This is a genomic window from Zwartia lucis (assembly GCF_965234455.1).
In the GTDB taxonomy this organism is placed as follows: domain Bacteria; phylum Pseudomonadota; class Gammaproteobacteria; order Burkholderiales; family Burkholderiaceae_B; genus Zwartia; species Zwartia lucis.
Window position 1 is genome coordinate 1 of the sequence record NZ_OZ248476.1, and the last position, 57,671, is coordinate 57,671.

Genomic DNA, 57,671 nt, shown 5'->3' on the forward strand with positions numbered 1-57,671 from the left:
TTGAGGTCAATCTAACAACCGGACGGTCTGCAGGAGCTGATGGTGTAGATACCCTTACCAATATCGAAGCGGTTCGAGGAAGTGCTTACGACGATAAGCTTGTTGGTGGTCTCGGTAACAACGTGCTTGACGGTGGTGCCGGTTTTGACTTGGTCCAGCTATGGCTCGAGAACCACAAGAAAGGGGCCATGATCAAGCTTGGCGCGGGAACAGTTGTTGTAGATCAAACAACAACAGGTATTGATACGCTCATTAGTATTGAGTCGTTGGTGGGAACAGATTATTCGGATGTATATTCAGCCGAAACTTTTGGTTTGCAGGCTGGCAATGGAAATTACGGATCATCAGGTCTGAGTAATAGCTTTCACGCTTTGCGGGGAAATGACACAATTATTGGTAATGGTGCGACCACGCTATTTTTGGGTATTCCGTCGGGCAACACCTTTGGTGGGGTGCAGGTTGATCTCAGCCAAGGCTGGGCCAAGAGTATTTATCTTGGTAAAAAGACCATTCAGGGGGGCGTCAGTGCTGTTGAGGGTACTAGTTACGCTGATGTGATTAAGCTGGGTGACAAAGCCAACGACTGGGTTGAAATGTATAGAGGAACGTTGGGCAGCGACACGATCGATGGTGGCAGTGGTTACGATCGAGTTGAGTACACGTCAGGTACGCTCACGTTGACTGGGTTGAATATTGACCTTGGTGCTGGACGGGTGACAGGTAAGTCGAACGGAGTTGACACGTTGAGAAATATTGAGGGAGTCTATGGTTCTCAATTGAACGATACGTTTGATGCGCGAGGCTACAGCCTGACATCTCTCAATGCAGCAAGTGAAACAAGGGGTTCTTTATTATCTCCGCTTGCCAACAATTTCCAAGGCGCTAATGGTAACGACACGATCTACGGTAATGGTCAAACCATTCTGCGGTTTGATGGAGCACGCGCTGCTGTTTATGCAAACTTGATTACTGGTCAATCTTATGGGTTGGATGGTACTCAAGCGGCAAACATTGGGGCGGATACGTTTTCTGGTGTCAACGGTTTTTTTGGTAGCGCTTATAGCGATAGCCTTGTAGGGGGAAATGCTTTAAATGATGCGCTAGAGGTGTTCCGAGGAGCCGGTGGGAATGACACGATAGATGGTGGAAGAGGTTGGGATATGGCCCGCTTCGATACCGGATCATGGATCATTCACGATGGTCAAGTAAAGTTTGCAGTGGATGCCTCAGGCAATAAGATTTCCTCTCAAGGAATGACTTTTAATATGGCCCAAGGTGTGGCGTCTGGCGGACTTGAAACGGATACCCTGAGAAGCGTCGAGGCGATTTGGGGCACGGTGAGTGACGACATCTATGATGCGAGTGGATTTGGCGCGACAAGCCTGAACGCGGGGTCGCTGGGCACGTTGAATCAGTTTGAGGGACATTTCGGAAACGACACTGTGATTGGAAATGGCAATACGAAACTGAGTTTCAGTCAAGCGTATGCCGGGGTGACCATCGACTTTACATTAGGTCAGTCCTACAGCAGTCAGTATCTGATTGACAATAAGGATCCAGGTTTAGTCGGAGTGGATACATTTTCGGGTGTCAATGCGGTCCAAGGCAGTCAGTATGACGATGTCTTTTACGGCTCAAGTCTGAACGAGGACTTTTCTGGTGGTAGGGGAGATGAATTGATCTCAGCTGGTGCTGGAAATGACACGCTCAATGGTGGGCATGGTAGCGATACGCTACAAGGCGGCCTTGGTAATGATGTCTTTGATTACAACTCGATTGAAGATTCGAAGTCAGACCTTGGGATAGAACTGATCATTGGGATGGATCTTATTTTAGATTTTGTGTCTAAATCCGACCTTGTTGACCTAAGTGGGATTGATGCCAATACAAACGTATCCGGAGATCAGGCCTTCACCTTTAACAACACTACGGCTAAAGCCAATTCAGTTTGGTATGAAAGTTTAGATATGGATGGTGATAGCGATAGTGACATCGTAGTAGTTTATGGTGACGTCAACGGTGACACCACGGCTGACTTCCAGATAGGTTTGATGGAATTGAATTCAATGACGAATGCGGATTTTATTTTGTGAACCTGCTGTTATGTTTTGCCACTGCTTTGCTGCTCGTGCTGCAGTCGCCTTCGTTCGCTCAAAATATGCACGAGGCTGTGCTGATTGCTTTACAACAATATCCCAGCATCTTGGCAGCGCAAGCGAACGAACGAGGAGCCATCGCTGACATCACCCGAGCTCAGGGCGCGCATTGGCCGCAAGTCTCTTGGTCAGGTACTTATAATTCCTACAACGCCCCCGGGATCCCCAATAACTGGATCCAGTCACCTACTGTCAGCATCAATCTTTGGACGGGCGGACGTATCGAGGCGGATGTCGAGCAGTCGCGAGCGCGGGCCGAATCAGGTCGTCAACAGGTCAACATCACCCGGGATCAAGTGGCTCTGACTGCCGTCCAAGGCTACCTCAATTGGGCTCGATCCCTGGAAATGCAACGCATCGCTTCGGAAAACCTAGCAGCTCACCGCAGGATCTATCAGTACATTAATACGATTGTTCAAGTCGACGTTGGTCGCCAAGTCGATCTCGAGCAAGCTAGAGGCCGGATGGACAATGCCATGTTAGCTTTAGAGCAGACTCAGGCTGCATTGGCCGATGCCAATGCCCGTCTGCAACGTATGCTGCTCGGACGCGTCCCTCCGCAACCTCAGGGCGTTGAGGCCATCCCTGGTCAGTTGCCCTCTAGTCTAGAAAATGCGCTCTCCTTCACAGGTGAGACTAATCCTGTGATTGCACAGCAAATCGCTCAGATCCATGCCGCACGTGCCAACCTCGCCAGCGCCCGCTCCCAGCATTCCCCTCAAGTGAATGCGACCTATGGCAAGCAAACGAATCAGGGGACGGCTCAGGGCGACTATGTGGCCCAACTGACTGTGACTGTGCCGATTTTTCAAGGGGGCACCACCTACGGCTCCATCCAAACAGCCCAAGCTAAGCTAGAGGCTGCCGAGCACACGCTCAAGGACACGCAACTCACCCTCAAGGAAAGCGTGCGCAGCTCCTGGTCCAATTGGAAATCCGCTGAAAACCGGATCAAAACTACCGTCGGTCAAGTACGAAGCGGCTCGGCGGTTCTTAATGGCTATTGGGAGCAATACCGTATCGGACGCCGTCAGGTGCTAGACCTCCTAAATGCTCAAAGCGATCTGTACAACTATCAAGTCAACCAAGTCGCCGCCAAATTCGACGCCCTGAATTTTCGTGCCACGATCCTCGCGAACCTTGGTCATCTCGCCAATAGCTACCAGGCAAACCAAGCCAAAGCGTCTCAATTGCCCACCTCTTCGGCAGTGCCCGTCACCGGCTCTTTAACAGGCGCAGCAACGGCCTCACCCAGGCCTTAAGCACATAAAGTATGACTGCAACTTCGAGCTCTACCGCGCGCGCTTCTGAGGCACACACCCCAAGCGCTGACACGCCCAAGGTCCACGACGGTGTTTTGCAGTGTCTCGTGACCCTCGCGCACGAATTCGACTTACCGGTTAACCGCGTGAGCGCGGCCCAGGGCTTTGTCGTCGATGATGACGGGCGTGTCAGCGTCGACGCCTATCCCGACCTGGCTCGCAAGCACGGCATGATTGCTGCCTGGTCGCAGGCTAAAGCCTCCACCTTGCCCAGTTACGTGTTGCCCGTCATCCTACCTTTGATCGATGGACGCGCTGCGATCCTGAGAAGCATTTCCGGTGGTGAGGCCACCGTCACTTTTTCGGATGCGACGGATGAGCAAAACAAAGAAACTATTGCGTTAGACAAGCTCGACGCCCTCGCCACCAATCAGATTCTCGTGGTTAAAGCCGGCGCCAAAAAAGGCGTTGATCCTCTCAGCCCTTTTAAGGGAGAAGCATTCAACTGGTTCTGGGGCACCCTCTGGCGGTTTCGCAAGTTTTACGTTGAGTCGATGTTAGCCACGATCTTGGCAAATATCCTCACGCTCGCGACCATTTTCTTTACGATGAACGTCTACAACCGCGTCGTCCCTACCTCGGCCTATGCCTCACTCTGGACCCTAGCCATCGGCACGTCTCTAGCGATTGTCTTTGAGTTTCTGATGCGCTGGCTTAAAGCCAGAATGGTCGATCTGGGGGGTAAAAAAGCCGATCTCGCGATCAACGCGACGCTCTTACGTGAAATCATGACCATCCGTTTGGAGCATCGCCCCAACTCGATCGGCGTGTTCGCGAGCTCCATGCGTGATTTTGACGCGCTGCGCGATTTCTTTTCTTCGGCCTCGCTGGTGCTGCTCGCGGACCTGCCCTTTATCTTTATGTTTCTCGGCATCATCTGGCTAATCGGAGGTCCGATCGTGATCGTGCCATTGATCGCCGTGCCAATCCTGATTCTGGTCGGGATCCTGTCTCAGCCTGCGCTGACCAAAGCCATCCGGCAAAATATGAAAGAAGCCGGCGACCGTCAAAGCGTCTTGGTCGAGTCCATCCTCAACCTCGAATCCCTCAAAGCCCACAATGAACAGCGCTACCTACAGCGCCGTTGGGAAATCGCTAATCTGGCAAGCGCCGAATCCTATAAGGCTACTCGCGCCGTGACCAATCTGATCACGGGCTTGACTGCCATGCTGCAACAGCTCACCACCGTGGGCGTGATCGTAGTCGGTGTGTATCTGATTCATAGCAACCAGCTGACACTAGGCGCACTAATCGCTTGTGTGATGTTGGCCAGCCGCGCCATCGCACCGCTTGGCAGCATCATGTCGCTCGCAGCCCGCTACCAGCAGGCGATTAACGCCCTCGAGATCCTCGAAGGCTTGATGAAGCGCCCCCGCGATCAAGACACCGAGATGCAGTACATCGTGCCAGATCACTTAAGCGGTGCTCTACAAGCCAAAGAGTTGGAGTTTGCCTACCCCTCCTCAACCAATCAGCCAGTATTGCGTCGTATCTCTCTGAACGTCAATGCCGGCGATCGTGTTGCCCTCGTGGGAACCGTAGGTAGTGGCAAAAGCACCCTCTTGCGACTGCTGTCCGGTCTCTACACTCCGCTCGGCGGCAGCGTGTTGATCGATGGCGTCGATATCCGCCAGATCGACCCTACTGCCTTCCGAGACAAAATTGGCTATGTCGGTCAAGACACTCAACTTTTCATGGGCACACTCCGGCAAAATCTGGTGCTCTCTAGCCACACCATCAGTGATCAAAAAATCCTCGATGTCCTCAAAAGTCTCGGACTCTACGAGCTTGTGGCTAGCAGCTCGCGCGGTCTGGACATGTTGCTGACCGAAGCCGGTGGTGGTCTGTCTGGTGGGCAGCGACAACTTTTGTCGATCGCTCGCATGATGTTACGCAACCCTGTCTACGTGTTTATGGACGAGCCCACCGCACATATGGACGCCCAAACCGAAGTCCGTGTGATCAAAGTCCTGCAAGAATGGTGCAAAGGTCGTACGGTTATTCTGTCTTCGCATCGCACCCAGTTACTCGCACTCGTCAATCGTGTTGTGATGATCGACCGAGGCGCAGTGTTTTTGGATACGGATCGTGATGACTTTTTAAAGAAAATGTCTAGCGGGCGCCCTACGGGCGGACCGAGTTCTGCGGGTACTGGCGGCTCAACAAGCACCACTCCTGGGCAGACCTCGCCTGCGACTCAGAGCCCAACAGGCATCCGGCGCACGACTCGCACGCCCACCCGCTATGACGTCAAGTGGGGGAAATAACATGAGCGACTTTGACTCTAAAACCGCCAAATACACCGTCGAAGACGACGAGCGTCGCGCCAGCCATTTGTTGATCATGGCGACCGGCCTGTTGTTAGTGGTAGGCCTGACTTGGGCTGCATTTTTTCATCTCGACGAAATCGTGACTGGCCAAGGTCGCGTCATCCCCTCAAGCCGCGAACAACTCATCCAGAGTCTGGATGCCGGTATCCTGAGTGAAATGCTCGTGCGAGAGGGCGAAGTCGTTGAAAAAGACCAAGTGCTCCTACGCATCGACGACTCCCGCTCTGGCCCGATCTTTCAAGAGGCTCGCGAGAAATGGTTGGCTCTGTCCGCCCAGGCCGCGCGCCTGAGGGCAGAAGCCTCCGACACCCCGATCGAGTTCAACGCAGAGGTCCTCGCAGTCCCTGCCATCGCTCAGCGCGAACGACAAGCCTATCAAGCTCGCAAACAAGCCCTCGACGACCAGCTCGCTGCGATGAAGCAGTCCCTCGCCACACTCGATCGTGAAATCGCACTCGTGAGTCCATTGGTCCAAAAGCGCGTGATTTCTGAAATCGATCTGTTACGCCTACAACGACAGCGTGCCGATATTGCCGGTGGCATGGCTGAGCGTCGCAACCGCTATCTGACCGATGCCAATAATGAGCTCGTACGCGTCGAGTCCGAGCTTGCACAAGCTCGGGAAAATGCCCGTGCGCGTGAGGATGCGTTTAAACGCACTTCGATCTATTCACCGATGCGCGGCATTGTCAAAAATATCCTAGTCAATACCGTGGGTGGTGTGATTCAGGCAGGTCAAAACATTATGGAAATCGTTCCTACGGACGAAGACACCCTTGTCGAGGCCTTTATTCGCCCTGCAGACGTTGCCTTTCTCAAGCTCGGTCAACCAGCCACCGTTAAACTCACAGCGTATGACTTCAACAAGTACGGTGGTATCGCTGGCGTTCTAGAATATCTGAGCGCCGACACCATGCGCGACGAAACCAAAGCCCGTCGCCCCGGTAGCCCACCCGTTGACCTCGAAGAGTCCTATTACAAAATCCAAGTGCGCATTACGGATGAGAACCTAATGCGCAAAGGCAAGAAAATAGAGCCGTCCCCGGGCATGACTGCTACCGTCGATATCCGCACAGGACAAAAAACTGTGCTCGAATATATCATCGGACCTTTACAAGTCGTTGGTGAAGCGTTGCGGGAACGGTAATGAGAGACAGGCGAATTGAGCTTTCGATTGAGCGACTAACCCACAGGCTTTAGATTCGCGATCGGAATTGCCATTCGTGTGGGCCGATGAAGTGGATTAATCGACACATCGCACGCGCCTCGCCGTCATCCATTTGTTAGAGATGCCCTCGCGTCATGCGATCAACAGGCTAAGAAATACTATTGAATGGCGAAGGGAAGATACACTTCAATATATGGTTGACCATCAGCCGTATGAATCGTGAGGGTATGACGTAAAGGCCAGTCGTTGTTTTTAAGCGCCTCAAGAAATCTGAGACGTGTGTTTGGGAAAGTTTCCCTATCTTTGGCGTGCAAGACAAAGGCTGCACCTTTATCTATAAATTCAGTGCGAATCCAACTAAGCTGATCATTAGATAACTTATCATTAAATGGTGGCCATAAATCAATCACTTTTAATCGGTTTTCAGAAAGCGCTTGCACATTGGTCGCAAGGCCCCAGTCTACTGTGACCACGACTTTGATATTCTGTTGGTCTTCAAGAGCAGAGGTTAATAAAACCGAGGCAGCAGGATCCCAGTGACGAGAGATGGTTGGATTGTTAAATCCACTCAGATATTCAATATCCAATCTGATAGAAGTGATTATTAAAGAAGTCATAAGTAGGAATACTGCTGGGAGAATCAGTGTTTTGAATCTTTCTTGTAGAGCCTCTATCGCTCCAGATAAGCCCACAGCAATAAAGATGAGCCATAAGGGGGCAAGGGTAGCAAAGTGATGTGGACCAGTCGCACTCTTAGTAAAAAATAACTGAAAGCAAATGAAAAAAATCACCAGCGCAAGAAACATCAGTGGTCGAATATTTAGTTTGCCACCTCGAAGGCCGATCACTAGGCCACACAACCCTACAAAAGTAATTAAGCCTAAGACAAATGCGTGTTGACTAAAACTGGGATGTTCGCCGTTTATGACAAACTTGTAAACACCCACTCCTTGGATGGTATCCTTCAAAAGGGATAGGAAGCTTGACGTGCGATTACCAAGGTCTAAGACACCAATTTCTTTGAATAAATTAATACTAAATGGATTGAAATAGGCGGCTAGAATAAAGAAAATGACTGATCCGAAACCAAACCAAAGCACGATCTTTCTGCGGTGAGTCTTGGTGCCAGGAAAAAAACGCTCGGGGTAAACAAACAGAGCCGAAGCAAAGACTGCAGTAACGATCCAGATAAAGTTCAACTTATCAAACACACCTAAGGCTGCGCATATCAGGCTAAATATTAAATATCGTTTGTCACCAGATTGAATCCAAGTTGTGAGCGATAAAAGTAATCCACCACGCAGCACCATCATTAAGGCAGTCGGTCCCCAATCCAATCTAGAATGAAAAATGACAGTGGGCTCGACTGAAGCCATCATCAAAAAGAGCGAAGCGGGCAAGACACCGAATTGCTGATGAATATATCGCCACGTTAAACCAAGTGCCAATGCCCCTAAAAGGATTGCAGGCAAGCGAATCGTGACAATATCAATGCCAAAGAGAGTGAAAATTGGAAAATACAACCATGACTTTAAAGCGCCTATATAAGGCATGAGCATGGTGGGTATGCCTGCAAACCGCTTGTAAACAAACAGGTCTGTGACTCCACCAGATGCAGCATTCACAAAAAGAGCTTCGTCGTAGTAAAGGCCTGGTGTCTGAATGTTGAAAGTACTGATAAATACAAAAATACCTAGGCAAAATAAAGTGAGTAAAAAACTTAAATAGCTTGAGATTTTTGAGCCATGCATTTTAGAGCCAGTAAAAATATTGTATGAATTTAAATCAGAACCGCACGATCGGTGTACAGCGTGAGTGGGTATGGGCTACGAGTGACGGTGATGTCGATTTCAGCCAGCGTATTTGCCAAGATGTTCCAGGCGGGCTCTGCTCCCCACACTTGTTCAGCAAAACTCAAACTATTATTGCTTAGGCTGTCCCAAAGATTTTCATCATGATAAAGGGTGGTGATTTGATCTGCAAATGCTTTGGGATCCTCTGCAATCAGTATATTGAGCCCTTGAGTGAGAGACATGCCCTCAGCGGCAATAGGTGTCGCGACTACAGGCAGACCAACCGCCATAGCACTTCCAATCTTTCCTTTGTAACCAGCACCGTAACGAAGAGGTGCGACAGAGAGACGGATGTTATTCAGAAAGGAAGTGAGGTCTGGAATATAGTCAGTAATAATGATGTCTACGCAGGCTAACTCCTTTATATCCAGTGATGGCTTGCTGCCAACGACATAAAATCTGACTCCAGGCAGAGATTGGCGAAGGAGCGGCATGATTTCTTGAGTAAAGAATTTGACTGCATCTACATTAGGCGGATGTTGATAATTACCGATAAACACAATATCTCTCCGCTCTAGTAATCCTTTTTTGGGTGATTGTGTCAATCTAGCGCATGGTAAAAGTCGGATTTTGTGGTGAGGGAGTTCTTCACTAAGGATTGAAATTTCGTACGTGCTGACAACCGTCGTCATATCAGCAAGTCGTATCAGCTGTAACTCCATCTCTTTCATTTGCTCGGCTTTACGTCTTGCATCCTCAGATTGTGTGAGTTCTGCCTCCCTTGACATGCGAAGGTAATGCAAGTCAACGGTGTGAAACAAGATCTTAGCTTCGGGACAGTATCTGCGTACTAAAGCTAGATTTCGCTCAAGAGTGACAGGCCGCGAGATGAAAACCAAATCGTAGCGCTGTCCAAACTCCTTTAGATGCTTCGAAACACTTGCAACATAAGGAGCATAGAGCATCTCAATACCAGCACGTTGTAATGCAGGTGTATAGCCGGGGACAAAAAGGTAATTATCCTCAGGAATGAAGGTGACCTGAAAGCCCATTTCCCGAAACAACATCATTTGGTTATAGGCATCGATTGAACCAGCATCTTGGTCAGGTGTCGGCGTGCAATGATCTAACATTAGTACGCGACGTTTCACAGTGCGATCTTTTGCCTGATCAACATCCTGTCCAGATACTTGATGAGACGCGAGTCGTTGTTTCCATCGTGTAAATAACTTTTCGGTATTGACGACTTGATATGCTTTTGTACCTTGAGTGGTATCTGTGCCAGAGGTGATACCTTCGAAGTGAATCACAGTGGATAGGGGTTGATAAATCACCCGATACCCTTTGGCGCGTATTTGCAGAGCTAAGTCGGCATCTTCGCAATAGGCCGGTAGGTAGTGCTCATCAAAACCTCCTAATTCCTTAAAAAGTGCAGTCTGCACCATAATTGAAGCACCAGAACAATAATCAACCTCGCGCGCATAGTTATAAATAGGTAGCGATGGATCTTGGTGACGACCAAAATTCCACGCGCTTCCGTCTTGCCAAATAATGCCGCCAGCCTCTTGTAAGCGACCATCTGGATAAACGAGTTTCGAACCGACAAGACCCGTTCCAGGAAGTTCGTAGAAAGTCCTCAATAAAGCATCTAACCAATCCGCAGTCACTTCAGTATCATTATTTAAAAAATAGAGATATTGGCCTTTTGCTACAGATGCTCCAGCATTACAGGAGCGGATGAAGCCTTGATTGTCTTCATTCTTTAATAAACGAATCCCCTTGATGAGGGATAAAAATTTAGTGGATTGATCAGGCGAACAATCATCAATAATAATAATTTCAAATGGAATATTAGGCAGATGGCGAGTAATGGATGCTAAGCAACGCAGGGTGTAATGAATTTGCCCGTAAACGGGGATAAGGATTGAAACGAGTGGTTGATCATATGTAGGAAATGATAAAAGACTTGCTATCTCACTGAGCTCTGTCGTGGCAAGATTGCTCGCAGGTTGGCTAACGTTTTTATGAGGGGCTGTAAAGTGGGTGATAGTGCTAGGATGACTATTTGATAACACCAATAGCTGAGGAAAAATTTTAGAAATAAAATTCCGATGTTTTGTTTTTGTTTGAATACTAATTGGGAGTGATTGGTAAATTTTTTTAGTTAGACTCAGCGCCTTTTTTATATACTTTTTTGTTTGTTGTAGAGGTGATGAAATCCAGCGCCTCAGTTCACGCAAAGGAAGGGTGATTAACCAAGAGTTGCTCGAAGAAATCCGACGTAATTTTTCTCGCTCATCTTTGAGCTCAGCTTTTAAGCCTAAGGCCCACTCGCCTCGGCGAACTGTCTCAGCGTTAAGCTCGGTAATTTGATCTTCTCGTTGTTTTAATTCAGTGTTGAGTTGATCTATTTCTTTCTTTAAACCTAGAGCCCATTCACCCCTTCGAAATGTCTCAGCGTTTAGCTCAGTGATTTGATCTTCTCGTTGTTTTAATTCAGTGTTGAGATGAGCAATATCATTCTTTAATCCTAAGGCCCACTCACCTCGACGAACTGTCTCAGCGTTAAGCTCAGTGATTTGATCTTGTTGTTGATCTACTAGTCTAAAGAGTGGGCGAATCTCGTTGATTTCTTCTTGCCATTTTTGAATTAAGACCGTCTCATTTTGGGTTACTAGGAAATCATTGGATTTCACTTTTTCTAAAAGGAATCGATAGATTTTTTTTACGATAACTGGAATATCGTTATTTTTTTCGAGATCTTCTAATTTAAAGTGCGTATGTCGCAAGCTCTGTTCTAAGAAATCTCTTTGGTATGACTCAAGCGCTTCTTGATCTATATTTGCTTCTAGTCGTCTTGCGACGCGAAGGATTTCATTTTGAGGATCTTCGACAAAACTATCATAGTCGACGATGATCTTAAGCAAGTCTTGGCTGTATATGAGTGCGGCCAGCATGTGCTCAGCCCATAAATAATATGATAAAACTGATTCAAATCTATCCCGGAGTTTGAGTGACTGTTGGACACTCATGGGATGGCGCAATACTAAAAGGTACCTTACGTCGAGATCGCAGAGACTAAATACACGAGACCAGAAAGGTAAGAGTTTGGCTGTTCTCGGATCTTTTAGACCAAAAAATTGATGCGTCGATACTTTTTTCCTCAAAAGTTGTATCGCTTTTTGTAAATAGCCACGGTTGCATAGAAAGTCTGCTTCAGATGATTGCAAGGGTTCCAAACTAAACCAAGTTCGCCCGCACGCTCGAAGTAGTTCTTCGTTAAGCGACGTAAAATCAATATCTTCGAAGAATCCTTTTTCATTCACACTTTGCATCGGTATCAATAGAGTGTCACCAAGTTCTACCCCCATTGTTGTCAAAGCGTGTGTGATGGCACTCGTGCCACTGCGATGCATGCCAAGCACAACAACCAATTTTTGGCATGGGTTGTTGTTGCTCATATTAGTACGTTCATTTTTTGATATTTGATAAGGCGATTTCAAGGAAGTTGTGCAACCCGAATTAAGGAATTGTGAAACACTTCGTACGGAGTTATAAAACCTAATCGGTTACATGGTCGGTGATTATGTGATCATGGATCATTTTAAACTCATCCGCAATGCCTATTGGCAATCGTCTTGAGGCTCTTTCCTATTTTCATACATGTATAAATCAGATCAAGATAGATCTACAGCTAAATTAGAAAAATGTGATGCTCAAAACACGCGTCTAGATGATTTCGGTCGCGTTGAAATTAAGAATAGTGACTTCTTATTTGAAGAGCTCGCCCTATTACTCGATGCGTTCCTTCATGCCAAAGAGTTAGAAAAGGCACAAAAGCTTGTAAGTAGTCTGAGCAGATCATTCAAAGATCATTGGCCGATTAAACTTCAAATCACCCGTCTTGAGATTGAGCATTGTAGGTTTGAGTTAGCCGCACAACTTTCCAAAGAATTGCTTGAGTCCTTGCCGGATGACACAAGTGCCAGCGGACTATACATTTTGTCATTAACGCGACTGGGCCGCTATCCAGAGCTCTTGGATTACATTGAACATGCGCCACCTTCTGCCCTTCAAGCGGAGTGGGCAATATCTTCTTTTGCTTTAGATTATAGATTTAGATCTGATGCAGACGAAGATCGAATGTTCGGTGCGATCAGAAAGATCGCTGACGCGATGGGAGATGCCGCGTTATTGTGGTCTGTGAAATTAAAAAGACTGGCAGGCTATATTGAAGATGCTCGAAAAGAACTGAGTAGCATGGGTCATCACTCAAATTTTGATTCGATACTAAAGACAGAGTATGAGTCTTGTCAGGCTATGCGTGCGCCAACTGCCAAAACAGGGTTGTTTCGAGGCTTCGCGCAGGCGCAAGCTCTACCTTTAGTTCAAGAACCTGTCTTTATCATTGTGCCTATATTCAATGCGTTTGAAGATGTCTGCGAATGCTTGGGAAGGCTTCATCGCTACACAGCATTTGAGCATATCGTTATCTTGATTGATGATGCCTCAACAGATCAACGCATTTCTCACCTCTGTGCTGAATTTGTTGCTAAACGCCCCTCTAGCAAATTTATCAAGCAATCAACAAATCAAGGTTTTGTTCATACTGTGAATCGTGGGTTGAAGGAAGCTTTAGGACATGTAGTGATTTTAAATACAGATGCTTTCGTGCCTGAAGGTTGGTTAGAGCGTCTGATTTCACCAATACTTGAGGATCCACGGGTGTCTTCGGTGACTCCGATGACGAACAATGGGGAAATCGCAAATGTCCCATTAATATGCAAACCCGAAAACCTACACCTAGGGGTTGCTGACAAGATTGATATCGTTGCGCGCCAATTTGATCCCATCAACACTCTGATAGAAATTCCAACAGGTGTTGGCTTTTGCATGGCGATGTCGAAGGAATGGATTAATAAGATACCTAGCTTCGATATTTCTTTTGGACGTGGCTATGGCGAAGAGGTTGATTGGTGTCAGCAAGCGATTCAACTGGGGGGTAAGCATATGCTCACGGGAGCGTTATTTGTTGAGCATCGAGGAGGCATGTCTTTTGGTGCGGATAAGGAAGTTTTAATCACCAACAACAACCAACTCATTCAACAGCGATACTCAGATTATGACTTTCGCGTACAACGATTTATTTCTGAGGATCCCGCGATTGGGCAACGCCTCGCACTCGGTTTGGTCATGATCGGTTTAGAGGGAGAGATCCCTGTTTTTTTTGCCCATCGTTTAGGTGGAGGTGCTGAGATTTGGTTACAGTCAGTCATCGTCTCTCGAATAAGGCGTCAGCAATCTTCAGTCGTCATACGCGAAGGTGATATCAATGGAACCTTGTGGTTAGAGTTGCATACCTCAAATGGTGTGACGCAAGGCAACATTCAACTCGATGAATTGAGTGAATATATAAAAATGCTGCCTATGAAAGAGATTGTATATTCTTGCTTGGTGGCCTCTAAGTCTCCTTTTAACTTAATCAATAGCTTAGTCAAGCATATGACAAGCCATGATCGCTTTCGTATTCAATTCCACGATTTTTTTCCGCTCTGTCCTTCATATAATTTAATGAGTGATCAGGATAGATACTGTGAACTCCCGATATCCTCAGTGTGTGAAGGGTGTTACCAAAACATAAAAGATAAAACGGGAAATTTATCTAAGACAATTAGTGAGTGGAGATCTAATTGGCTCTCTTTAATTGAGCGAGCATACAAAATCGAGGTGTTTTCAGAGTCAAGTAAAAAAATATTGCTACAAGTTTGGCCACAACTTCAACATAAAATCAATGTTAAACCACATCAATTAAATACTCCGTCTCGAAAAGTAAATTCAACAAAAAATTTAGTTCCTGTGATGGGTGTTCTAGGTTCAATCGTATACAGTAAAGGCGCACAGGTTTTACATGAAATCGCTCGCACGGCAGGTGACAGATTAAAAATAGTCATTATCGGTGAATTAGATTCGTCTTATTCACATGAAAAACTTAGTGAGCATGGTCGGTATTCACGAGATCAAATCAGTGATCTTGCCAAGGGGTATTCGATAGATTTTTGGTTTTTACCATCCATTTGGCCTGAGACTTTTTCTTATACCACTCATGAATGTATTGCAACTGAATTACCCGTCTTTGCCTTTGACATCGGAGCGCAAGGCGATACAGTCCGAAGTTACTCAAAAGGCATTGTTCTGCCGCCCTCTATTTCTACAACTGAGCTGATTGATAAACTTTGTAATTTCAAACATTTTGTACAGAAAGCCGACGCCGGTTGACATAGGAAACCATACTGCGATGCAAAAATTAGATCTTTCTGTAGACCTTAAAAATCGTCATGCTTTAGTCGGTCCTCCCCACCTTTGGAGGATGAAACGTGATTTTCAGATTGAGTTCCTCAAAAAAATTGGTTTAAGTAGAGAGCACTATTTGCTCGATCTGGGCTGTGGCACCTTACGGGGTGGAACTCCGATAATCAGTTACCTACACGTCGGTCATTATTTTGGTGTTGACGTGCGTGCAGAGGTATTAAGTGAAGCTGATAAAGAATTGAGAGAAGAAGGTCTGTTAGATAAAAAGCCTACGCTTATTCATGCGAGTGACTTGTCGACCTTAAGTATCGAACAAAAATTTGACTTTATTTGGGCATTTTCTGTCTTGATACATATGACAGATTCTATTTTGAGTGACGCTTTGAGTTTTATTAGAAATCAACTCCGGCCTTCAGGATGTTTCTACGCCAATGTCAATATAGGAGAGTCTAATGATGCAGTCTGGCGGGAGTTTCCGCTAGTGTGGAGAACGATGGACTTTTACAAAGAGATGGGGCAGAAATACGGATTCGAAGTTCAAGATATGGGTACGATCGCTTCACTCGGATTCCCTTCCGGCCACCAAGGCCATGATTCAAAGACAATCCTTAAATTTATAAGATAAGTATTCGATGAGTATGTTGAACCACCTGCCGCGTACTGTTTATTTTTATCGAGATTTTAGAGGCTTCTCTGGAGGACATTTAAAGGTATGGGATTATTACAATCACGTTAGAGCATCGTCAGATTATGTGCCTCGCATTAGTTTTACAAAAGATTCGCGATGGGATGAAAGTAACCCATGGTTGGGTATAAGTAGTCATGAACTTGAGGAGTGCCCAGCTGGGCAATCTGATGTATTATTTTTGGCAGGCTTTGATTGGTTGAGGCTCTCAGAGAGCCAGCGCACTCACTCTGATATTCCGATTATCAATTTGATACAAGGGCTTACGCATTCTGAGCCTGCCGATACTCGATCTGAGTTTCTAAAACACAAAGCAATCCGCATTTGTGTGAGTCCGCAGATTCGCGAAGCGATTGAAGTATCGCACAAAGTGAATGGTCCTTTGTATGTGATCCCCAATGGGATTGATCGCTCTCTGATTCCTGCGCCGAGTCATCATGTTGACCGTCTGCTCGACGTCTTAATAGTTGCCGTCAAGCAGCCTCAATTTGGTGATCACCTCACTTTGTCCCTACAGCGCCTAGGACTTCAGGTAAAACTTCTGACTGAGTTTCTCCCTCGCTCTGAGTTTCTTCAGTTTCTCAATCAGGTAAAAGTCACTGTATTCTTGCCCTTATATCAAGAGGGATTTTATTTGCCAGCGCTGGAGGGGATGGCAGCAGGAACGCTTGTGGTTTGTCCCGATTGTGTCGGCAATCGCTCGTTCTGCATCAACGGACTAAACAGCTTTGTACCTGCCTACACTTTAGCCAATATTCTTTATGATGCTGAAAACGCGTTGAGAATTTCTCCGTTCAAGATTCAGGAGATGCAGATTAATGCAGCTCGGACCGTTGCAAACCATGGGTTGCTCGAGGAGCGCAGGGCTTTCTTGGAGTTACTGGATAATATTGAATTGTTGTGGTGAATTGACATGGAACAAGAGAACATCATTCTGACAGGGATTCCGCGATCGGGCACCACACTGACATGCCATTTGTTGAACAAGTTGCCTCAAGCAGTGGCTTTGCATGAGCCTATGAATGTCAACCAGTTTTCTAAACTTGAGTCTCGCGAAGTCATCTGTCAAGAAATTAGACAATTTTTTCAGGAAGCTAGAGCGTCTATTTCTTTTCGAAAGGAAGTTCTTTCAAAGAACATTTTAGGCGCCGTGCCTGATAACCCGGTCGGCGAGACACGAACCCAATCAGGATTGCGCCAAAGCATATCCCCGCTGGGTTTGATTAAAGTGAAAAAAGAATTAGATCCTGGGTTCCTTTTGGTGATTAAGCATCCTGCAGCATTCACAGCACTTCTTCGTGAGCTCGTCCTTTTTTTTCCTTGTTATGCGGTGATCCGTAATCCTCTTTCGGTTCTGGCTTCATGGAGCAGTGTGGCCATGCCTGTGGAAAACGGCCATGCGCCAGCTGCGGAAGGCCTAGATGCGGAGCTTCGGCAGGCACTTGCTTGTATTGGCGACAAAACAGCCCGTCAATTGCATCTTTTGAGCTGGTTTTATGAGCAATACCAGCGTTATATTCCGGTAAATCGTATCCTTCGATATGAAGATCTCATTAGTTCGGGTGGGGCGAACCTTCAAACTATTACGCCGATTGCTCAGGCTTTGTGCGAGCCATTGGCAAGCAGGAATAGCAATCCACTCTATGACCAAAGGACTCTTCAAAGTATTGGCAAGAGGCTTCTTGCTACAGAAGGCGCTTATTGGCAGTTTTACACGAGGGAGAGTGTTGAGCTCTTATGCCGATGAGTGTTGTCTTAAACGTTGAGTTTGAATGCAGCGGGAGATGTATTGAATTGGAATAGTCAGATTTTGATCAGATATTCTGACATACACTTCATTTTTTCTTTGTATATTTCGTGCAGTACAGGTGCAAGACTTGGTCGAAGAGGTATCCGATCGCCTTCGAAGAGTTTTATTAAGAGGTTCTCGCGATCGCTAGAGGTGAAGATGGGGGATGCACCAATGTGCGTCAGACAACGGTTTGCCATTTCTACCGGATTTGCTGCGATCATTTCAAGGCTTATTACAAGAAGTTGTTCTTTTGGATAGATACTGAGCCAGTTGCGGATACAAGCCCCATAGTCACCACGTGCTAGCGAACCTTGAGAGTAGAAGTGATCGATAAACCAAGCATCTGATGCTTCTTCATGGGTCATTTCTGCACGCATTAAAGCCATTCGAGCAGCAGACCATGCTCGATCGATTGGGTTTCGAGTCAAATATATGAGACGCAAGTTCGGCCAGCGACTATGTATGCGGTGAATGGTCGCTGTCGGGAGGATGCCGTACGCTGGTGTGATCTCTCCGTTGCAAAGCTTGTTATCAGAAAACAGATCCGCGTACCAGTCAACGGATCTGTCGTTCGGATGATTCCAGTAATGAATCTCCTTGCCGGCAGGAAAGCAAATCTTTGGATGAGCGCTAAGCGTCTGGAACAGCCAAGTCGTGCCGCATTTTTGAGCGCCAATACCCAGGAAATTCAGCAAAGTTAACTCGCCCGTTGCAAATTAGTAATCGGAATCGCCATGCGTGTCGGTCGATGAAGTAGTTCAATCAGCACCATGGCACGTGCCTCTCCATCATCCATCTGATAGACGGCTTCAATCCCCGCAAACGCACCGTCACGAATGGTGACAATGTCGCCTGCTTGAAAGGGCGATTGAGGCTGACTGCTCAGGTTAGTTTCATTATCTTTGAGCTGAGTGATCAGGTGATGGTGAACCTTTGCCGGCTCGCTACCAAATGTCACAAGCTTACTCACGCCAAGTGTTGATCGAATGGGTGACCAGCTTTTGCTGTTGAGATCCGTATTGAGTGAGATAAACAAGTATCTGTGAAACAGCGGCTCGGTGACGAGCTCAAGTGCAGTGTGACCGACTTTCTTTTTTGCGATCGTGGGTAAAAAGCACTCGTACCCCTGACGCTCTAGATTTAAAAGCGCGCGAGATTCTTGGCGGGGTTTTGTGTGGATGACATACCAGTTCATAGTACTAGTCTACATCTTTCGCAGTATGTTTGAGACGGACAATAAAAAAGCGTCTATAAAGGCGCTTGATGTATTTGGTGCATACTTTACGTGCTTGGCGGAGCGGACGGGACTCGAACCCGCGACCCCCGGCGTGACAGGCCGGTATTCTAACCAACTGAACTACCGCTCCGCAGCGGTAAAAACTAAAACTGCTTGATGCCAAAAAACTGGCGTCCCCTAGGGGATTCGAACCCCTGTACTCACCGTGAAAGGGTGATGTCCTAGGCCTCTAGACGAAGGGGACAGGACTAAAAACAACTCCTCGCTTAGACTGGTGGAGGTAAGCGGGATCGAACCGCTGACCTCTTGCATGCCATGCAAGCGCTCTCCCAGCTGAGCTATACCCCCAAGAATTTCAGTACAGACCGCAAAAGAACCGAACTGAGAGAACTTTGGAGGTGCTGACTTCGATAATGGCACCCAACATTACTGTTGGATGTGTCGACAGCGAAGAAACGGGATTATGCACAAATTTTGGGTTTCGCGCAAGTCGGCGTCACTTCAGAGATCATCATGCATGTGCGGTTAAGTCAAAATGTAACGTCTATTTAAGGATGTAAAAACGTTAGCATTCCTGTATCGTACCAATAATAATTATGGGTATGATCAACGTCATTCCTATTCGTCTTAACGACGCAAATGCTTTACGTACGGTTCGTGAGCTAGCAACAGACAGCGCCAATGTTTATATGTTGTCGCATGCCAAAACGCGTATGCGCCAAAGAAGCATTACCTTTAAACAGGTCCTATGCTGCTTGAGATTTGGTCATATTTGTGAGAGTGCGCATTTAGATATTAGGGGGGATGTTAGGGTCACAATGCGGCACTTAAACGCAGGTGATGAAGTGCATGTTGCCGTTGCTTTAAAAAAGGCATTCAAGGAAAAATGATTGCTGTAATTACGGTCTTCTGAAGGATGAAGGTTTACATGTATCACTACACTGAAAGCGGATTACAAAATGTTTGGCTGACGAATGGCTATGACATTTGTGAGATCGACGGAGAAAAGGCCGTGTCGATTAGCGATGTCGATGACTTGCATGAGGTTATCGGCCGCTCAATCGCTGCGAAGTCCAGCTTAAGTGCGACTGAAGCTAGATTTCTAAGAAAAGAGCTCGGACTTTCGCAAAAGCGGTTAGCAGATCTCTTGGGTAGCACTGAACAAACGGTGTCGCTATGGGAGCGTCGTGGTCGCATGCCTAAGGGTTACGATCGTCTAATTAGATTGCTGTATCTTGAAAAGCTTGATGGAAACGTTAAAATTCAGGAAATGATTAACCGATTGATAGAACTTGACTCTCGACAAGGTGGAAAGCTCATTTTGTCCGATACGCGCTCGGGTTGGCGCTTGGCAGCGTAGGCATCAAAATATCAAGTAATGGTTTGTTAATCAGTCTCCAATCTCCCCCCGAAATGGCGAGCTCAGACTCCCCAAATAGTGATCCACCCCAGCGCGCTCCCGTTCTAGAAACTTTTCTACGGCATCCGCAAAACCGGGGTGCGCGAGCCAGTGGACGGATTGGGTCTGCACGGGCTCAAAGCCGCGGGCGAGTTTGTGTTCGCCTTGAGCGCCGCCCTCGATCACGGCGATATTATTCGCGAGCGCCCATTCAAGTGGCGTGTAGTATGCCAGTTCAAAGTGCAAGCAATCGACGTGTTCAAGTGCGCCCCAGTAGCGGCCGTACAGCTTGCGTTGACCGTTGACGGTATCGAGCCACAGCAACGAAGCGGCGATTGGCTGATCGCGACGGGTGGCGATTGCCATGACGCAATGCTCAGACAGTGTTTGCCCGACCGACAGAAAAAACTCCGGCGTGAGATAGGGCGTATTTCTACGTACATGATAGGTGTTGGCATAGCAGCGATAAAAGAACGCCCAGTCCTCTGCGGTGATTTGCGCACCTGAACGAACGCAAGTTGTCACGCCGGCTTCGCGGACTTTACGGCGTTCGGCACGGATTTTTTTACGCTTGGGCTGTGTCAGGCTCGCTAGGAAGGTATCGAAATCAGGCCAGTCGCGGTTGTACCAATGAAACTGTGTGTGGGTCCGACGCATACAGCCGGCGTTAAGGAGCGCCTCGGTGTCCTCGGGCGTGCTGTAAAGCACATGGAGAGAGGAGAGGCCGCTCTTTTTAGCCCACTGCAACAAGGCGGCTGCAGCTAACGCACGGTAGGCTTCCGTTGTCAGGAGCCTTGAACCAGGCACGGGTGTAAAGGGAATGGCTGAGAGCCATTTGGGGTAGTACTCCAAACCGTTACGCTGGTAGGCTTCAGCCCAAGCCCAGTCGAATACAAACTCGCCGTAGGAGTGGCTCTTGGCATAGAGTGGAATCGCAGCCACCAGTTGCTCGTCTTCCCACAATAAAAAATGCCTGGGTTGCCAACCGGTGTCGGGGGCGACGCTCCCTGAGGTTTCAAAGGCCTGAAGAAAGGCGTGTTGGCTTAGTACAGAGCCCCCGCTCGCTGCGACAAGTGCATCCCATTGCTTAGGCTCGACGTCGGCGATGTGTTCGATCGCTTGGAGACGGAGCGCGCTCATACGCTGCGGTCGAGGTGGCCTTTACCCCTCCACCACGCTGCAAAAAGGATCAGTACGCAGAGCCCGAGGATCAGTCCATTACCTATGCGCACGTAAGGCGTGAGTCCTTGCTGCCCTTGGATAGTGGTGTCGAGCACGCCCACGCGGTTGGGAGGCAGTTGTGCGATGCCGTGGCCGCGATGGTCGATCGCACCGGTCGCGCCGGTATTGGTCGTGCGCAACATGGGGCGGGATGTTTCGATGGCGCGTAGGCGTGACATCTGCCAGTGTTGCCTCAACGCCCACGAGTCGCCAAACCATGCGAGGTTGCTGAAGTTTGCCAAAATAGTCGCACCATCCTGTGCGCCGACAGTCCCGCGCACGGCGGGCAGTAGCTCTTCGCCAAAGACGTCCTCATAACAAATATTGGGCGCAATCCGTTGACCAGCGATGGCAAATGGTTTTTGTTTAGACGTCCCGCGCGTAAAGTCACCGAGCGGAATCGACATTAAGTTGACGAACCATCGAAAGCCAAAGGGAACAAACTCACCAAAAGGCACCAGATGACTTTTGTCGTAGCGTTGCACCATGGTGGCTTCGACCAGTTGTTGCGCTGTTGTGGCAGCATCGATGCCAATGACGCTATTGGTGTAAGCACCGGTCTTGGTGTCATACAGCGCAGAACCGATCAGGATCGTGCTTTGTTGAGCTTTCGCCACATCGATCCAGGCCTGCCAAGCTGCGGGTGCGATTTGATGTTGAAACACGGCCATCACCGTTTCGGGCAATAGTACAACCTGAGGTTGTGGACTACCGGCTGGCGCGGGGGTAGCGGCTAGGCGCTGATGTTGCTGAATGATTTTATAAAGATGGTCAGGTGAGAATTTCACGCCTTGATCGACATTGCCTTGAATGAGTCGTACCACGAGCGGTGAACCGGCAGGGGTCGACCATTGGATATGTCCGAGGGCCAGGCCGATGAACGCAAACGCGAGCGCGAGTAAGCCTACTACACCGTGCAGGGCTGTTGTGGCGCGCGTGGCTGTATCGCGATGGGTTTGAACTTGGGTTCTTGGTCGGAGTCCAACCAGCGCAGCAATCGCCGCTGCGCTAAAGGCTGTCACAAAAGTCACGCCATACAAGCCTAAAATACTCGACCAACCGGCGAACCAGCTATCGACGTGTGCGTAACCGATGTTGAGCCAAGGAAAGCCTGTAAAAAGTGTGGCACGCAGCCATTCGGAAATGGTCCACGCGCTTGCCCAAGCGAAGCTTGACCACAGTGTTGCGGAGAGTGAGGATTGCGAAACGGCTTTTATTTGATGGACGAGCCATGCGGCCAGACTGGCAAATAAAGCCAAATAGGCACTTAGCGCGACCAGGGCCACAATCGCGAGTGGCATGGGCATATACCCATACACATACATACTGATGGTCAACCAGTACAAACCGACAACAAAATGACCCAAAGCGAACAACCAGGCTCTGCGAGCGGCGAACAGGCCGTTGGGCGCGCGCCATATGCATGTGACGAGCCATGCCATCGTGCAAAGTTGTAAGGGACTCAGCGCCCATTGTGGTAGCGGATCAGGCGCAAAGCTCAGTGCTTGGAGTGCGCCGCCTGCGAGCAATCCGAGTGCGAGTCGTCCTTTGAGCCAGAGCGTATTCACGCTAGAGGTGTGACTCGCATTGGTTCGGCCTTGCGGCGGGCTTTGGCACGAAGCCAAAGTGCGCGTCGCGCATCAGCGCGCATGACCTCGATACGCAGGTCGCCATGTTGACAAGCATCACCGCGTTTGGGGATATGGCCGAGCTCATGCGCAAGCCAGCCACCCACAGTGTCGTACTCACCCGCTGGCAAGTCAGCATCCAGGGTTTTGTTAAAGGCTTCGATTTCGGTCGTGGCCAAGAGACGCCAAGCGTGCACGCCATCAGGGAAAATCGTTTTTGCACCATCTACGTCGTACTCGTCCTCAATTGCTCCGACGATTTGCTCAAGTACGTCTTCGAGTGTGACGAGACCGGTGATGCCACCATGTTCATCGATGACGATTGCAATGTGGTTGCGATTACGACGGAATTCTTGCAACAAGACGTTCAGGCGTTTGGATTCGGGGATAAAAACAGCAGGTCTTACGAGGTCGCGCAGTGTCAACTCGGTATTGAGCAGATGACGTAAGAGGTCCTTGGTCATTACCACGCCAATGATGTTGTCCCGAGCGCCCTCGAACACTGGAAAACGTGAGTGCGCAGTCTCGATGATCTCTGGCATGAGGGTCGCGATTGGTTGCGACACGTCCAGTAAATCCATGCGTACGCGCGGCACCATGATGTCGACTGCGGTTTGTTCAGAAACGGCTAAAGCGCCTTTGAGCATGGAGTAGGCGTCGGCGTCAATGAGCTCGCGTTCGCGGGCGGCATCGAGTACGGCTACGATGCCTTCGCGGTCTTCGGGCTCACGGCGAACTAGCGAGAGAATGCGATCAAGCAGGCGGGGGCGGTTTGGCTTGGCCGACGTAGTAGATACGTCGGCAGCAGGATAGGGATCTGACATCGTCCAAGGACAGAGTTTAGGAAAGATAAGGATAACCTGAAAGTCGCGTCATTTCTCTTGGATCAAGTAAGGGTTATCGATCCCCATCGACGCGAGAATAAGTGTTTCTAAGGATTCCATGTGTTGAGCTTCTCTCGGCTTGACGTGATCGAAGCCCAGCGCATGCAAGGTACCGTGAATCATTAAATGCGCGGCATGACAAAGAAAATCTTTACCCTGCTCTTTGGCCTCGCGTTTGAGAACAGGAACACAAATAACAATATCACCTGCGGCGGTGCCATCAGGCTGCACGCCATACTCAAAGGTCAACACGTTGGTGGCGTAGTCTTTGTGACGGTAGCTGGCATTGAGTTGTTGCGCTTCTTTTGTTCCGACCAGACGAAGGCCAACTTGCATACGGTTAAAAGAAATTTTGCCATCTTTTTGGGCTGCGAGCATCGCGCGCTCAACCCAGCGTCGTATTTTCCAGCGCGGCAGCGTTGGCGCCTCGACCGCGTAATGGATGGTGAGCGACAGCTCAGCTGGCGTTTTGTTCAGCTTGTTCATATGCGTCGACGATACGGGCCACCAAAGGATGCCGCACGACATCGCGACTGGTGAATTTGGTCACGGCGATGCCTTTGACGTCCTCGAGCACTTTCACCGCATGTGCAAGGCCGCTTTTATGGCCTTTGGGTAAATCAACCTGCGAGGGGTCGCCAGTAATGACGGCTTTGCTACCAAACCCGATGCGCGTCAAAAACATTTTCATCTGTTCGGGAGTCGTATTTTGCGCTTCGTCCAAAATCACGAAGGCATGGCTCAGAGTACGACCTCGCATATAAGCCAATGGTGCTATTTCGATAGATTGCTTTTCAAATAAACGTTGCACGCGCTCAAAACCCATCAAGTCGTAGAGCGCATCGTAAAGTGGACGTAGATAGGGATCGACTTTCTGAGCAAGATCACCAGGGAGAAAACCTAGACGTTCGCCCGCCTCGACGGCTGGACGTGTCAGTACGATGCGCTGAACGGTATCGCGCTCCATCGCATCGATCGCACACGCCACAGCCAGCCAGGTTTTACCTGTGCCGGCGGGACCCACGCCAAAGGTGATATCGTGCTTGAGGATGTTGTTGAGATAGTCCCGTTGTCTAGGGGTGCGAGGACGCAAATCACTACGACGTGTGCGCAAGGCGATGGTGCCGCTCTCGTCATCGAGCGGTGGAAATTCGCTTGGATCGAAAGCTGACATGGTGGGGTTGATGGAGCGACCCACGCCAATCTCGACTAAGCCAAGCTGAATGTCATCGACAGACAAGGCTCGTTGCGCAGCACGGTCATGAAACGCGAACAGCATTTTGCTCGCGGCCTCGGCATGCGCGCCACGAATCGTGAGTTTGTTACCTTGCCGGGTCAGCTCGAGGTCGAGACCGTCGGCGATTTGACGCAAATTGATATCCAGGGGACCGCACAGGTTGGCTAGTTGTTGGTTGCTGCCCTCAAGCGTCATTTTGACGGGTAGGGGACGCGCACGCGAGGAAGTCTTGACGTGGGGGCGACTCATTGCGTGACCTCGTCTTGAATCGCGACGCGACCTCTGAATGTGTTGGTCATCGCATCGGTGATCACAACATCGATCATCTGGCCAATCAATCGAGGATGCCCGGGAAAATTGACGATACGGTTGTTTTCGGTACGACCACAGAGCTCGTTGGGATCGCGCGTAGAAGTCCCCTCAACGAGGATACGTTGGGTCGAGCCGACCATGCTGCGGGCAATCGCATGCGCTTGCTCATTGATGCGTGCTTGCAGGCGTTGCAGGCGCTGTAGCTTGACTGTCTGTGGGGTATCGTCGGTGAGGTCGGCGGCAGGTGTGCCTGGGCGACGTGAGTACACAAACGAAAAGGAGGTGTCGAAACCGACTTCCTCAATCAGTTTCATGGTCTTTTCGAAGTCCTCTTCGGTTTCGCTAGGAAAGCCAACGATGAAATCTGAGGACAGTGTCAGTCCGGGACGCGCGGCACGCAATTTACGCACAACGGATTTGAATTCGATCGCGGTGTAGCCGCGTTTCATGGCGGCCAGGACGCGATCGCTGCCTGCTTGAACCGGCAAATGAAGAAAAGACACGAGTTTCGGTAAGCGCGCATAGACCTCGGTCATGCGTGTCGTCATTTCTTTTGGGTGTGAGGTGGTGTAGCGAATGCGTTCGATACCTGGGATTTCATGTACATATTCGAGGAGTGTGGCAAAGTCAGCAATCTCGGCATTGGCGTCTGCGCTCATGCGGCCGCGATACGCGTTGACGTTTTGTCCAAGCAGAGTGACTTCTTTGACGCCTTGATCAGCCAAGTCGGCGACTTCGGTCAACACATCTTCAAACGGACGTGATATTTCTTCGCCCCGCGTATAGGGCACGACACAGAAACTGCAATATTTACTGCAGCCTTCCATGATCGAGACGAAGGCAGTCGCGCCCTCGACACGCGCGGGAGGCATCGCATCGAATTTTTCGATCTCAGGAAAACTGATATCGACTTGTGAGCGACCTTCGGAGCGTCGGCGAGCGATGAGCTCAGGGAGACGGTGTAGAGTCTGCGGACCAAATACGACATCGACATATGGCGCACGATCGACGATGGCCGAGCCCTCTTGGCTGGCGACGCAACCACCTACACCGATCACGAGATCGGGATTGAGTGCTTTGAGGTGTTTGATACGACCCAGATCGGAAAAAACTTTTTCCTGCGCTTTTTCTCGCACGGAACAGGTGTTGAACAAAATGATGTCAGCGTCTTCGGGATTTTGTGTGACGACAACGCCACGTTCTTGTCCCAGAACATCAAGCATTTTGTCGGAGTCATACTCGTTCATCTGGCAGCCAAAGGTGCGGATGAATACTCTTTTGGGATTGTCTGTTTTTTGCATGATGGTGCCGGAGCGGGTGTTGATCCCGTGGGCGTCGGGGTTGTTTATTCCTGATAAGTCTCTTCGATCTCGTCTTTCTTCTTGACGGGTTTAATCATATCCTCGCGCTTGATACCGAGCCACATCGCAATCGATGCGCCGACAAACACGGAAGAGTAGATACCGAACCAAATACCGATGGTCAGTGCTAACGCAAAATAATGCAATGTTGGACCACCGAAAATCAGCATGGTCAGCACCATCATTTGAGTTGAACCATGGGTAATGATGGTACGAGAAATCGTATCTGTGATGGCGCTGTTAATGACTTCAACGACGGAGGCATCACGATGTTTGCGGAAGTTTTCACGGATACGATCCATGATCACGACCGATTCGTTGACCGAGTAGCCAAGGACTGCCAAGACGCCGGCCAGGACAGCGAGTGAAAACTCCCAGCCAAAAAACGCGAAGAAACCGAGAATGATCACCACGTCATGCAAGTTGGCCAGCACGCCTGCAATGGCGAATTTCCATTCAAAGCGAATGGCGAGATAGAGCGTAATGCCTATGACGACAAACAGTAAGGCGAGCAAGCCGTTTTCAACAAGCTCACGACCGACTTGCGGGCCGACAAACTCGACACGACGAAGTTCGACGTTTGCATCTTTTAGTTTCAGGGCAGTCATCACGGCTTCGCTTTGAACGCTAGAGCTTTGTCCTGCGGCCAGGGGCAAACGAATCATCACATCACGTGAAGTGCCGAAGTTTTGGACTTGAAAGTCTGTGTAGCCTAGACCTGAGATTGAGCTTCGGATCTGGTCAACGGGTGCAGCCTGTGTAAAGCTCACCTCCATGACCGTGCCACCAGTGAATTCGATGGACAAGTGAAAGCCGCGTGTAATGATGAAAAATACGGCCGCGACAAAGAAAAGCACACTGATGATGTTAAGCACCAGCGAATGCCGCATAAAAGGGATGGTGCGTTTGATTCGAAAGAGTTCCATGATCAGTCCTTGGCCTTCCAGACAGTGCCGATTGAAATCGACTGGAGTTTTTTCTTGTGTCCGTACCAGAGGTTGGCAAGCGCACGGACGCCTACGACCGCCGAGAACATGGAAGTGAGAATACCCAAGCAGTGAACGACTGCAAAGCCTCGTACCGGACCCGAACCAAACACCAACAGGGCAACGCCGACGATCAGTGTGGTTAAGTTGGAGTCAATAATCGTGCCCCAGGCGCGGTCAAAACCGAGATTGATCGCGTTTTGCGGCGACTCTCCGTTGCGTAATTCCTCTCGTATTCGCTCATTGATCAGCACGTTGGAGTCAATCGCCATGCCAAGGGTCAGCGCAATCGCGGCAATGCCCGGCAAGGTCAGGGTGGCCTGCAGCATGGAGAGCAATGCAAGCAGCAGTACGACGTTGAGGGCTAGACCCACGGTAGAGAAGGCGCCAAACAGGTGGTAGTAAATCACCATGAAAATTGCGATGCCAATAAATCCATAGAGCGTGGAGTTAAAGCCCTTTTCGATATTTTCAGCACCGAGACTTGGTCCAATGGTGCGTTCTTCGATGATTTCCATCGGGGCAGCCAATGAGCCCGCGCGCAAGAGCAAGGCGGTGTCCGCAGCTTCTTCGGCCGTCATGCTGCCTGAGATTTGTACTTGGCCACCCGGAATTTCAGCGCGAATCACAGGTGCAGTGACAACCTCGCCACGGCCTTTTTCAAACAATAAGATCGCCATGCGTTTGTTAACGTTGTCGCGCGTCACGTCACGGAAAATTCGGGCGCCTTTTGAGTCCAAGGTCAGATGGACGGCAGGTTGTTGATTTTGGCTATCACGACCCGCTTGTGCATCTTGAAGATTTTCACCTGTCAAGACGACCTGACGGCGCACAAGGATGGGGCGACCATCGCGATCGAGGTAGCGTTCCAGACCAAAAGGTACAGTCCCGGCAGCTAACGCGCTATTGGCAGCGGGCGAGTCGTCAACCATGCGAATTTCGAGTGTAGCGGTGCGCCCCAAGATATCTTTTGCTTTAGCCACATCCTGCACACCAGGCAGCTGAACGACGATGCGGTCGGCACCCTGCTGTTGGATGATGGGTTCGGCGACACCGAGTTCGTTAATCCGATTGTGCAGCGTAGTGATGTTTTGCTTGAGTGCGCTCGACTGCACGGTCGTGATGGCAGCTTGGCTGAGGCGACCGACAATTTGAAGCCGCACGCCTTCGGTGCGCTCGAGTATCTGGAGATCGGGGTTGCGTGTGCGTATTGCCGACACAGCACGGTCGCGAGCTGCTGCGTTATTAAAAGACAAGACCACTGACATACCTTCGCGTTCAACTCCGGTGGTCTCGATGCGTTGGTCACGCAAGGCTCCACGTAAATCAGTCACTAAGGCATCGTAGCGGGAGGTCAAGGCACCCTGCATATCGACTTGCAAGAGAAAGTGCACGCCACCACGCAGATCCAGACCCAGATACATTGGATTGGCACCAATTGCGCTCAGCCAAGCAGGCGAGGCGGGCAATAGGTTGAGTGCGACGGTATATGAGGGTTCGGCTGGATTTGGATTGAGTGCTTTCTCAATAAGGTCTCGTGCTTTGAGTTGAATGTCAGTGCTGGGGAAGCGCACGCGCACGGTACCCACAGTGCCGTTGAGTTCGAAGGATGCACCAGTATTGGGGATATCAGCTTGCTTGAGGATGGTTTGCACACGATCCAGCGTAGCGGTATCAATTTTGAGCGTTGCCTTGGCGCTCGAGACCTGCACAGCAGGAGACTCGCCATAAAGGTTTGGCAGGGTATAGAGCAGGCCGATCACAACCGCGATCAGCACCGTCAGGTATTTCCAAAGAGGATAGCGGTTCATTGCCGACGGGAATTTAAAAGGGATTGCGCCCCGCGCAACGCGCAGCGGGGCGATACTCGCGCTGTTTTACAGATCTTTGATCGTGCCTTTTGGCAGCAAGGCGGAAACAGATGCTTTTTGCATCATGATTTCAATCGGCTTGTCTGCCAGTTCAGCGACTTCGATGGTGACATAGTTGTCGCTGACTTTGGTGACTTTGCCAAGCAAACCACCAGCGCTGATGACTTCGTCACCCTTGGCCAAGGCGGCCAACAGTGCTTTGTGTTCTTTTTGACGCTTCATCTGGGGACGAATCATCAGGAAATAAAGCACAACGAACATCAGGAGAATGGGGGCCATTCCCATGAGTGAGCTAGCTGTATCAGCAGCCTGTGCCAGCACGAGGCCGGATATTGCTTGAGCAGACATTAAGGTCTCCTTTAGAAAAAGTAAGGTGATGGCTATTGTACCGACTTGGAGGCACGATCACTCGCAAACTGTGTCCTCCAAGCATTAAATGTACCGTTTGCGATGGCTTCTCGCATTTCCGCCATGATGGTGAGGTAGAAATGCAGGTTGTGCAGCGTGTTGAGTCTTGCGCCTGAAATTTCGTTGGCTCTTTGCAAATGATGTAAATAAGACAGGGAAAAATGCTGACAGGTATGGCAGCCGCAGCTCGGATCAAGGGGGCGAGTGTCACCGCGGTATTTTGCGTTTCGGATCTTAATGTCGCCAAAACGGGTAAATAACCAGCCATTTCGGGCGTTGCGCGTGGGCATCACGCAGTCAAACATGTCAATCCCCTGGGCGACACCTTCGACTAAATCCTCGGGCGTGCCGACCCCCATCAGGTAGCGTGGGGATTGTTCGGGCAGACGAGGCGCGACATGATTGAGGATGCGCAACATGTCTTCTTTGGGTTCGCCAACGGACAGGCCGCCGATCGCATAACCATGAAAACCGATGTCTTTGAGCCCTTCGAGGGATTCGTCTCGCAGCGCTTCGAACATGCCGCCCTGAACAATACCAAACAAGGCATTCGGGTTTGCAAGGGTATCGAAAGACTCGCGAGAGCGCCGCGCCCAACGCAAGGACATGCGCATCGAGCTTGCGGCCTCTTCGGTTGTCGCGGGTCGATCATTCATCATATAAGGCGTGCATTCATCGAACACCATGACAATGTCAGAGTTCAGTTCGGTCTGAATCCGCATCGACTCTTCGGGTGTTAGGAAAAGCTTTGCACCATCAATGGGGGACGCAAATTTCACGCCTTCTTCGGAAATTTTGCGCATCCCTTGAAGACTAAAGACCTGAAAGCCACCGGAGTCTGTGAGCAAGGGTTTTGACCATTGCATAAAGCCATGCAGGCCGTCGTGCTTATTAATCACCTCGGTGCCGGGTCGCAGCCAGAGGTGAAACGTGTTGCCGAGTACGATTTGAGCACCGACCTCCAGCAGTTCGTGGGGCAGCATGGCTTTGACGGTGCCATAGGTGCCGACCGGCATAAAGATAGGCGTTTCCACCACGCCGTGATTGAGGGTCATGCGACCACGGCGGGCCTGGCCGTCGGTAGCCAGGAGCTCAAAGTTCAAGCCTGATTTTTTGTCGTGTGCAGCCGTCGAGTCAACAGGGGCGTCAGTGTGCGGTTGCGTCAATTGGAGGTCGTCCGTTCTAAAAACATGGCGTCACCATAGCTGAAAAAGCGATAGCGTTCCTTGATAGCATACTGGTAGGCGCGTTTCATCGGTTCGAGGCCGATGAAGGCTGAAACCAGCATTAAAAGTGTCGATTGTGGGAGATGAAAGTTAGTGATCATCGCATCGATGATTTTGTATTCAAACCCAGGTTGAATAAAGAGTCGAGTGTCTCCTGACTGGGATTGAGTCAGTGCGGGATCGAGCTTGGCGGCAGACTCAAGCGCTCTGACGCTAGTTGTACCGACCGCAATTACACGTCCGCCGAGTGCTCTTGCGCGTGAGATGGCTTGAATCGTCGAGTCCGGCACGGTATACCACTCGGCATGCATCACATGCTTGGCAAGATCGCCATCCCGAATGGGCTGAAACGTGCCAGCGCCCACATGGAGGGTGACAAAGGTCCGTTGAACGCCAAGTTGTTCAAGTTGTTCGAACATGGCTTGGTCAAAGTGGAGTCCCGCTGTGGGTGCCGCAACGGCGCCAGGCGCTCGCGCATACACAGTTTGATAGCGCAGCAGGTCTTGCGCATCCGGTTGATGGTGAATGTAGGGCGGTAAAGGGACTGTGCCGTGCTGTTCAAGGATATCTAAAACAGGCGCGTCGAATTTCAGGAGAAACAGGTCGTCAGCACGCCCCAAGACGGTCACATCCACTGCGTTGGCGAGACGCAGCGCAGAACCTGGACTGGGTGATTTGCTCGCTTTGATATGGGCAAGCGCCTCGTTGATCGCGGTGATGCGTTCAATTAAGACTTCAACCTTTCCACCCGTCTCTTTTTGACCAAAAAGACGCGCCTGTATCACGCGTGTATCGTTAAAAACGAGCAAATCGTTGGGCTTGAGCAATTGTGTCAAGCACGCAAATTGACTGTCGTGCAAGCCCCCTGCGGCGTCGACATGGAGCAGGCGGCTGGATGCGCGCGTCTCGGCTGGGGTCTGCGCGATGAGTTCGACCGGGAGTACATAGTCAAAATCAGACAGTGAAAGAGAGGTGGGCACGCGTGCAACCTTTGAGCAGACTGGAGAGGTTTGAAAGACAGTTCGATAGACAAACCGTTTATTTTAAGCCTGTCCGCATCCTTTTTTTGTATGCTGTCGGCTTAAACCCATAAATAGGTGATGGCATGAATGGTGTGAATGAGCGGGCTTGGCACAAACTTATTGGACAGTGCTTGATCGCTGCGAATTTGTTGCTGGGTATTGGACTTGTGTTTTCCCCGAGCGTTGCTCAAGCCCAAGCCCAAGCAAAAGCTCCTGTGGCGTCTCAAGCTGCTGCGACGATTTCTATGCCCCCCGAGCTTGCCCGCGCTTGGGCCCAGACCAAATTGCCTGAATCGGCCTTGTCCATGGTTGTTCAAGAGGTGGGCGGGCCGCGTTTGATGGCAGTCGCGCCTGAAACCCCGCGCAATCCAGCTTCGGTCATGAAGCTCGTGACTACCTATGCCGCGCTCTCTCGCTTGGGTCCCAATTATGTCTGGCATACCAATTTCATGTTGGATGCCCAATCGCGTGTCAACGAAAAAGGCGTGTTAAGTGGCCCACTGTATTTGCGAGCGGGTGGCGATCCCGTTTTGATGTTGCCTGATGTCTGGCGGTTGATGCGTGATTTGCGTTTGCGCGGGATCAAGGAGATCTCCGATATTGTGATTGATCGTTCAATCTTTGGTGATGTGACGATTGATCCTTCCACGTTTGACGGTTCGGCAGATCGACCCTACAACGCGAGCCCAGACGCGTTTATGGTGGGTTTTGGTGCGATGCGTCTCGTTTTCTCACCCGACCCAGCGACTAAAACCTGGAAACATTTCGTGGATCCTCCTATCCCAGGCGTCGAGCTCGATGCCAATGTGGCTTGGGTGGAGGGGCAGTGTCCAGGGTCGCCCTCTGTCACCACGGACACCACGGTGAGTGGGGATAAGGTGCGCATTCGTGTCTCCGGACGTGGCGCAGGTTCCTGCGGGGAGTTTGATGTGTTCCGCCTGGCCTTGTCGCAGCAGGAGTTCGGCGCGCGTATTTTGCGTGAAATTTGGCGCGAGGTCGGCGGCACGATGACGGGGCAAGTGCGTTCGGGAACGATTCCAAGCAGTGCCGTAGCGGTCGCTTCGCATCAGTCGCCGCCTTTATCCGAAGTGATTCGCTTGATCAATAAACGCAGTAACAACGTCATGACGCGCGTGTTGCTACTGACACTTGGGGCTGAGGCTGGACGACAACCTGCGACCGTAGCGGGTAGTGTGCAGGTCGCCCAAGAGGTACTCGCCCGGCAGGGCTTGCCGATGACGGGTATGGTGCTGGATAACGGCTCAGGACTTTCAAGAAATGGTGTGGTCTCGGCAGATAGCCTAACGCAGATGCTCAACCGTGCGTGGATCTCACCGGTCATGCCCGAGTTTGTGTCTTCTCTTGCGATCTTGGGCGTGGATGGGACGACGCGCTATCGTTTGCGTGATCCGGCGACAAAGTCGCTTGCGCATTTAAAAACGGGCGCGTTACGTGATGTCCGGTCGGTCGCAGGCTATGTCTGGTCGACCAGCGGCAAGCGTTATGTCGTGGTCAGTATGGTGAATCATGAGCGAGCGCACGAAGCTCGTTCTTTTGAAAATGCATTGATTGCTTGGCTCACCACCAAGTAATCGGGAGAGATCACCATGAAGTTGAAATATCTCTGGTCGACCTTGGTCTTGTTCGGGGTGATGAATGTGGCAGTCGCCGATGTGTGCCAAGCGAAATTTTTCCATAATGGCGGCGAAATAGAAATCGTCGGTTCGGGCCTCATTCAAGTTGCTGCCAAACTCAATTTTAGTCAGGTACAAAAGTCATCGGCCAAGCAGTGCCAAGCGCTCATCAAGGGAAATGTGAATTACGCTTTATTAGGGATGTTGTCTGGCGAAACCGATGTGGATCACGTGATGCGTGTAGAGGGCGTTAAAACTAGTTTGGCTAAGCCGGGCGAGGTTAAAAAAGCAGGGGATCCTGATATTGACGTACAGATGCTGAGTCTGTTTGGTTATGGCGCGCCGATCAGTGCAGTTGGTCAACGGTTTGCACCGCAATCATTTCGTCTGGCAATCGGTGATCCGCGCAAAGGTCCCACGACACCTCTGACGGTACGGATGGGCGAAAAGACGGTGGGCGAGCAGCAGCGTATTGAAACTGCAGCAGGTCAGCAATCCTGCTGGCCGGTGCGCTATTCACGGGGTACCGATCCAACGCTCGTGCAGCTTCGAGGCGCAATGATTCCCTTGCCGCCCATTCAATCGCAAGTGACGGACTGGTTTTGCCCAAGTTTGAATCTCGTCATGAAACAGGAGATCATGCAGTCTGGGCAGCGCTCCGTGATCGAAGTCAAATCGATTCGCTAATGGCGATGACGGCAAGCATCGCTGGCAGGCGAGTGGCGCTCTTGTCGGGCGGAATGTTTCTATTGTTTTGTCTCGCTTTGCTCTCGCTTCGTGCGGGGGCCGTGGATGTGTCATGGTCTGACTTTTTTGCGTTCATCGCGGGGCGTGAAGCGGGTGATCCGTTATTGCAGACGGTGTTGTTTGAGTTACGTCTACCACGCGTATTGTTCGCCATCATTGTGGGAGGAGCGCTTGGATTGAGCGGTGCCGTGATGCAGGCGCTGTTTCGCAATCCTCTCGCAGAGCCAACGCTGATCGGTATTTCGGCAGGTGCTTCGTTAGGCGCTGTGACTGCACTGCTTTTTGGCTTTGGGAGTGTGCTCGCGACGGGCCTTGCAGGCTTTACGGGGGCGACGCTTGCGACTGTCGCGGCTTATGTGGTCGGGCGCAGGACTCCCGGGGTTGCGGGTTTGTTGCTCGCGGGGATCGCGATCAATGCGTTTGCGTTGAGTTTGGTGAGTTTACTCATCACCTTTGCGTCGGATACGCAATTTCGTAGTTTTGCGTTCTGGTCTCTAGGAAGCTTGACGCGTGCAAGTTGGTCGAGTTTGGTTTGGTTATTACCTTGGTCCGTGTTGCTGTCGCTTTGGCTCGTGCTGCGCTGGCGTGTGTTGAATGCGCTGTTGCTTGGCGAACGAGAGGCGCAGCACCTTGGCTTTGATTTAAAACGTGTGCGTCTCGAACTCATTGTCACCATTTGTCTCTTGGTTGGACCGTTGATTGCTGTCACGGGCGGCATTGCGTTCATCGGGCTTGTGATGCCTCACGTCGTACGTTTGTGGCTAGGTGCCGATCATCGCTTGTTATTGCCGATGTCATGGATCAGTGGCGCTGCTGCCTTACTGCTTGCCGATGGGTTGGCACGCATCGTCGTGATGCCCGCTGAAATACCGGTGGGTATCATCACGAGCCTTGTGGGGGGACCATTTTTTCTGTGGCTCTTACTGGGTCGTCGCAGTCATGCGCGGTGAAAATCTAGAGCATTAAAGACCCAGAGAGCCCCAAATCGCATCGACACGCGCCTTGGTCGCGGCATCCATGGCAATCGGTTTGCCCCATTCTCGCTGCGTTTCGCCTGGCCATTTATTGGTCGCGTCCATCCCCATTTTTCCACCCAGTCCTGAAACAGGAGAGGCAAAGTCCAGATAGTCGATGGGCGTGTTTTCAACCAGCAAAGTATCTCTGACGGGATCCATCCGCGTCGTCATCGCCCAAACGACTTCTTTCCAGTCGCGCGGATTGATGTCTTGATCGACCACCACGATGAATTTGGTATACATGAATTGCCTGAGCAAACTCCATAACCCAAACATAACGCGCTTGGCGTGTCCCGGATATTGTTTGCGAATCGACACGACGGCGAGTCGATAGCTGCAACCCTCGGGCGGCAGATAAAAATCGACGATCTCGGGAAGTTGGCGACGCAAGATAGGAACAAAGACTTCGTTCAACGCGACGCCAAGGACGGCAGGCTCATCAGGTGGCTTGCCGGTATAGGTGGAGTGATAAATCGGATTGCGTCGCATGGTGATGCGATCGACGGTAAAGACAGGAAACCAGTCTTGTTCGTTGTAATAACCGGTGTGATCCCCGTAAGGCCCTTCCAGGGCTAATTCGTAGCCGGAAGAAGGGGGTGGATTGACGCCCTCGGGCACGACGGGTTTGATCGCGCGTGGATCACTACTCGGGAGTAGATGGCCTTCTAGGATGATCTCCGCGGTAGCGGGAACGGAGAGGCCGCTACCGATCGCGGAGGTGACTTCTGTACGCCCGCCTCTGAGCAAGCCTGCAAACTGATATTCGGACAGGGAGTCTGGGACGGGAGTGACTGCTCCAAGTGTAGTGGCGGGATCCGCCCCAAGTGCGACGGCAATTGGGAATGGGGTGCCAGGATGTGCAAGCGCATGGTCTCGAAAGTCCAGGGCGCCGCCACGGTGTGAGAGCCAACGCATAATGAGCTTATTGCGACCGACAACTTGTTGTCGATAGATACCGAGATTTTGACGCTTGGCGTTCGGTCCGCGTGTGATAACGAGTCCCCAAGTCAGTAGGGGAGCCACATCGCCTGGCCAGCACGTTTGAATCGGGAGTTTGGCCAAGTCGACATCGTTGCCTTCCCAGACGATTTCCTGACAGGGCGCTCCGCGAACGTTTTTTGGGCTCATATCCCAGAGGGCGGCCTTGAGCATAGATACTTTGGCAAGTGCGTCTTTAAAGCCTTTGGGAGCCTCGGGCTCGCGCAGGCTCGCTAACAACTCTCCAATGTCACGCAGCGCCGTGGTGTCTGCCGCCCCCATGCCTTGTGCGACCCGCGTGGGTGTGCCAAACAAGTTGGTGAGAACCGGCATGTCACTTTTTTTACCATCGTGCATGGTGTGTTGAAAAATCAGAGCTGGGCCTTCTGCTTTAAGGACGCGATCTGAGATTTCGGTCATTTCAAGAAAGCTTGATACGGGCGTGTCAATGCGCTTGAGGTCGTTATTTTTCTCAAGTTGTGAGATGAAGTCTCTCAGGTCTTTGTATTTCAAGGTGTGCTTCCTGGTTTGCTTCTTGGTTAACCGAGATAGGTTTTGATCCGATGCATGGCTTCTTGCAGTCGTTCAAGGCTAGTGGTGTAGGCAAAACGCATGGTGTTCGCAGCATGGGCTGGACCGAAATCAAGTCCGGGAACAGCGGCGACGCGCGCACTGTGCAAAAGGGCTTGTGAAAAAACGCTGCTGTCTTGCGAATGCGCTGAAATATCAGCATAGACGTAAAACGCGCCATCGGGTTTGACAGGCACGCTGATATTGAGTGATTCGAGCGCAGGCACAATAAAGTCCCGTCTGGTGCGAAACGCTTCGCGGCGTTCTTCGTATAAAACGAGTGTTTCAGGCTCAAAACATGCGAGCGCACCGTGTTGCGCGAGAGTGGGCGCACAAATGGCCAGACTGGCCGCCATTTTTTCAATGGGTGCGACAAGGTGAGGTGGTACGATCATCCAACCAAGACGCCAACCCGTCATGTTGAAATATTTGGAAAAGCTATTGAGGATGATCACGTCGTCATCCAAGCTCAACGCAGACTGACGTAGGCCATCGTAAGACAGGCTGAGATAGATTTCATCCATCATGACAAAACCTTGACGCGTGCGCACTTCTTTAAAAATACGGGCGAGTTCGTCTCTTTCGATCGACGTGCCTGTCGGATTGCTCGGTGAAGCAATCAGGACCCCGCGGGTCTTTGGACCCCAATGGTGCGCAATATCCCGGGCAGAGAGTTGAAAGCGCGATGCAGCCGTGGTGGGAATGAGTTTGGTTGTGCCACCCGCAGAGCCAACAAAATTTCGGTTGGGCGGATAGCAAGGGTCGGGCATGAGGACTTCGTCGCCTGGATTGACAAGCGCCATGGCTGCAAGCAAAAGTGCGCCACTTGCTCCGGAGGTGACGATCACTCGGCTCGGATCGACGGATGCACCGAGTTGAGTGGCGTAGAATCTAGCGATCGCTTCACGCAACTCGGGTAGACCGGCTGGAGGACAATAGCCACTTTTGCCGCTGCGTGCGGCTTGTGTCATGGCTGTCACAACGGCCGGCGCTGCGGTAAAGTCTGGTTCTCCAACACCAAGGCTGATCACGTCGATACCGGAACGTGTGAGCGCTGAGGCTTCTTTTAGAAGTTCGACCGCGTGAAATGTGACTGTATCGTGGGTGCGTGCTGCAAGTGCCGTCATCGTGCCATTCTCCCTCTAGGAGCAGAATTGTAGTGGTTACTCAACCTTCTCGAAGGGCTTTTCTTACTGGACGCAGAACGTCTGCGACGCCTTGGGGGCAATTTTGTGCCAGGCTTTCGCGTACGTGCGTGGGTTCGGTGAGCTGGGATCAGGAGGATCAGAGCACTCAGGCATGGCTTAAGCCTGCTCGGCCGGGTGATGTGATGCATGCGCAGGCCTTATGCCGTGAGCTTGGAGTCCAGTTCATCCTGATGAACTCTGAGGCCTATCCGGACCCAGGGCGTCCGATCTTGTGGATCGATTCTCGTGCAGAATGGGCTCAGTTGGAGCTTGTCGATGCCGCTGTCGGGTTATGGCGAGCAGATGCCGGCGTGACACTTTGGTCCTTGCACCAGCAAGGTGTGGGTATTTTCTCTGATACTTTCGATGCCACGCATGCGCATCAAACTTTGGCGCAGTGGTTTGCCAGTCCCTTTGAGGGTCGTCTCATGCACAGTGGGATTGTGCAGGCCGAGGTGTTGCTTGCGGATGGCACGCTTGAAATGCTCGGACCCTTTGGCGCCTCGGGAAGCAGACCCCTTAAAAGCTTGTCTTTACAAAAGAAAATTCCTAGCCTTTTTGATCTGGCGCAATCTCCCCAAGCCGCGTTATGTGCAAAATATGAAAATTGGCCTTTGCGTTATCGTCTGGATGGCTTGATGCCGCAATCTGGCGATTCGCTGAATTTGGCTTGGTTGTTTCAAGGTCATGGTGGTAGTCTTGCATGGTTACAGGCCTTATGGTTGCAAATACCTACGCCTGCTTCGATGGCGAACGAAACCTTGCCCTCTTTACAAAACGCGGTCGATCCTGCCACGGTCAGGCAGTCCGCACTTGAACTTGATCAATCTATCAAACAGACCCTGGATCCAACGGGGCTATTCGGTCGGACTCTTCCCGCAAAAGGGCTAGAATCCAACCCACTCACTTGACCTGATAAAGGGCCATTACAGATATGGAAAAGACTTTTCGCCAAGCCGCTCTTGATTACCATGAGCAGGGTCGTCCCGGCAAAATCTCGATTGCGCCGACCAAGATGCTCTCCAATCAGCGGGATCTTGCCTTGGCGTATACGCCAGGCGTGGCGGCAGCATGCGAAGAGATTGTGACGGACCCTGCCAATGCGTTTCGTTACACCGCGCGAGGCAACTTGGTCGGTGTGATTACAAACGGCACGGCGGTGCTGGGTCTGGGCAATATCGGTGCGCTGGCCTCCAAGCCTGTGATGGAAGGCAAGGCGGTATTGTTTAAAAAGTTTGCCGGTATTGATGTGTTCGATATTGAAATTAATGAACAGGATCCCGACAAGCTTGTCGAGATCATCGCGAGTCTGGAACCGACGTTTGGGGGCATCAATCTCGAGGACATCAAGGCGCCTGAGTGCTTTACGGTCGAGCGTAAGTTACGTGAGCGCATGCGCATCCCGGTTTTTCATGATGATCAGCATGGCACGGCGATTTGCGTGTCGGCGGCGTTTATCAACGGCTTGAAAGTTGTCGGCAAGGAGATCGACAAGGTCAAAGTTGTGGTGTCGGGGGCGGGTGCTGCGGCCCTCGCGTGCCTGGATTTGATGGTCGATCTCGGGCTGCCACTTAAACATATTTGGGTCTCCGATATCGAAGGTGTGGTTTACGAAGGACGCACGGTTCTGATGGACCCTGATAAGGCGCGGTTTGCCCAAAAAACTGACGCGCGCAAATTGGCTGACATTATTGCTGAGGCAGATGTGTTTCTTGGTTTGTCCGCGGGTGGTGTGCTCAAGCCGGAGATGGTCAAGGTGATGGCCAAGCGCCCGCTGATTTTGGCGCTGGCTAATCCCAATCCAGAAATCCTCCCTGCCGAGGCGCATGCGGTGCGTGATGACATTGTGATGGCCACCGGACGTTCCGATTATCCAAATCAAGTCAACAACGTTTTGTGTTTTCCCTACATTTTCCGTGGTGCCTTGGATGTGGGCGCCACCACGATTACGCGTGAAATGGAAAAGGCTGCGGTGATTGCGATCTGCGATCTGGCCCAAGAAGAGCAAAGCGAAGTGGTCGCGGCCGCTTATGGCGATTATGACGTTTCGTTCGGCCCTAAATCTTTTATTCCCAAGCCTTTCGATCCACGCTTGATTGTGCGCATCGCACCTGCGGTCGCCAAGGCGGCGATGGAGTGTGGTGTGGCAAAACGACCGATCGCCGATCTCGATACCTACGTCGAACAACTCGAGCAGTTCGTATACCGCTCTGGCGCGTTCATGCGCCCGTTGTTCTCCACGGCGAAAGCGCTCGTGCGCTCCGGCGCCAAGGCGCGGATTGTTTTCACTGAAGGCGAAGATGAGCGTGTGCTGCGCGCTGTGCAGGTGATCGTTGACGAAAAACTCGCCAAGCCTATTTTGGTGGGCCGCCCTTCGGTGCTGGCTGACCGCATTACAAAATTTGGTTTGCGTTTACGCCTTGGCGAGGATGTCGAAGTCACCAACCCAGAGTTTGATGAGCGCTTCCATCAATATTGGACTGCGTACTGGGAAAAAATGTGTCGTCACGGTGTGACTAAAGAAATGGCCCGTATCGAAATGCGTCGTCGTTTGACGTTGATCGGTGCGACCATGTTGCGCATGGGTGACGCGGACGGCATGATTTGCGGAACGGTCAGTGGCTATGCAGATCATTTGCGTTATGTCGATCAGATGATCGGTAAGCGTCCCGGAGCGGCAACGTATGCGGCGATGAATATCTTGCTGCTGCCTGAACAGACGCTGGCTTTGGTCGACACACATGTCAACGATGATCCTACCGCCGAACAAATTGCAGAGTTCACGATTGCGGCGGCTGATCAGATGCGTCGTCTTAATGTGATCCCCAAAGTTGCCTTGTTGTCGCGTTCTAATTTTGGTTCTGGTAGCTCCGAGTCTGGCAGTAAGATGCAAAAGGCGCTCGAATTAATTCGTGCGCAGCAGCCTGACCTTGAAATTGATGGCGAGATGCACGGTGATTGTGCGTTGAACGAAGCTTTGCGTTTGAAAATACTACCCTCGTCTACACTCAAAGGTGCGGCTAACTTGCTGGTTTGTCCAAATGTAGACTCCGGTAATATTGCCTACAATCTTCTCAAAACCGCAGCAGGTGGTAATGTCGCTGTTGGGCCGTTTTTGTTGGGTGCGAATGCGCCTGTGCACATTCTGACAACGAGCGCGACAGTGCGCCGTATCGTGAATATGACTGCGCTCACGGTGGTGGAGGCCAATGATCCACGTTATGAGGACCTACAAAAGAAATTGCTGTAAATTTCTTCTTGCGCCGCATCATTTTGTTGTAAAGAATTGTTTTATTGTCGTGACTGTTTGTGATATTTCCAGTATAAAAACTTTACGATCATAGAAATAGATTCATTCAGTTATTTTGCTGTGATGGAGTCATCCAATAGAGTGGCCTGCTTGAAGGAGCCATCAGTATGGGTAAAACACTTGAGCCAAAACTGCGGCAGCTCATGAAGCGCGGCGGAGACTTTGACCCTCAGAGTGGACAGGATGTGGTCGCTGCCGCAGCCAAAGAGGCAGGGCTTGCATGGTTCGCGGCTGATTGCGATAAAGCGCGCAGCCGTTCGGCTGTATTTCGCGCCATCGTCAAGGCCGTTGATTATCCGCAATTTTTTGGTGCTAATTTTGATGGGTTGTATGACTGTCTGTGCGACACGCTGCTTGATCAAAAAGAAGGCGGTTTCGTTCTGGTTTTGAATAATCTGCACTCCGCTGATCCGGCGATTGTCTCGGATGGAGAGCAGTTTTTGCAGATTTTGAATGATTCTGTAGAGTTCGCGCGTGAGAATGGCCGAGTTTTTATATTTGGCATTCATCATGCGGGCAAGCATCCCGATGCGATGCCCGGCGTTGTGAACGCCTGGAGTGATGCGCCGGCCTGAGTAGATGGCCTAGCCATTGCCCATACGTTACCAGCGTAACAAGGCAGTCGCTGCGGCGACCAAGGCAAGGCCTGCGGTTTCTGTGCGCAGTACGCGTGCGCCAAAGCGAATCGACAGAGTCTGGTTGCGCTCGCAGCTTTGAACTTCTTCGGGACTCCAGCCTCCTTCAGGGCCCACCAGAAAGGTGAGCGCACGTTCAGTTTTGGCCTGACATAGAGGATTTAAAAGTCTTGTTTCTAGGTCTTCGCGGCTGTTGGGGTCGCACAACAGACGCTCTCCGATTGCACGAGCGCCTAAGGCTTCTTCGAGCGTTTGCGGGGGTGAAATTTGCATCAGCCGATTGCGGCCACACTGCTCAGAGGCTGACTCGATAATCCCTAACCAGTGTGCCAAGCGCTTCTCAAGTCTGGGACCCGAGAGCTTAAGGATGCTCCGATGTGCGCTGATAGGAACGATACGACTCACGCCGAGCTCAACCGCTTTTTCGATCACCCAATCCATCTTGTCACCGGACGGCAGCCCCTGGAACAGGCAGAGCTCACCCGCCAGTTCGCTCTCTTTTGGATGAAGGTCGCCCAGCGTCACAGAGGCGATTTTCCCTTGAAAATCAAGTGTTCCTGGGAGTTCGCCGCCGCGGCCATCAAACAAAATGAGGGTGCTGCCCGCCTCGAGCCTTCGCACTTTGATGTGGTGGGCCACCGACGCAGGGAGGGCCAAGGTTTGTCTGGGCGAAAGGGGTTCTGGACAATAAAAGCGGGGGTCAGCCATGCAGGGTGCTCGGTTGTGTCTTGGTGGATGTACGGGTGCTAAACTCCTACGTTTTGTAACCCATTTTTCTGATCCCGTGAGCACCCGGCCGGGACCCATCGCATGAGCCCAACTATCGCCGCCCCCGTCAAACTTGCCGACGCCATCCGTGCACTTGCCATGGATGCAGTCCAACAAGCCAATTCCGGCCACCCCGGAGCCCCTATGGGGATGGCCGAGATGGCCGAAGCACTTTTTACCCGACACCTGCGCCACAACCCCGCTGATCCTGCCTGGCCAAACCGCGATCGCTTTGTGTTGTCCAACGGTCATGGTTCGATGCTGATTTATGCGTTGCTGCACCTGACGGGCTATGACCTCCCGATGGAGGAGCTGCGTAAATTCCGTCAATTGCACTCTAAAACGCCTGGCCACCCAGAGGTGGGTATGACTTCTGGCGTGGAAACCACCACAGGACCCTTGGGTCAAGGCTTGGCCAATGCGGTCGGGATGGCGCTCTCTGAGTCTTTGTTGGCCGCTGAGTTCAATCGCCCAGAGCACAAAATTGTCGATCACCATACCTATGCTTTCGTGGGTGATGGTTGTCTGATGGAAGGTATTTCTCACGAGGTCTGTTCACTGGCGGGTACGTTACGCCTCTCCAAGTTGGTCGTGCTGTACGACGATAACGGTATCTCGATTGATGGCAAGGTCGAACATTGGTTTGCCGACGATACCGCTAAGCGTTTTGAAGCCTATGGCTGGAACGTCTTGCGTGTGGCCAATGGTCATGATGTCGAGGCGGTGCATGCTGCGATAGGTCAGGCGCACAAGCTGGGCGCACAACACGGTCGTCCAACGCTGGTCATTTGCCGAACCGTGATTGGTCAGGGTGCCCCGACGGTCGCGGGTACCGACAAGGTTCACGGCGCGCCGCTTGGCGCAGAAGAAATTGCTGCCACGCGTGCTGCGATTGGTTGGCCCCATGCGCCTTTTGAGATTCCAGAGGCGGTCTACGCCGGTTGGGACCAACGCAGCGCGGGCGCTCAGGTGCAATCGGGCTGGCAGAAAACGTTTGACGCCTATACAGCGCAATTCCCTGCTGAAGCCATCGAATTTATGCGCCGCATGAAAGGTAGCTTGCCCGCCAATTTTGCGGCAGTTGCTGAAAAACTATTGTCTGCGACAAATGAAAAAGCAGAGACCGTTGCCTCGCGCAAGGCTTCTCAGCAAGCCATTACCGCCTTGGTCGAAGTATTGCCCGAAATGCTGGGTGGATCTGCTGATTTGACGGGTTCGAACTTTACTGATTGGAAGGGCGTCGCGGCTGTGCGTTCTGGCGCGGATGGCATTCAGTTTGGTCGTCATATTAATTATGGCGTGCGTGAGTTCGGGATGTCAGCGATGATGAACGGCATTGCGCTGCATGGCGGCTACTTGCCGTTTGGTGGCACCTTCCTGACGTTTTCCGACTATTCACGCAACGCGCTGCGCATGGCCGCGATGATGAAACAGCGTGTGGTGTATGTCTTTACCCACGACTCCATTGGTTTGGGCGAGGATGGACCGACCCACCAGTCGGTCGAGCATGCGAGCAGTTTACGTTTGATCCCCAATTTATCCGTTTGGCGGCCCTGCGACACGGTCGAGACCATGGCTGCTTGGTTGGCCGCGGTCGAGCGTCCCAGCAGCATCGGGATGGATGTGCATGCAGGCGGCCCAACCGCACTGTTGCTGTCCAGGCAAAATCTGCCCTTCATGGCGCGCAGTGCCGAAACGCTCAAGCAGGTCGTGCGCGGCGGCTATGTGTTGCAAGACGCTCAGGGCGCCAAGGCTGCGATTATCGCGACCGGTTCCGAGGTGGCACTCGCCATCGAGGCACAAAAATTGTTGGCGGCCGAAGGCTTCCCCGTGCGCGTGGTTTCCATGCCCAGCACCGATGTGTTTGATAAACAAGATGCCGCTTGGCGCGCCTCGGTCTTGCCTAAGGGCATGCCCCGCGTCGCGGTTGAGGCAGGTGTCACCGCCTTTTGGCACAAATATGTTGGACTTGAAGGTGCCGTGGTGGGGATTGATACATACGGCGAGTCGGCACCTGCTGGCGCGTTGTTTAAACACTTTGGACTGACTGCTGAAAAAGTCGCTCAGGCCGTTAAAAATATCTTATAAATTTTCCAAACTTAGGAGCTTGGTCTCATGACAATTCGCGTTGCTATTAACGGTTATGGTCGTATTGGTCGCAATATTTTGCGTGCACATTACGAAGGTGGCAAAAAGCACGATATAGAAATCGTGGCCATCAATGACTTGGGTGATCCCAAGACAAACGCCCACCTGACGCAATATGACACCGCACACGGCCGCTTTCCTGGCACCGTCGGCGTTGAGGGCGACTACATGGTGGTCAATGGCGACAAGATCCGCGTGCTGGCCAATCGTAACCCTGCCGAGTTGCCCTGGGGCGATTTGAACGTCGACGTGGTGCTCGAGTGCACAGGTTTTTTCACCAGCAAAGAAAAAGCCTCAGCCCACCTCAAAGGTGGCGCTAAAAAAGTCATCATCTCCGCACCTGGCGGCAAAGATGTGGATGCCACAATCGTGTTTGGCGTCAATCAGGACGTGCTCAAGAAAGAGCACACTGTGATCTCAAATGCTTCGTGCACAACAAACTGTTTGGCACCTTTGGTCAAGCCTTTGCATGAAAAACTGGGTGTTGTGACCGGTCTGATGACGACGATCCATGCCTACACCAATGATCAAGTGTTGACCGACGTATATCACGAAGATCTGCGTCGTGCCCGTTCTGCCACTATGAGCATGATCCCCACCAAGACAGGTGCTGCAGTGGCTGTTGGGCTGGTCTTGCCCGAGCTTAATGGCAAGCTGGATGGCTTTGCGATGCGCGTGCCGACCATCAACGTTTCGATCGTGGATCTGACCTTTACGGCCAAGCGTGATACCACTGTGGAAGAAGTCAACGCCATCCTCAAAGATGCCGCCGCGGCTGGTCCACTCAAGGGTATTTTGACTTACAACACCGAGCAGTTGGTATCGGTCGACTTTAACCATAATCCTGCTTCGAGCAACTTCGATGCAACCTTGACCAAGGTCTCGGGCAATCTGGTCAAGGTCAACTCTTGGTACGACAACGAGTGGGGTTTCAGCAACCGTATGCTTGATACGACGATTGCCTTGATGTCTGCTAAATAATTTTTTGTAAATAATTATCTGTAAAAAATAAGCTGCTCATGACTACCGTTCTAACCCTTTCTGCACTCGCACAGGCCGGCAAACTAAAAGGTCAGCGCGTCTTTATTCGCGCTGATCTGAACGTTCCTTTTGATGACGCAGGTCACATCACCGAAGACACGCGTATCAGTGCCTCGGTTCCAGGTATTCGCCTGGCACTGGGCGCGGGCGCTGCAGTGATGGTGACTTCGCATTTGGGGCGTCCGACTGAAGGCACTTTGACGCAAGAAGACTCGCTGGCGCCGATTGCCAAACGACTCTCCGAGCTGTTGGGGATGCCTGTGCCGCTTATACAAAACTGGGTGGACGGTGTCTCAGTCGCGCCTGGACACGTGGTCTTGCTCGAAAATTGCCGCGTGAACAAAGGCGAAAAGAAAAACGATCCAGAGCTATCCAAAAAAATGGCGGCGCTGTGTGATGTGTATGTCAATGATGCGTTTGGCACTGCGCATCGCGCCGAAGCCACCACCCACGGCATCGCGCAGTTTGCCCCGATCGCCTGTGCAGGGCCTTTGTTGCAAGCTGAGCTCGAGGCCCTTGGTCGCGCTTTGCTGGCGCCCAAGCGCCCTCTGGTCGCGATTGTTGGCGGTTCAAAAGTATCCACCAAGCTTTCCATTCTCCAGTCGTTAGCCGACAAGGTTGACCAACTGATTGTGGGCGGCGGGATTGCCAATACCTTTATGCTTGCGGCGGGTTTGCCGATTGGTAAATCTCTCGCCGAGCCTGATCAGCTCGATCAAGCTCGTGCGGTCATTGCAAAAATGCAGGACCGTGGTGCGGCTGTACCGATCCCTACCGACGTGGTCTGCGCCAAAGAATTTTCTGCGCAAGCCAAGGCCACCACCAAAGCTGCAAAAGATGTTGAGGCGAATGATTTGATCTTGGATATCGGTCCGCAAACCTCAGTTCAGTTGGCTGAGATTTTGAAAAATGCTGGGACGATTGTTTGGAACGGTCCGGTCGGTGTGTTTGAAATTGAGACCTTTGCACAAGGAACCGCTTCTGTTTCTCACGCAATTGCTGAGTCGGCGGGCTTTTCAATTGCGGGTGGCGGTGACACGCTTGCTGCGATTGCTAAGTTTGGGATTACTGACAAGGTCGGCTACATCTCCACAGGTGGGGGTGCGTTCTTGGAGTTCCTCGAGGGGAAAACGCTGCCTGCCGTCGATATTTTGCAAAAGCGCGCAGTAGGCTAAATCAATCCACGATAAACAGAGTTGCACCCGTCTCTGTCGAGGACCGGTGTGGCTCTGCGTGATCCGCGACCTGATAGCTCATACCCGGCTGCAGGTCAAAGACACGGCCGTCCTTGAGCGCGGTCCTTAAAGAGCCGCTCAGGCACAACAAAATGTGCCCTTTTTCACACCAGTGATCCGCAAGATAGCCGGGTGTGTATTCGACCATTCTGACCCGGATGGTGCCAAATTGCTGTGTTCGCCAAAACGCTTTGCCTGTTGTGCCGGGGTGTTCAGTGGCAGGGATTGTTGACCAGTCGGTGGTGCCAAAAGGAATTTGATTGATTTGCATAAGGGTTCGTATTTTGAAAGGGCTTGTATTTTTGTGAATTAGCCCCCATTGTGAAGGTATGTCCACCTTTTGGCGCATTTTTTGCGGCCGCACACATGGAATTTAAAGACTACTACAAAACGCTTGAGCTCACGCCAGAGGCTTCGCAGGATGATATCCGCAAAGCTTATCGCAAACTCGCGCGTAAATACCATCCAGACGTCAGCAAGGAAAAGGACGCGGAGACTCGCATGCGCGAGGTCAATGAGGCCAACGACGTGCTGCGTGACGAAGAAAAACGTGCGGCTTACGATCAGCTCAGAACAAATGTTTCCTCTGGGGGCGCTGCGCCCGAACCAGGTTGGGATCGCGGCTTTGAGTTCGCGGGTGGTGATGGCCATGCGCCGAATGATGCGCAGTTCCATGACTTTTTATCCAGCTTGTTTAAGCAAGCCGAGCGGCAGCGGCGTGGCCCAAGCGCAGATTCGCGCCAAGCGGGAGCGCAACAATCCTTCAAGGGCGAAGATCATCACGCCGATATCGAAATTTCGCTCGAAGACAGCCTCAATGGCGTGACGCGCGAGCTTGGTTTGCGTTCAGTGCAGCTCGATGAGCAAGGCCGCCCTCAGCTCGTCAATCGCACTTTAAGTGTCAAGATTCCCGTGGGTGTGCGGGCAGGCCAGATGATTCGACTGTCCGGTCAGGGCATGCCTGGCGAGGCTGGTGGTCCGGCAGGCGATTTGTTTTTGACTGTGCACTTTGCTGCGCATCCTATTTATCAAGTGCAAGGACGAGACTTAAGCATGAAGCTGCCTGTCACGCCGTGGGAGGCCGCTTGCGGCGGCCAGGTTCATGTGCCGACCTTGCAGGGTGAGGTCGAGGTCAGTATCAGTGCGGGGAGTCAGCCGGGTAGCAAGCTCAGATTACGTGGCAAAGGCTTGCCTGGTGATCCAGCGGGTGATCTTTATCTCATATTGGATGTGGTGTGGCCACCTGCAACCACAGATGCCGCCAAGGCCGCTTATCAGGCGCTCGCGCAGGCCGCACCTTTTAATCCGCGCCGTCATTTGGGAGTACAAGGATGAAATCGGTCACGATTTATTCAGCTGTGATGGTGGATGGCACTGCGCCATTGTCCTTGCCTGAGATGGCGTATTTATGTGAACAACACGTTGATTGGGTGGTGAGCCTCGTGCATGAAGGCCTCGTAGCGATTGAATGCGATGCCCCCCCGGCAGAAACACCATCCGATCTTTGGGTGTTCGCCAGTGCCGCGGCGGCACGCGCGCGTCAGATTGCCCGCACGCAGAGAGACTTCGATGTCAATCTGGACGCTGCAGCGCTGATGGTGGATTTGGTGGAAGAAGTCAGACAGTTAAGAGCGCAGCTCGAGGTGTATCAAAGATGAACGCGAGTCGCCACCCCGATACGATTCGTATCGGTCTTGTTTCAGTTTCAGATCGTGCTTCAAAAGGTATCTACGAGGATCAGGGTATCCCTGCCTTGCAGGCATGGTTGGAAAAGGCCGTCACAACCCCGATCGAATTCGTTACTCGCTTGATTCAGGACGATGCGCCTACAATTTCGGCCGCGCTGGTTGAGTTGGTGGATGTCGAACGCTGCGATCTGGTGCTGACGACCGGTGGGACGGGCCCTGCGCGTCGCGATGTGACGCCAGAAGCGACTGTGGCAGTGGCGACCCGTGAGATGCCAGGCTTTGGCGAACAAATGCGCCAGATCAGTTTGCAGTTTGTCCCGACCGCGATTTTGTCGCGACAGGTGGCCGTCCTCAGAGAGACTGACGATCACGCAGCGCTGATCATCAATTTACCCGGACAACCCAAGGCGATCAGCGAAACGCTCGAGGGGCTCAAGCGCGAGGACGGCACGGTTGTTGCCTCCGGCATTTTTGCGGCCGTCCCATACTGCATTGATCTGATTGGCGGACCTTACATCGAGACCGACGATGCTGTCGTCAAGGCGTTTAGACCCAAGTCCGCGCGCCGACCGCCAGCAGCTTAAGCGGGCAAGATTTAGGCACGTAGACGCCACAGCGAGGTCACCTCCGCGCGGCGCGCGTCGGCGAGAGGATCCTCCTCGTCTTTGGTCTTGGTATGCATGGGACGAATGTCCAGTCGTTCCATGATGCGAAGTCCTGCGGTTTCAATCTTATCTAGCAAGTCTTCACGCGTGCGCAGCCCTAAGTGCTCCGCAAGGTCAGACAAAATCAGCCAGCCTTCGCCTTGAGGGGTGAGGTGCGCGCGCAGACCCTCTAAAAAACCATTGAGCATATGCTGATCCTGATCGTAGATCGCATGCTCTAGACCCGAGGCAGGACGGCCTGGCAGCCAAGGTGGGTTACAGACGATGAGGTCTGCTTGTCCGTCGGGAAATAAATCCGCTTGCACAAACTTTACGCCTGAAGATAAGCCAAAGCGTTCGATGTTTTCTTGGGCGCAGTCCAGGGCACGCGACTGTGTGTCTGTCGCGGTGACATGCGTCAGTCCTCGTTTGAGTAGGAGCGCGGCGATGACGCCCGTACCTGTGCCGATATCAAAAGCATGACCCAACATGCCCGGTCCTTGCGGGAGCGGTGCCTGTGCAATCAGCTCCAAATACTCGGAGCGGGTGGGGGCAAACACTCCGTAATGAGGATGGATACGGGCACCTAGCGCCGGGATGTCAATGCCATTTTTGCGCCATTCAAAGGCGCTGATGAGACCCAGCAGCTCGGTCAAAGGCATGATGTAGCTGGTTTTGCTGTCACCGTGCGCGGCCAGGCATGCCCCTTTGACGTCAGGCGCGCGGCGGTGTTTGAGCAGGTGATGGGGCTCAAAAGGCAAGCACAGCATGCCCAAGGTACGGGCACGTTGCGCGCGCGCCAGTCTGACTTGGTGAAAGCGCTCGGGGTAGGGGAGTTCTAGGTATTTTGGACGACGCTTAGCTGTACGTCGCGCCAACGCGTGCAAGAGTTGGCGGGCATTTTGAAAGTCACCGGTCCAAATCAGCGCGACGCCTTCGCTTGCCAGCCTGTAGGCGGTATCGGCACTCATCGTGTCATCGGCGAGCATCGTGCGCTTGGGAGGCGCCCAGCCGTTTTCAGAGCGCCAGGCTGAGGTGAGTGTTTGCTCGCCTACAAGCCAAGAAATTGTGGGGATTGTGCTGTTTAAATCTGGATTGCCGTGCGGCATGGAGGTTTCTCATTAGAGGATCAAAACTGCTTGGAAATGAGTTTTTTGGGAGCAGAGGGCAAATACGTCCATGCTGCCGTAAAATACTCGGTAAATTCCCTACAACCCTGACATTTTGCTCTAAAAAGGATCTCTCATGGCTTTAGTTTCCATGCGCCAGCTTCTGGACCACGCCGCCGAGCATGGTTATGGCATTCCCGCGTTTAACGTGAATAACCTCGAACAGGTCCAGGCCATCATGGAAGCGGCGGCTCAGACCGATAGCCCCGTCATCATGCAAGCCTCTGCAGGTGCACGCAAATATGCAGGAGAGGGATTCCTGAAATACTTGATTCAAGCAGCAGTCGAGTCCTACCCCCATATTCCTGTTGTGATGCACCAGGATCATGGCCAGTCACCCAAGATTTGCCAAGGCGCGATTGACCTCGGATTCTCTAGCGTGATGATGGACGGTTCGCTTAAAGAAGACGGCAAGTCGATCGCCGACTATGACTACAACGTTGCCGTGACCAAGCAGGTCGTGGAGATGGCCCACAAGCTGGGTGTCACGGTCGAGGGTGAGTTGGGCTGCCTAGGCTCGCTCGAAACGATGGAAGGCGAAAAAGAAGATGGTCATGGCGCCGACGGCAAACTGACGATGGAGCAGTTGTTGACCGACCCTGAACAAGCAGCAGATTTCGTGCGCCGTACGCAGCTCGATGCACTCGCCATCGCGATCGGCACTAGTCATGGTGCTTATAAATTTACGCGCAAGCCCACAGGAGATATTTTGTCGATCTCCCGCATCAAGGAAATCAACAAGCGCTTGCCCAACACCCACCTGGTCATGCATGGCAGCTCAAGCGTGCCACAGGATTTGTTGGCTGAGATCCGTCAGTTTGGCGGTGACATGAAAGAAACCTACGGTGTGCCGGTCGAAGAAATCCAAGAGGCCATCAAGTTTGGCGTGCGCAAAATCAATATCGACACCGACATTCGTTTGGCGATGACCGGTGCGATCCGCCGTTTCTTTGCTGAAAATCCAGGCAAGTTTGATCCGCGTGAATACCTCAAGCCAGCACGTGAGGCGGCCAAGGCAATCTGTATCGCGCGTTACCAGCAATTCGGTACGGCCGGCAACGCCAGTAAAATCAAGGTTGTGCCTCTTAATGAGGTCGCAGCCCAGTACTCGGCTGGTAAATTGTCTCAGGTCGTGCAATAAACGACATGACCCAAGCACTGTATCAATCCAGCATTCAATCTCTTCCGCTACTTGCGCGCGGCAAAGTGCGCGACATGTATGCGGTGGGCGAAGACAAGCTTTTGATCATCGCGAGCGATCGTATCTCCGCCTTTGATGTGATTCTTGATGATCCGATCCCCGGTAAGGGTCAGGTCCTCAAGGAGCTCACAGACTTTTGGTTGGAAAAGCTCGCACATGTGTTGCCGAATCACTCAACAGGGATCAACCCTGAGGATGTGGTCGCACCGAATGAGCGCGATCAGGTTGTTGGACGCGCTGTCGTGGTCAAACGTCTCAAGCCCATCATGGTCGAGGCGGTTGCACGTGGTTATCTGATTGGCTCAGGCTGGAAAGATTATCAAGCCAAAGGCTCGGTCTGCGGGATTCAATTGCCTGCGGGTCTCAAACAAGCTGGCCAATTACCTGAGCCGCTTTTTACGCCTGCCGCCAAAGCCGAAATGGGCTTGCATGATGAAAACGTCGACTTTGCACATGTGATCAAAGAAGTCGGTCAGGAGATGGCTGAGCGCATTCGTGCGGTGACTTTGCGTCTGTACTCCGAGGCTGCGAGCTTTGCCGCAACCAAGGGCATCATGATCGCGGATACCAAGTTTGAATTTGGTCTCGATGCGCACGGTACGTTGCATTTGATGGACGAGGTGTTGACACCCGATTCCTCACGTTTCTGGCCTGCGGATGGTTACAGCGAGGGCATCAGTCCTCCCTCGTTTGATAAGCAGTTCGTCCGTGATTGGCTCGAGACGCAAGACTGGGGTAAAACGCCTCCCGCACCGCGACTACCCGCTGACGTGATTGCTAAAACTGCGGCTAAATACCGCGAAGCTCTTGATCGTTTGACCGCTTAATCGACTCACTGTCCTATTTTTATTCGCAAGGCTTTGATATGACTTCTTTATCTTCTGCTGGTACACCGCTTGTGGGTGTGATTATGGGATCATCCAGCGATTGGGAAGTCATGCAACACGCGGTCAATATGCTGGGTGATTTTGGTGTGCCCTGCGAGGCTCGGGTGATTTCCGCGCATCGTATGCCGCTCGATATGGCGGAGTATGGCGCGCAGGCAGCCGCTCGAGGTTTGCGCGGCATTATTGCCGGTGCGGGTGGCGCAGCCCATCTGCCAGGCATGATGGCCGCACTGACCGAAGTCCCCGTGTTTGGTGTGCCTGTGCCCTCCAAGTATTTGCGTGGCGAGGACTCTCTGTTGTCCATCGTGCAAATGCCCAAGGGTGTTCCGGTGGCGACCTTTGCCATCGGCGAAGCGGGCGCTGCGAATGCCGCCTTGCACGTGATTGCAACACTCGCGACGACCGATGCCGTCTTGCGTGAAAAGCTCATCGCATTTCGTGCGCGCCAGACTGAGGCGGCACGTGCCATGCGGGTGCCTCTGTGATTGCACCGGGTGAGTGGTTGGGTCTGATGGGGGGCGGTCAGTTAGGCCGCATGTTCTGTCATGCCGCACAGTCTTTAGGCTATCGCGTGGCCGTCCTAGATCCCGCGTCAGAGGGCCCGGCGGCCTCTGTGGCCGATATGCATATCCTAGCGGACTACGACGATGAAACGGCGCTGATCAAATTGGCGCAACGCTGCCGGGCCGTGACCACCGAGTTTGAAAACGTTCCCGCTCAAAGTCTCTTGACCTTGGCAGCGCATTGCCGCGTGACACCGGGGGCGCATGCGGTCGAGATTGTTCAGGATCGCATTGCAGAAAAAGCGTTTATCGTTAGTCAGGGCGTCGCAGTCGCACCGTATGCCGCGATCCGGGCGGAGTCAGACTTGCGCGCAGCAGGTGCGCATTTATTCCCCGGTATTTTAAAAGTCGCACGCCTCGGTTATGACGGCAAAGGCCAGGCGCGCGTGCGCTCGCTCGAGGAGGCATTGAAAGCGTTCGCTGAGTGTGGTGGCGTACCTTGCGTACTTGAAGCCATGCTCGATCTCAAAGAAGAGCTCTCTGTCGTGCTCGCGCGTGGCTTGGATGGTCAGTGCGCGGTCTTTCCGGTCGCGCGCAACGTCCACGAACAAGGTATCCTGGCCGTGACAACCGTTGACATGCAAGCGGTCGCGATGACGACACGTGCAACTGAAGCGGCCTTGGCCATCGCGCAAGGCCTCAAGTACGAAGGTGTGCTGTGTGTAGAATTTTTTGTGTTGGGCGACAATCAGTTGCTCGTCAATGAAATCGCACCGCGTCCTCACAACAGTGGTCATTTCAGCATGAATGCGTGCGTGACCAGTCAGTTTGAGCAACAGGCGCGTGTCATGGCGGGTTTGCCACTGGGCAGTACGCGTTTGCTCGCCCCTGCGGTGATGCTTAATCTTTTAGGTGATGTCTGGTATCCAGGCACAGATGACCGACAAGCTGAGCCTAACTGGCAGGAGGTCTTAACCGTGCCGGGTGCGTCTTTGCATCTCTATGGCAAGCGCGAGGCGCGTCGTGCGCGCAAGATGGGTCATGTCAATTGCACGGGTACGACGCTTGCTGAGGCGGTCTCACATGCCAATCAAGTGGTGCAGGTTTTGCGTTTGCCCGTTGCGGCAACGCTTTAACGCGGCGGCTCAGTGACTACTGCCTCTGATCGCGAAATCAATCACGCTGCGCAGGTGTTGCTTCAAGGCGGCTTGGTCGCCTTTCCAACCGAGACAGTGTATGGGCTCGGTGCGGATGCGGAGAGTCGCGAGGCGGTCGAGCGGATTTATCAAGCCAAGGGTCGACCCTCTAATCATCCGGTGATTGTGCATGTGGCCCCCGAGGCGGACTTGTCTTATTGGGCGGCTTCGGTGCCAGATGAAGCGCGCGTCCTGATTGATGCATTTTGGCCAGGGCCTTTGACCTTGATTCTCAAGCGTGCCGCACATATCTCTGATGTGGTGAGTGGCGGTCAGGATAGCGTGGGTCTGCGTTGCCCTTCGCATCCTGTTGCACAAAGACTGATTCGTGCGTTTGCTGCGGGTAAGCCCTCGGGTCAGGGCGGCATCGCGGGGCCTTCTGCGAATAAATTCGGTCAAGTCTCGCCTACACAAGCTTTACACGTTCGCGATGAGTTTCCCGAACTTGTCGCTGCAGGCATGCTAATCCTTGAGGGTGGCTCTAGCGAAGTTGGCATCGAGTCGACCATTATTGATCTATCGCGTCTGAATCAAGGGGTCGGTCCTGTGCTGTTGCGCCCAGGGTACGTGACGTCGAAACAAATCTCGCAGATACTGGAGATGCCTGTATCCCAACCAGATGCACAGGCGCCTCGTGTATCAGGTGCGCTCAAGTCACATTACGCGCCTCAAACCCCGATCAAACTTGTCACTCGAACAGGGATCATGTCCGCCGCGCTGCAACAGCTGTCGCACTCAACGAAAAAAATAGTGTGTGTCACACACAGCATCGATCAAGCTTTACATCCTCAGCTTGAGAACATTGAGTGGGTCTCAATGCCTACTCAGCCTGAGGCGTATGGATATGCCTTATATGCAACGCTGCGTGCGTTAGATCAGAATCATTATGCTTTTATGCTGTGGGAAGAGGTGCCGGATACTCCCGAATGGCTGGGAATCAAAGATCGTCTTGGGCGCGCAGCGGCAGCCTTTTAAGAATAATCATGGTGTACTAGCTGCATCCACTTTTGTGCTGATTGCTATCGTCAAAAAGAGACTCACGGTTGAATAGAAACAAGGAAGGAATACGTTGATGACATACGTTCATCAGGATATGCGCGACAACGACACACTAGATGGTCAGTGTGCTTGGGTACTAGGTGCCTCGGGTGCGATAGGCTCTGCAGTGGCTGAGTTGCTCGCACTGCAAGGTGTCACCGTATGGCTAAGCGGTCGCGATAGAGTCAAGCTCGATGCGCTACAAGATAGAATCGCACAAGCAGGTGGCCAAGCGAGAGTACGTATGCTGGACGCTACTAGTGCGGATGAGGTGACACATGCTGCACGAGAGATTGTTCGGCAGTCAGGAAAAATAAACATTTTGATCAATTCAACCGCTTCATCGACTTTTGGTGAGTTTCTTGATTTGATGGACGATGATTGGGAACGAACATTTCAAAATAAGTTGATGGTGTATGTGCGCTCGATGCGTGCTGTTTTACCAACAATGCTCAAAGCGGGTGGGGGCGTGATCATCAATATTTCTGGTAAGGCAGGAAAACTACCTTCGCCTGCACACTTACCTGGCGGGTGCATGAATGCCTCCGTAAACTTGTTAACAAAAGGTATTTCTGACCGATACAAGGATCAGGGCATACGGGCAAACACGATCGCGCCGGGCCCTATTGCTTCAGCCCGTTTCGATGCCTTGGCTGCGAAATTGGTCTCGAGTCCTTCGGCAAATCCAGTATATATGTCTAGACAAGGCACACCTGAAGATGTCGCTCAGGCTGTCGTGTGGTTGGCGGGCCCGCATTCCAGACATCTGAATGGTATTGTTTTACCTTTAGATGGTGGGGCGACCCCAACAATCTGATCTATTCGGTACAAAGATAAGAGAACTCAAAAGAGTCCATATCCAACCTGGAGACAATGATGAAAAGTATTTTAAGAACACTCTGTGCAGTTGCTTTAATAACGTCTGCTTTCGCAAGTGCTGCACTCGCTCAGGATGCTTATCCCTCCAAGGCGATCAAGCTCATCGTACCCTTGGGGGCAGGTGGTGCGACCGATGTGGTGGCGCGCGTTGTCGCAGCTAAGTTATCGCAGCGACTGGGGCAGCAAGTCATTGTGGAAAATCGCCCGGGTGCTGAAGGCGTGATTGGTGTGAACGCGGGTGCCAAGGCGGATCCCGATGGCTATACGCTTGTGCTCGGCTCAAGTACGACCTTAGCGGCTAACTACCAATTGCGTAAGAGCCTTCCCTTCCATCCTATCAATGATCTCGCACCGGTATCCATGGCGCTGAAAGATTTTTATAACGTGCTGGTGATTAATCCGAATGTTCCTGCAAAAAATTTAAAAGAATTTATTGCCTATGCCAAAGAAAATCCTGGCAAGCTGAACTACGGGACCGCGACAGTGGGTTCTAAAATTTGTATGGAAATGTTCCGTACGATGGCGGGCATTGATCTGAAAATGATTAACTATAAAAGTTCGCCACAAGCACTCAATGACCTGATGGGTGGGCAGCTTCAGATCGTGTGCGAACCCGTTGCAACCTCTGTACCCAATATTAAAGCCGATAAGATTCGCTCGATTGGCGTGACGAGTTTGACGCGGGTAGAGCAAGCTCCTGATCTGCCTACTGTTGCGGAGCTTGGCTTACCAGGCTTTGAGTACAGCGCCTGGGTGGGCGTCTTTGCTCCCGCAAAAACGCCTCAGGCCATTATTGATCGTCTTTCCAAGGAGATTGAGATTGTGCTGAAAGACCCAGAAACAGATGCAA

49 protein-coding genes and 3 tRNA genes (1 of these 52 running past the window's edge) are annotated in these 57,671 nt (G+C 51.7%); 29 read left to right on the forward strand and 23 right to left on the reverse strand.

Annotation, left to right across the window (positions count from 1 at the left end):
* The 4 genes from AC8GE9_RS15590 to AC8GE9_RS15605 all read left to right on the forward strand — a co-directional run.
* Positions 1-2,093 (forward strand): hypothetical protein (locus tag AC8GE9_RS15590; RefSeq protein ID WP_506678090.1); only part of this gene is annotated, 2,093 nt, incomplete at its 5' end.
* Positions 2,090-3,418, forward strand: a complete 1,329-nt coding sequence (locus AC8GE9_RS15595; protein ID WP_506678091.1) for a TolC family protein — start codon at positions 2,090-2,092, stop codon at positions 3,416-3,418. The genes AC8GE9_RS15590 and AC8GE9_RS15595, both read left to right, overlap by 4 nt.
* Positions 3,419-3,429: 11 nt before the next feature.
* Positions 3,430-5,745 carry a type I secretion system permease/ATPase gene (locus tag AC8GE9_RS15600; protein WP_506678092.1) on the forward strand — a complete coding sequence of 772 codons (2,316 nt, stop codon included), beginning with the start codon at positions 3,430-3,432 and terminating at the stop codon, positions 5,743-5,745.
* Between the two features lies 1 nt (position 5,746).
* A complete protein-coding gene (locus AC8GE9_RS15605) occupies positions 5,747-6,955 on the forward strand; it encodes an HlyD family type I secretion periplasmic adaptor subunit (RefSeq protein WP_506678093.1) in 1,209 nt (402 codons plus the stop codon).
* 179 nt (positions 6,956-7,134) lie between these two features.
* Here the strand turns inward: AC8GE9_RS15605 and AC8GE9_RS15610 are convergent, their stop codons facing one another.
* Together AC8GE9_RS15610 and AC8GE9_RS15615 are read right to left on the reverse strand one after the other, a co-directional pair.
* Positions 7,135-8,535 (reverse strand): glycosyltransferase family 39 protein, encoded by a 1,401-nt coding sequence (locus AC8GE9_RS15610; protein WP_506678094.1) that lies wholly within the window; start codon positions 8,533-8,535, stop codon positions 7,135-7,137.
* A gap of 221 nt (positions 8,536-8,756) precedes the next feature.
* Positions 8,757-12,272 carry a glycosyltransferase gene (locus AC8GE9_RS15615; protein ID WP_506678095.1) on the reverse strand — a complete coding sequence of 1,172 codons (3,516 nt, stop codon included), beginning with the start codon at positions 12,270-12,272 and terminating at the stop codon, positions 8,757-8,759.
* A gap of 160 nt (positions 12,273-12,432) precedes the next feature.
* Between AC8GE9_RS15615 and AC8GE9_RS15620 the strand changes: the two genes are divergently transcribed.
* Genes AC8GE9_RS15620 through AC8GE9_RS15635 form a run of 4 tightly spaced genes read left to right on the forward strand, consistent with a single transcriptional unit; the run spans position 12,433 to position 17,510 of the window.
* Positions 12,433-15,045, forward strand: a complete 2,613-nt coding sequence (locus AC8GE9_RS15620; protein WP_506678096.1) for a glycosyltransferase family 2 protein — start codon at positions 12,433-12,435, stop codon at positions 15,043-15,045.
* A gap of 19 nt (positions 15,046-15,064) precedes the next feature.
* Positions 15,065-15,703 (forward strand): methyltransferase, encoded by a 639-nt coding sequence (locus tag AC8GE9_RS15625; RefSeq protein WP_506678097.1) that lies wholly within the window; start codon positions 15,065-15,067, stop codon positions 15,701-15,703.
* 13 nt (positions 15,704-15,716) lie between these two features.
* Entirely contained in the window at positions 15,717-16,670 is a 954-nt protein-coding gene (locus tag AC8GE9_RS15630; protein ID WP_506678098.1) for a glycosyltransferase, read from the forward strand.
* A 6-nt stretch (positions 16,671-16,676) separates the two neighbouring features.
* A complete protein-coding gene (locus tag AC8GE9_RS15635; RefSeq protein ID WP_506678099.1) occupies positions 16,677-17,510 on the forward strand; it encodes a hypothetical protein in 834 nt (277 codons plus the stop codon).
* 56 nt (positions 17,511-17,566) lie between these two features.
* Here AC8GE9_RS15635 and AC8GE9_RS15640 read toward each other — a convergent pair whose 3' ends face one another.
* The 5 genes from AC8GE9_RS15640 to AC8GE9_RS15660 all read right to left on the reverse strand — a co-directional run bounded on the left by AC8GE9_RS15640 (position 17,567) and on the right by AC8GE9_RS15660 (position 19,140).
* A complete protein-coding gene (locus AC8GE9_RS15640) occupies positions 17,567-18,250 on the reverse strand; it encodes a sulfotransferase family protein (RefSeq protein ID WP_506678100.1) in 684 nt (227 codons plus the stop codon).
* Positions 18,251-18,252: 2 nt separating this feature from the next.
* Positions 18,253-18,750, reverse strand: coding sequence for a transcription/translation regulatory transformer protein RfaH (gene rfaH / locus AC8GE9_RS15645; protein WP_506678101.1), 498 nt, complete (start codon positions 18,748-18,750; stop codon positions 18,253-18,255).
* 95 nt (positions 18,751-18,845) lie between these two features.
* A tRNA-Asp gene (locus tag AC8GE9_RS15650) sits at positions 18,846-18,922 on the reverse strand.
* A gap of 38 nt (positions 18,923-18,960) precedes the next feature.
* Positions 18,961-19,036: transfer RNA gene (locus AC8GE9_RS15655), tRNA-Glu, on the reverse strand.
* 28 nt (positions 19,037-19,064) lie between these two features.
* Positions 19,065-19,140: transfer RNA gene (locus AC8GE9_RS15660), tRNA-Ala, on the reverse strand.
* A 254-nt stretch (positions 19,141-19,394) separates the two neighbouring features.
* Here AC8GE9_RS15660 and AC8GE9_RS15665 point away from each other — a divergent pair.
* Both AC8GE9_RS15665 and AC8GE9_RS15670 read left to right on the forward strand, forming a co-directional pair.
* Positions 19,395-19,682, forward strand: coding sequence for a DUF4258 domain-containing protein (locus tag AC8GE9_RS15665; RefSeq protein WP_506678102.1), 288 nt, complete (start codon positions 19,395-19,397; stop codon positions 19,680-19,682).
* A gap of 38 nt (positions 19,683-19,720) precedes the next feature.
* Positions 19,721-20,152, forward strand: a complete 432-nt coding sequence (locus tag AC8GE9_RS15670; protein WP_506678103.1) for a helix-turn-helix domain-containing protein — start codon at positions 19,721-19,723, stop codon at positions 20,150-20,152.
* A 30-nt stretch (positions 20,153-20,182) separates the two neighbouring features.
* Here AC8GE9_RS15670 and AC8GE9_RS15675 read toward each other — a convergent pair whose 3' ends face one another.
* The 11 genes from AC8GE9_RS15675 to queA form a co-directional block, all read right to left on the reverse strand.
* Complete coding sequence (locus AC8GE9_RS15675; RefSeq protein ID WP_506678104.1) at positions 20,183-21,331, reverse strand: GNAT family N-acetyltransferase; 1,149 nt, start codon at positions 21,329-21,331, stop codon at positions 20,183-20,185.
* The gene (gene lnt, locus AC8GE9_RS15680) at positions 21,328-22,980 is read right to left on the reverse strand and encodes an apolipoprotein N-acyltransferase (RefSeq protein WP_506678105.1); all 1,653 of its coding nucleotides are present in this window, start codon (positions 22,978-22,980) and stop codon (positions 21,328-21,330) included. The genes AC8GE9_RS15675 and lnt overlap by 4 nt, the downstream gene beginning before the upstream one ends.
* The gene (locus AC8GE9_RS15685) at positions 22,977-23,864 is read right to left on the reverse strand and encodes a CorC family transporter (RefSeq protein WP_506678106.1); all 888 of its coding nucleotides are present in this window, start codon (positions 23,862-23,864) and stop codon (positions 22,977-22,979) included. The genes lnt and AC8GE9_RS15685 overlap by 4 nt, the downstream gene beginning before the upstream one ends.
* Before the next feature lie 48 nt (positions 23,865-23,912).
* Complete coding sequence (ybeY, locus tag AC8GE9_RS15690; RefSeq protein WP_506678107.1) at positions 23,913-24,410, reverse strand: rRNA maturation RNase YbeY; 498 nt, start codon at positions 24,408-24,410, stop codon at positions 23,913-23,915.
* Positions 24,382-25,410 carry a PhoH family protein gene (locus AC8GE9_RS15695; RefSeq protein ID WP_506678108.1) on the reverse strand — a complete coding sequence of 343 codons (1,029 nt, stop codon included), beginning with the start codon at positions 25,408-25,410 and terminating at the stop codon, positions 24,382-24,384. Before AC8GE9_RS15695 ends, ybeY begins: the two co-directional genes overlap by 29 nt.
* Positions 25,407-26,774, reverse strand: a complete 1,368-nt coding sequence (miaB, locus tag AC8GE9_RS15700) for a tRNA (N6-isopentenyl adenosine(37)-C2)-methylthiotransferase MiaB (RefSeq protein WP_506678109.1) — start codon at positions 26,772-26,774, stop codon at positions 25,407-25,409. Before miaB ends, AC8GE9_RS15695 begins: the two co-directional genes overlap by 4 nt.
* A 44-nt stretch (positions 26,775-26,818) precedes the next feature.
* On the reverse strand, positions 26,819-27,760 hold the full coding sequence (gene secF / locus AC8GE9_RS15705) for a protein translocase subunit SecF (RefSeq protein ID WP_506678110.1): 942 nt from the start codon (positions 27,758-27,760) through the stop codon (positions 26,819-26,821).
* Between the two features lie 2 nt (positions 27,761-27,762).
* Positions 27,763-29,631: a protein translocase subunit SecD gene (gene secD / locus AC8GE9_RS15710; protein WP_506678111.1), complete on the reverse strand. Its 1,869-nt coding sequence runs from the start codon at positions 29,629-29,631 to the stop codon at positions 27,763-27,765.
* Positions 29,632-29,697: 66 nt separating this feature from the next.
* Positions 29,698-30,039 carry a preprotein translocase subunit YajC gene (yajC, locus tag AC8GE9_RS15715; RefSeq protein WP_506678112.1) on the reverse strand — a complete coding sequence of 114 codons (342 nt, stop codon included), beginning with the start codon at positions 30,037-30,039 and terminating at the stop codon, positions 29,698-29,700.
* A gap of 32 nt (positions 30,040-30,071) precedes the next feature.
* Positions 30,072-31,265, reverse strand: coding sequence for a tRNA guanosine(34) transglycosylase Tgt (gene tgt, locus AC8GE9_RS15720; protein ID WP_506678113.1), 1,194 nt, complete (start codon positions 31,263-31,265; stop codon positions 30,072-30,074).
* A complete protein-coding gene (gene queA / locus AC8GE9_RS15725; RefSeq protein WP_506678114.1) occupies positions 31,262-32,305 on the reverse strand; it encodes a tRNA preQ1(34) S-adenosylmethionine ribosyltransferase-isomerase QueA in 1,044 nt (347 codons plus the stop codon). The genes tgt and queA overlap by 4 nt, the downstream gene beginning before the upstream one ends.
* A 125-nt stretch (positions 32,306-32,430) precedes the next feature.
* Here queA and dacB point away from each other — a divergent pair, with 125 nt between their 5' ends.
* From dacB to AC8GE9_RS15740, 3 genes are read left to right on the forward strand one after another with little or no spacing between them, the layout of a single operon-like run.
* Positions 32,431-33,939, forward strand: a complete 1,509-nt coding sequence (gene dacB, locus AC8GE9_RS15730) for a D-alanyl-D-alanine carboxypeptidase/D-alanyl-D-alanine endopeptidase (RefSeq protein WP_506678115.1) — start codon at positions 32,431-32,433, stop codon at positions 33,937-33,939.
* 15 nt (positions 33,940-33,954) lie between these two features.
* Entirely contained in the window at positions 33,955-34,668 is a 714-nt protein-coding gene (locus tag AC8GE9_RS15735) for a hypothetical protein (protein WP_506678116.1), read from the forward strand.
* Positions 34,669-34,721: 53 nt separating this feature from the next.
* Positions 34,722-35,678 (forward strand): FecCD family ABC transporter permease, encoded by a 957-nt coding sequence (locus AC8GE9_RS15740; protein ID WP_506678270.1) that lies wholly within the window; start codon positions 34,722-34,724, stop codon positions 35,676-35,678.
* Positions 35,679-35,690: 12 nt separating this feature from the next.
* On the opposite strand, the gene ubiD is transcribed toward AC8GE9_RS15740, so the two are convergent.
* Both ubiD and AC8GE9_RS15750 read right to left on the reverse strand, forming a co-directional pair.
* Positions 35,691-37,235, reverse strand: a complete 1,545-nt coding sequence (ubiD, locus tag AC8GE9_RS15745; protein ID WP_506678117.1) for a 4-hydroxy-3-polyprenylbenzoate decarboxylase — start codon at positions 37,233-37,235, stop codon at positions 35,691-35,693.
* Between the two features lie 26 nt (positions 37,236-37,261).
* The gene (locus tag AC8GE9_RS15750) at positions 37,262-38,419 is read right to left on the reverse strand and encodes a pyridoxal phosphate-dependent aminotransferase (RefSeq protein WP_506678118.1); all 1,158 of its coding nucleotides are present in this window, start codon (positions 38,417-38,419) and stop codon (positions 37,262-37,264) included.
* A 32-nt stretch (positions 38,420-38,451) separates the two neighbouring features.
* Here AC8GE9_RS15750 and AC8GE9_RS15755 point away from each other — a divergent pair, with 32 nt between their 5' ends.
* The 3 genes from AC8GE9_RS15755 (at position 38,452) to AC8GE9_RS15765 (ending at position 42,364) form a co-directional block, all read left to right on the forward strand.
* Positions 38,452-39,390, forward strand: a complete 939-nt coding sequence (locus AC8GE9_RS15755) for an FAD-binding protein (protein ID WP_506678119.1) — start codon at positions 38,452-38,454, stop codon at positions 39,388-39,390.
* 23 nt (positions 39,391-39,413) lie between these two features.
* Entirely contained in the window at positions 39,414-41,729 is a 2,316-nt protein-coding gene (locus AC8GE9_RS15760) for an NADP-dependent malic enzyme (RefSeq protein ID WP_506678120.1), read from the forward strand.
* A 167-nt stretch (positions 41,730-41,896) separates the two neighbouring features.
* Positions 41,897-42,364: a barstar family protein gene (locus AC8GE9_RS15765; RefSeq protein ID WP_506678121.1), complete on the forward strand. Its 468-nt coding sequence runs from the start codon at positions 41,897-41,899 to the stop codon at positions 42,362-42,364.
* 27 nt (positions 42,365-42,391) lie between these two features.
* Here the strand turns inward: AC8GE9_RS15765 and AC8GE9_RS15770 are convergent, their stop codons facing one another.
* A complete protein-coding gene (locus tag AC8GE9_RS15770; protein ID WP_506678122.1) occupies positions 42,392-43,132 on the reverse strand; it encodes a 16S rRNA (uracil(1498)-N(3))-methyltransferase in 741 nt (246 codons plus the stop codon).
* Between the two features lie 102 nt (positions 43,133-43,234).
* Here AC8GE9_RS15770 and tkt point away from each other — a divergent pair, with 102 nt between their 5' ends.
* Genes tkt through AC8GE9_RS15785 form a run of 3 tightly spaced genes read left to right on the forward strand, consistent with a single transcriptional unit; the run spans position 43,235 to position 47,556 of the window.
* Entirely contained in the window at positions 43,235-45,280 is a 2,046-nt protein-coding gene (tkt, locus tag AC8GE9_RS15775) for a transketolase (RefSeq protein WP_506678123.1), read from the forward strand.
* A 27-nt stretch (positions 45,281-45,307) separates the two neighbouring features.
* Entirely contained in the window at positions 45,308-46,321 is a 1,014-nt protein-coding gene (gap, locus tag AC8GE9_RS15780; RefSeq protein ID WP_506678124.1) for a type I glyceraldehyde-3-phosphate dehydrogenase, read from the forward strand.
* A 38-nt stretch (positions 46,322-46,359) separates the two neighbouring features.
* A complete protein-coding gene (locus AC8GE9_RS15785) occupies positions 46,360-47,556 on the forward strand; it encodes a phosphoglycerate kinase (RefSeq protein ID WP_506678125.1) in 1,197 nt (398 codons plus the stop codon).
* A 1-nt stretch (position 47,557) separates the two neighbouring features.
* Here the strand turns inward: AC8GE9_RS15785 and AC8GE9_RS15790 are convergent, their stop codons facing one another.
* Positions 47,558-47,887 (reverse strand): DHCW motif cupin fold protein, encoded by a 330-nt coding sequence (locus AC8GE9_RS15790; protein WP_506678126.1) that lies wholly within the window; start codon positions 47,885-47,887, stop codon positions 47,558-47,560.
* Between the two features lie 95 nt (positions 47,888-47,982).
* Here AC8GE9_RS15790 and AC8GE9_RS15795 point away from each other — a divergent pair, with 95 nt between their 5' ends.
* Genes AC8GE9_RS15795 through mog form a run of 3 tightly spaced genes read left to right on the forward strand, consistent with a single transcriptional unit; the run spans position 47,983 to position 49,888 of the window.
* A complete protein-coding gene (locus AC8GE9_RS15795) occupies positions 47,983-48,951 on the forward strand; it encodes a DnaJ C-terminal domain-containing protein (RefSeq protein WP_506678127.1) in 969 nt (322 codons plus the stop codon).
* On the forward strand, positions 48,948-49,274 hold the full coding sequence (locus tag AC8GE9_RS15800) for a chaperone modulator CbpM (protein WP_506678128.1): 327 nt from the start codon (positions 48,948-48,950) through the stop codon (positions 49,272-49,274). Before AC8GE9_RS15795 ends, AC8GE9_RS15800 begins: the two co-directional genes overlap by 4 nt.
* Entirely contained in the window at positions 49,271-49,888 is a 618-nt protein-coding gene (gene mog, locus AC8GE9_RS15805; protein WP_506678129.1) for a molybdopterin adenylyltransferase, read from the forward strand. Before AC8GE9_RS15800 ends, mog begins: the two co-directional genes overlap by 4 nt.
* 11 nt (positions 49,889-49,899) lie before the next feature.
* Here the strand turns inward: mog and AC8GE9_RS15810 are convergent, their stop codons facing one another.
* The gene (locus AC8GE9_RS15810; protein ID WP_506678130.1) at positions 49,900-51,057 is read right to left on the reverse strand and encodes a methyltransferase; all 1,158 of its coding nucleotides are present in this window, start codon (positions 51,055-51,057) and stop codon (positions 49,900-49,902) included.
* 136 nt (positions 51,058-51,193) lie between these two features.
* Between AC8GE9_RS15810 and fba the strand changes: the two genes are divergently transcribed.
* The 7 genes from fba to AC8GE9_RS15845 all read left to right on the forward strand — a co-directional run.
* Positions 51,194-52,258 (forward strand): class II fructose-bisphosphate aldolase, encoded by a 1,065-nt coding sequence (fba, locus tag AC8GE9_RS15815; RefSeq protein ID WP_506678131.1) that lies wholly within the window; start codon positions 51,194-51,196, stop codon positions 52,256-52,258.
* Positions 52,259-52,263: 5 nt separating this feature from the next.
* On the forward strand, positions 52,264-53,145 hold the full coding sequence (locus AC8GE9_RS15820; RefSeq protein ID WP_506678132.1) for a phosphoribosylaminoimidazolesuccinocarboxamide synthase: 882 nt from the start codon (positions 52,264-52,266) through the stop codon (positions 53,143-53,145).
* 38 nt (positions 53,146-53,183) lie between these two features.
* Complete coding sequence (gene purE / locus AC8GE9_RS15825; RefSeq protein WP_506678133.1) at positions 53,184-53,690, forward strand: 5-(carboxyamino)imidazole ribonucleotide mutase; 507 nt, start codon at positions 53,184-53,186, stop codon at positions 53,688-53,690.
* 26 nt (positions 53,691-53,716) lie between these two features.
* Positions 53,717-54,844, forward strand: a complete 1,128-nt coding sequence (locus AC8GE9_RS15830; protein WP_506678271.1) for a 5-(carboxyamino)imidazole ribonucleotide synthase — start codon at positions 53,717-53,719, stop codon at positions 54,842-54,844.
* A gap of 12 nt (positions 54,845-54,856) precedes the next feature.
* Positions 54,857-55,879: an L-threonylcarbamoyladenylate synthase gene (locus tag AC8GE9_RS15835; RefSeq protein WP_506678135.1), complete on the forward strand. Its 1,023-nt coding sequence runs from the start codon at positions 54,857-54,859 to the stop codon at positions 55,877-55,879.
* A 97-nt stretch (positions 55,880-55,976) separates the two neighbouring features.
* Positions 55,977-56,759: an SDR family NAD(P)-dependent oxidoreductase gene (locus AC8GE9_RS15840; RefSeq protein WP_506678136.1), complete on the forward strand. Its 783-nt coding sequence runs from the start codon at positions 55,977-55,979 to the stop codon at positions 56,757-56,759.
* A gap of 59 nt (positions 56,760-56,818) precedes the next feature.
* Positions 56,819-57,671, forward strand: partial view of a Bug family tripartite tricarboxylate transporter substrate binding protein gene (locus AC8GE9_RS15845; protein ID WP_506678137.1) — the 5' portion only. 122 nt of this gene lie beyond the right edge of the window; 853 of the gene's 975 nt are visible here — the first part of the coding sequence; its start codon is at positions 56,819-56,821; the stop codon falls past the right edge of the window.

Bases quoted from the DNA above. Each gene is read 5' to 3' on its own strand.
- AC8GE9_RS15600 (WP_506678092.1), top strand. From the start codon at position 3,430: ATGACTGCAACTTCGAGCTCTACCGCGCGCGCTTCTGAGGCACACACC.
- ybeY (WP_506678107.1), bottom strand. From the start codon at position 24,410: ATGAACAAGCTGAACAAAACGCCAGCTGAGCTGTCGCTCACCATCCAT.
- miaB (WP_506678109.1), bottom strand. From the start codon at position 26,774: ATGCAAAAAACAGACAATCCCAAAAGAGTATTCATCCGCACCTTTGGC.
- AC8GE9_RS15695 (WP_506678108.1), bottom strand. From the start codon at position 25,410: ATGAGTCGCCCCCACGTCAAGACTTCCTCGCGTGCGCGTCCCCTACCC.
- gap (WP_506678124.1), top strand. From the start codon at position 45,308: ATGACAATTCGCGTTGCTATTAACGGTTATGGTCGTATTGGTCGCAAT.
- AC8GE9_RS15630 (WP_506678098.1), top strand. From the start codon at position 15,717: ATGTTGAACCACCTGCCGCGTACTGTTTATTTTTATCGAGATTTTAGA.
- AC8GE9_RS15685 (WP_506678106.1), bottom strand. From the start codon at position 23,864: ATGTCAGATCCCTATCCTGCTGCCGACGTATCTACTACGTCGGCCAAG.
- dacB (WP_506678115.1), top strand. From the start codon at position 32,431: ATGAATGGTGTGAATGAGCGGGCTTGGCACAAACTTATTGGACAGTGC.
- AC8GE9_RS15635 (WP_506678099.1), top strand. From the start codon at position 16,677: ATGGAACAAGAGAACATCATTCTGACAGGGATTCCGCGATCGGGCACC.
- AC8GE9_RS15765 (WP_506678121.1), top strand. From the start codon at position 41,897: ATGGGTAAAACACTTGAGCCAAAACTGCGGCAGCTCATGAAGCGCGGC.
- AC8GE9_RS15610 (WP_506678094.1), bottom strand. From the start codon at position 8,535: ATGCTCATGCCTTATATAGGCGCTTTAAAGTCATGGTTGTATTTTCCA.
- AC8GE9_RS15670 (WP_506678103.1), top strand. From the start codon at position 19,721: ATGTATCACTACACTGAAAGCGGATTACAAAATGTTTGGCTGACGAAT.
- secD (WP_506678111.1), bottom strand. From the start codon at position 29,631: ATGAACCGCTATCCTCTTTGGAAATACCTGACGGTGCTGATCGCGGTT.
- AC8GE9_RS15820 (WP_506678132.1), top strand. From the start codon at position 52,264: ATGACCCAAGCACTGTATCAATCCAGCATTCAATCTCTTCCGCTACTT.
- AC8GE9_RS15750 (WP_506678118.1), bottom strand. From the start codon at position 38,419: ATGACGGCACTTGCAGCACGCACCCACGATACAGTCACATTTCACGCG.
- AC8GE9_RS15830 (WP_506678271.1), top strand. From the start codon at position 53,717: ATGGGGGGCGGTCAGTTAGGCCGCATGTTCTGTCATGCCGCACAGTCT.
- AC8GE9_RS15810 (WP_506678130.1), bottom strand. From the start codon at position 51,057: ATGCCGCACGGCAATCCAGATTTAAACAGCACAATCCCCACAATTTCT.
- AC8GE9_RS15665 (WP_506678102.1), top strand. From the start codon at position 19,395: ATGATCAACGTCATTCCTATTCGTCTTAACGACGCAAATGCTTTACGT.
- AC8GE9_RS15760 (WP_506678120.1), top strand. From the start codon at position 39,414: ATGGAAAAGACTTTTCGCCAAGCCGCTCTTGATTACCATGAGCAGGGT.
- AC8GE9_RS15790 (WP_506678126.1), bottom strand. From the start codon at position 47,887: ATGCAAATCAATCAAATTCCTTTTGGCACCACCGACTGGTCAACAATC.
- AC8GE9_RS15605 (WP_506678093.1), top strand. From the start codon at position 5,747: ATGAGCGACTTTGACTCTAAAACCGCCAAATACACCGTCGAAGACGAC.
- yajC (WP_506678112.1), bottom strand. From the start codon at position 30,039: ATGTCTGCTCAAGCAATATCCGGCCTCGTGCTGGCACAGGCTGCTGAT.
- AC8GE9_RS15740 (WP_506678270.1), top strand. From the start codon at position 34,722: ATGTTTCTATTGTTTTGTCTCGCTTTGCTCTCGCTTCGTGCGGGGGCC.
- tkt (WP_506678123.1), top strand. From the start codon at position 43,235: ATGAGCCCAACTATCGCCGCCCCCGTCAAACTTGCCGACGCCATCCGT.
- AC8GE9_RS15795 (WP_506678127.1), top strand. From the start codon at position 47,983: ATGGAATTTAAAGACTACTACAAAACGCTTGAGCTCACGCCAGAGGCT.
- AC8GE9_RS15785 (WP_506678125.1), top strand. From the start codon at position 46,360: ATGACTACCGTTCTAACCCTTTCTGCACTCGCACAGGCCGGCAAACTA.
- AC8GE9_RS15840 (WP_506678136.1), top strand. From the start codon at position 55,977: ATGACATACGTTCATCAGGATATGCGCGACAACGACACACTAGATGGT.
- fba (WP_506678131.1), top strand. From the start codon at position 51,194: ATGGCTTTAGTTTCCATGCGCCAGCTTCTGGACCACGCCGCCGAGCAT.
- secF (WP_506678110.1), bottom strand. From the start codon at position 27,760: ATGGAACTCTTTCGAATCAAACGCACCATCCCTTTTATGCGGCATTCG.
- purE (WP_506678133.1), top strand. From the start codon at position 53,184: ATGACTTCTTTATCTTCTGCTGGTACACCGCTTGTGGGTGTGATTATG.
- rfaH (WP_506678101.1), bottom strand. From the start codon at position 18,750: ATGAACTGGTATGTCATCCACACAAAACCCCGCCAAGAATCTCGCGCG.
- AC8GE9_RS15735 (WP_506678116.1), top strand. From the start codon at position 33,955: ATGAAGTTGAAATATCTCTGGTCGACCTTGGTCTTGTTCGGGGTGATG.
- AC8GE9_RS15620 (WP_506678096.1), top strand. From the start codon at position 12,433: ATGTATAAATCAGATCAAGATAGATCTACAGCTAAATTAGAAAAATGT.
- AC8GE9_RS15675 (WP_506678104.1), bottom strand. From the start codon at position 21,331: ATGAGCGCGCTCCGTCTCCAAGCGATCGAACACATCGCCGACGTCGAG.
- AC8GE9_RS15770 (WP_506678122.1), bottom strand. From the start codon at position 43,132: ATGGCTGACCCCCGCTTTTATTGTCCAGAACCCCTTTCGCCCAGACAA.
- AC8GE9_RS15800 (WP_506678128.1), top strand. From the start codon at position 48,948: ATGAAATCGGTCACGATTTATTCAGCTGTGATGGTGGATGGCACTGCG.
- mog (WP_506678129.1), top strand. From the start codon at position 49,271: ATGAACGCGAGTCGCCACCCCGATACGATTCGTATCGGTCTTGTTTCA.
- AC8GE9_RS15625 (WP_506678097.1), top strand. From the start codon at position 15,065: ATGCAAAAATTAGATCTTTCTGTAGACCTTAAAAATCGTCATGCTTTA.